The organism is Azospirillum endophyticum (assembly GCF_016595245.1).
GTDB classification, from domain to species: domain Bacteria; phylum Pseudomonadota; class Alphaproteobacteria; order Azospirillales; family Azospirillaceae; genus Azospirillum; species Azospirillum endophyticum.
The window spans coordinates 1-56374 of the sequence record NZ_JAENHM010000027.1 but is presented as its reverse complement, the minus strand read 5'-3'; the positions used below and the strand labels follow the sequence as shown (position 1 = coordinate 56374).

At 67.3% G+C, this 56374-nt stretch carries 50 protein-coding genes, 1 tRNA gene and 3 pseudogenes (1 of these 54 cut by a window edge); 14 read left to right on the top strand and 40 right to left on the bottom strand.

Annotated elements, in window-relative coordinates:
• Both JHL17_RS08790 and JHL17_RS08785 read right to left on the bottom strand, forming a co-directional pair.
• On the bottom strand, positions 1–281 hold the 5' portion of the coding sequence (locus tag JHL17_RS08790) for a carbohydrate ABC transporter permease (protein WP_109450734.1). It extends 610 nt beyond the left edge of the window; 281 of the gene's 891 nt are visible here — the first part of the coding sequence; it begins with the start codon at positions 279–281; its stop codon lies off the left edge, out of view.
• Complete coding sequence (locus JHL17_RS08785; protein ID WP_200192160.1) at positions 274–1233, bottom strand: carbohydrate ABC transporter permease; 960 nt, start codon at positions 1231–1233, stop codon at positions 274–276. Before JHL17_RS08785 ends, JHL17_RS08790 begins: the two co-directional genes overlap by 8 nt.
• Before the next feature lie 332 nt (positions 1234–1565).
• Here JHL17_RS08785 and JHL17_RS08780 point away from each other — a divergent pair, with 332 nt between their 5' ends.
• On the top strand, positions 1566–2582 hold the full coding sequence (locus JHL17_RS08780; RefSeq protein WP_200192158.1) for an oxidoreductase: 1017 nt from the start codon (positions 1566–1568) through the stop codon (positions 2580–2582).
• An 18-nt stretch (positions 2583–2600) separates the two neighbouring features.
• On the opposite strand, the gene JHL17_RS08775 is transcribed toward JHL17_RS08780, so the two are convergent.
• The 8 genes from JHL17_RS08775 to JHL17_RS08740 all read right to left on the bottom strand — a co-directional run bounded on the left by JHL17_RS08775 (position 2601) and on the right by JHL17_RS08740 (position 11404).
• Entirely contained in the window at positions 2601–4229 is a 1629-nt protein-coding gene (locus JHL17_RS08775; RefSeq protein ID WP_247893412.1) for an ABC transporter permease, read from the bottom strand.
• Between the two features lie 221 nt (positions 4230–4450).
• The gene (locus tag JHL17_RS08770) at positions 4451–5437 is read right to left on the bottom strand and encodes an ABC transporter substrate-binding protein (protein WP_200192156.1); all 987 of its coding nucleotides are present in this window, start codon (positions 5435–5437) and stop codon (positions 4451–4453) included.
• A 109-nt stretch (positions 5438–5546) separates the two neighbouring features.
• Positions 5547–6365, bottom strand: a complete 819-nt coding sequence (locus tag JHL17_RS08765) for a phosphodiesterase (RefSeq protein ID WP_200192154.1) — start codon at positions 6363–6365, stop codon at positions 5547–5549.
• Positions 6366–6535: 170 nt separating this feature from the next.
• Entirely contained in the window at positions 6536–7585 is a 1050-nt protein-coding gene (locus JHL17_RS08760; protein ID WP_200192174.1) for an ABC transporter ATP-binding protein, read from the bottom strand.
• 28 nt (positions 7586–7613) lie between these two features.
• Entirely contained in the window at positions 7614–8417 is an 804-nt protein-coding gene (locus tag JHL17_RS08755; RefSeq protein ID WP_200192152.1) for an ABC transporter permease, read from the bottom strand.
• A 5-nt stretch (positions 8418–8422) separates the two neighbouring features.
• Positions 8423–9310, bottom strand: coding sequence for an ABC transporter permease (locus tag JHL17_RS08750; protein WP_345773774.1), 888 nt, complete (start codon positions 9308–9310; stop codon positions 8423–8425).
• The gene (locus JHL17_RS08745) at positions 9307–10320 is read right to left on the bottom strand and encodes an ABC transporter substrate-binding protein (protein WP_200192150.1); all 1014 of its coding nucleotides are present in this window, start codon (positions 10318–10320) and stop codon (positions 9307–9309) included. The genes JHL17_RS08750 and JHL17_RS08745 overlap by 4 nt, the downstream gene beginning before the upstream one ends.
• Before the next feature lie 28 nt (positions 10321–10348).
• Positions 10349–11404, bottom strand: coding sequence for a LacI family DNA-binding transcriptional regulator (locus tag JHL17_RS08740; RefSeq protein ID WP_200192148.1), 1056 nt, complete (start codon positions 11402–11404; stop codon positions 10349–10351).
• A 278-nt stretch (positions 11405–11682) separates the two neighbouring features.
• Between JHL17_RS08740 and JHL17_RS08735 the strand changes: the two genes are divergently transcribed.
• Positions 11683–11759: transfer RNA gene (locus JHL17_RS08735), tRNA-Arg, on the top strand.
• 187 nt (positions 11760–11946) lie between these two features.
• Here JHL17_RS08735 and JHL17_RS08730 read toward each other — a convergent pair.
• From JHL17_RS08730 to JHL17_RS08690, 9 genes are all read right to left on the bottom strand, one after another.
• Entirely contained in the window at positions 11947–12144 is a 198-nt protein-coding gene (locus JHL17_RS08730; protein ID WP_200192146.1) for a hypothetical protein, read from the bottom strand.
• A 137-nt stretch (positions 12145–12281) separates the two neighbouring features.
• Entirely contained in the window at positions 12282–12881 is a 600-nt protein-coding gene (locus JHL17_RS08725; protein WP_200192144.1) for a Hint domain-containing protein, read from the bottom strand.
• A 251-nt stretch (positions 12882–13132) separates the two neighbouring features.
• Complete coding sequence (locus JHL17_RS08720; protein ID WP_200192142.1) at positions 13133–13951, bottom strand: formate/nitrite transporter family protein; 819 nt, start codon at positions 13949–13951, stop codon at positions 13133–13135.
• A gap of 28 nt (positions 13952–13979) precedes the next feature.
• Positions 13980–14339 (bottom strand): hypothetical protein, encoded by a 360-nt coding sequence (locus JHL17_RS08715; protein WP_200192140.1) that lies wholly within the window; start codon positions 14337–14339, stop codon positions 13980–13982.
• An 89-nt stretch (positions 14340–14428) separates the two neighbouring features.
• The gene (locus tag JHL17_RS08710) at positions 14429–17263 is read right to left on the bottom strand and encodes a sensor domain-containing protein (RefSeq protein WP_200192138.1); all 2835 of its coding nucleotides are present in this window, start codon (positions 17261–17263) and stop codon (positions 14429–14431) included.
• A 198-nt stretch (positions 17264–17461) separates the two neighbouring features.
• Positions 17462–18934, bottom strand: a complete 1473-nt coding sequence (locus JHL17_RS08705) for an MHYT domain-containing protein (protein ID WP_200192136.1) — start codon at positions 18932–18934, stop codon at positions 17462–17464.
• A gap of 463 nt (positions 18935–19397) precedes the next feature.
• Complete coding sequence (gene pyk / locus JHL17_RS08700) at positions 19398–20909, bottom strand: pyruvate kinase (protein ID WP_200192134.1); 1512 nt, start codon at positions 20907–20909, stop codon at positions 19398–19400.
• Positions 20910–20987: 78 nt separating this feature from the next.
• The gene (locus JHL17_RS08695; RefSeq protein WP_200192132.1) at positions 20988–22067 is read right to left on the bottom strand and encodes an aldose epimerase family protein; all 1080 of its coding nucleotides are present in this window, start codon (positions 22065–22067) and stop codon (positions 20988–20990) included.
• A 309-nt stretch (positions 22068–22376) separates the two neighbouring features.
• Complete coding sequence (locus JHL17_RS08690) at positions 22377–23306, bottom strand: DMT family transporter (protein ID WP_200192130.1); 930 nt, start codon at positions 23304–23306, stop codon at positions 22377–22379.
• A 119-nt stretch (positions 23307–23425) separates the two neighbouring features.
• Here JHL17_RS08690 and gcvA point away from each other — a divergent pair, with 119 nt between their 5' ends.
• From gcvA to JHL17_RS08675, 3 genes and pseudogenes are all read left to right on the top strand, one after another.
• Positions 23426–24364 (top strand): transcriptional regulator GcvA, encoded by a 939-nt coding sequence (gene gcvA / locus JHL17_RS08685; RefSeq protein ID WP_200192128.1) that lies wholly within the window; start codon positions 23426–23428, stop codon positions 24362–24364.
• A 387-nt stretch (positions 24365–24751) separates the two neighbouring features.
• Positions 24752–25096: pseudogene (locus tag JHL17_RS08680) on the top strand (transposase); the annotation flags it as partial.
• Between the two features lie 59 nt (positions 25097–25155).
• A pseudogene (locus JHL17_RS08675) lies at positions 25156–25470 on the top strand (hypothetical protein); the annotation flags it as partial.
• Positions 25471–25551: 81 nt separating this feature from the next.
• Here the strand turns inward: JHL17_RS08675 and JHL17_RS08670 are convergent.
• From JHL17_RS08670 to JHL17_RS08660, 3 genes are all read right to left on the bottom strand, one after another.
• Positions 25552–27051 carry a hypothetical protein gene (locus JHL17_RS08670; RefSeq protein ID WP_200192122.1) on the bottom strand — a complete coding sequence of 500 codons (1500 nt, stop codon included), beginning with the start codon at positions 27049–27051 and terminating at the stop codon, positions 25552–25554.
• Positions 27052–27201: 150 nt separating this feature from the next.
• Positions 27202–28302, bottom strand: coding sequence for a S1C family serine protease (locus JHL17_RS08665; protein ID WP_200192120.1), 1101 nt, complete (start codon positions 28300–28302; stop codon positions 27202–27204).
• Positions 28299–29222 (bottom strand): M12 family metallopeptidase, encoded by a 924-nt coding sequence (locus tag JHL17_RS08660; protein WP_200192118.1) that lies wholly within the window; start codon positions 29220–29222, stop codon positions 28299–28301. Before JHL17_RS08660 ends, JHL17_RS08665 begins: the two co-directional genes overlap by 4 nt.
• Before the next feature lie 740 nt (positions 29223–29962).
• Between JHL17_RS08660 and JHL17_RS08655 the strand changes: the two genes are divergently transcribed.
• Positions 29963–30922: a site-specific integrase gene (locus JHL17_RS08655; RefSeq protein WP_200192116.1), complete on the top strand. Its 960-nt coding sequence runs from the start codon at positions 29963–29965 to the stop codon at positions 30920–30922.
• Between the two features lie 152 nt (positions 30923–31074).
• Here JHL17_RS08655 and JHL17_RS08650 read toward each other — a convergent pair whose 3' ends face one another.
• From JHL17_RS08650 to JHL17_RS08620, 7 genes are all read right to left on the bottom strand, one after another.
• Complete coding sequence (locus JHL17_RS08650; RefSeq protein WP_200192114.1) at positions 31075–31818, bottom strand: hypothetical protein; 744 nt, start codon at positions 31816–31818, stop codon at positions 31075–31077.
• 147 nt (positions 31819–31965) lie between these two features.
• Positions 31966–32826, bottom strand: a complete 861-nt coding sequence (locus tag JHL17_RS08645) for a hypothetical protein (RefSeq protein ID WP_200192112.1) — start codon at positions 32824–32826, stop codon at positions 31966–31968.
• A 1306-nt stretch (positions 32827–34132) separates the two neighbouring features.
• Positions 34133–35794: a methyl-accepting chemotaxis protein gene (locus JHL17_RS08640; protein WP_200192110.1), complete on the bottom strand. Its 1662-nt coding sequence runs from the start codon at positions 35792–35794 to the stop codon at positions 34133–34135.
• Between the two features lie 128 nt (positions 35795–35922).
• Positions 35923–36111 (bottom strand): hypothetical protein, encoded by a 189-nt coding sequence (locus JHL17_RS08635; protein ID WP_200192108.1) that lies wholly within the window; start codon positions 36109–36111, stop codon positions 35923–35925.
• A gap of 46 nt (positions 36112–36157) precedes the next feature.
• On the bottom strand, positions 36158–37519 hold the full coding sequence (locus JHL17_RS08630) for a sensor histidine kinase (RefSeq protein ID WP_200192106.1): 1362 nt from the start codon (positions 37517–37519) through the stop codon (positions 36158–36160).
• Positions 37520–37528: 9 nt separating this feature from the next.
• Positions 37529–38188, bottom strand: a complete 660-nt coding sequence (locus JHL17_RS08625; protein WP_200192103.1) for a response regulator — start codon at positions 38186–38188, stop codon at positions 37529–37531.
• Between the two features lie 4 nt (positions 38189–38192).
• Positions 38193–38531 carry a PepSY domain-containing protein gene (locus tag JHL17_RS08620; protein WP_200192101.1) on the bottom strand — a complete coding sequence of 113 codons (339 nt, stop codon included), beginning with the start codon at positions 38529–38531 and terminating at the stop codon, positions 38193–38195.
• A gap of 214 nt (positions 38532–38745) precedes the next feature.
• On the opposite strand from JHL17_RS08620, the gene JHL17_RS08615 reads away from it, so the two are divergent.
• The 7 genes and pseudogenes from JHL17_RS08615 to map all read left to right on the top strand — a co-directional run bounded on the left by JHL17_RS08615 (position 38746) and on the right by map (position 42298).
• On the top strand, positions 38746–39168 hold the full coding sequence (locus JHL17_RS08615; RefSeq protein WP_200192099.1) for a cytochrome c maturation protein CcmE domain-containing protein: 423 nt from the start codon (positions 38746–38748) through the stop codon (positions 39166–39168).
• Positions 39169–39181: 13 nt separating this feature from the next.
• On the top strand, positions 39182–39322 hold the full coding sequence (locus JHL17_RS08610; protein WP_200192091.1) for a hypothetical protein: 141 nt from the start codon (positions 39182–39184) through the stop codon (positions 39320–39322).
• A gap of 25 nt (positions 39323–39347) precedes the next feature.
• Entirely contained in the window at positions 39348–39884 is a 537-nt protein-coding gene (locus tag JHL17_RS08605) for a hypothetical protein (protein WP_200192089.1), read from the top strand.
• On the top strand, positions 39881–40309 hold the full coding sequence (locus JHL17_RS08600) for a DUF1924 domain-containing protein (protein WP_200192087.1): 429 nt from the start codon (positions 39881–39883) through the stop codon (positions 40307–40309). Before JHL17_RS08605 ends, JHL17_RS08600 begins: the two co-directional genes overlap by 4 nt.
• A gap of 11 nt (positions 40310–40320) precedes the next feature.
• On the top strand, positions 40321–40800 hold the full coding sequence (locus JHL17_RS08595; protein ID WP_200192085.1) for a diheme cytochrome c: 480 nt from the start codon (positions 40321–40323) through the stop codon (positions 40798–40800).
• Between the two features lie 72 nt (positions 40801–40872).
• A complete protein-coding gene (locus tag JHL17_RS08590; RefSeq protein WP_200192083.1) occupies positions 40873–41496 on the top strand; it encodes a TetR/AcrR family transcriptional regulator in 624 nt (207 codons plus the stop codon).
• Positions 41493–42298 (top strand): annotated as a pseudogene (gene map / locus JHL17_RS08585) (type I methionyl aminopeptidase). The gene JHL17_RS08590 and the pseudogene map overlap by 4 nt, the downstream one beginning before the upstream one ends.
• A 6-nt stretch (positions 42299–42304) precedes the next feature.
• Here map and JHL17_RS08580 read toward each other — a convergent pair.
• Genes JHL17_RS08580 through fliF form a run of 10 tightly spaced genes read right to left on the bottom strand, consistent with a single transcriptional unit; the run spans position 42305 to position 54238 of the window.
• Positions 42305–42658: a hypothetical protein gene (locus tag JHL17_RS08580; protein ID WP_200192081.1), complete on the bottom strand. Its 354-nt coding sequence runs from the start codon at positions 42656–42658 to the stop codon at positions 42305–42307.
• Positions 42655–44541, bottom strand: a complete 1887-nt coding sequence (locus JHL17_RS08575) for a hypothetical protein (protein WP_200192079.1) — start codon at positions 44539–44541, stop codon at positions 42655–42657. The genes JHL17_RS08580 and JHL17_RS08575 overlap by 4 nt, the downstream gene beginning before the upstream one ends.
• A 19-nt stretch (positions 44542–44560) precedes the next feature.
• Positions 44561–45358: a MinD/ParA family protein gene (locus JHL17_RS08570; RefSeq protein ID WP_200192077.1), complete on the bottom strand. Its 798-nt coding sequence runs from the start codon at positions 45356–45358 to the stop codon at positions 44561–44563.
• Positions 45355–46656: a flagellar biosynthesis protein FlhF gene (locus JHL17_RS08565; protein ID WP_200192075.1), complete on the bottom strand. Its 1302-nt coding sequence runs from the start codon at positions 46654–46656 to the stop codon at positions 45355–45357. The genes JHL17_RS08570 and JHL17_RS08565 overlap by 4 nt, the downstream gene beginning before the upstream one ends.
• Before the next feature lie 46 nt (positions 46657–46702).
• The gene (gene flhA, locus JHL17_RS08560; protein WP_200192073.1) at positions 46703–48880 is read right to left on the bottom strand and encodes a flagellar biosynthesis protein FlhA; all 2178 of its coding nucleotides are present in this window, start codon (positions 48878–48880) and stop codon (positions 46703–46705) included.
• A 42-nt stretch (positions 48881–48922) separates the two neighbouring features.
• Positions 48923–50488 (bottom strand): sigma-54-dependent transcriptional regulator, encoded by a 1566-nt coding sequence (locus JHL17_RS08555; protein ID WP_200192071.1) that lies wholly within the window; start codon positions 50486–50488, stop codon positions 48923–48925.
• A 4-nt stretch (positions 50489–50492) separates the two neighbouring features.
• Positions 50493–51398, bottom strand: a complete 906-nt coding sequence (locus JHL17_RS08550; protein ID WP_200192069.1) for a motility protein A — start codon at positions 51396–51398, stop codon at positions 50493–50495.
• Positions 51398–51715 carry a flagellar motor switch protein FliN gene (fliN, locus tag JHL17_RS08545; protein WP_098737805.1) on the bottom strand — a complete coding sequence of 106 codons (318 nt, stop codon included), beginning with the start codon at positions 51713–51715 and terminating at the stop codon, positions 51398–51400. The genes JHL17_RS08550 and fliN overlap by 1 nt, the downstream gene beginning before the upstream one ends.
• 34 nt (positions 51716–51749) lie before the next feature.
• Positions 51750–52526, bottom strand: a complete 777-nt coding sequence (locus JHL17_RS08540; protein ID WP_200192047.1) for a FliH/SctL family protein — start codon at positions 52524–52526, stop codon at positions 51750–51752.
• A 50-nt stretch (positions 52527–52576) separates the two neighbouring features.
• On the bottom strand, positions 52577–54238 hold the full coding sequence (gene fliF / locus JHL17_RS08535; RefSeq protein WP_200192045.1) for a flagellar basal-body MS-ring/collar protein FliF: 1662 nt from the start codon (positions 54236–54238) through the stop codon (positions 52577–52579).
• A 598-nt stretch (positions 54239–54836) separates the two neighbouring features.
• Here fliF and JHL17_RS08530 point away from each other — a divergent pair.
• Complete coding sequence (locus JHL17_RS08530; protein WP_200192043.1) at positions 54837–55358, top strand: helix-turn-helix domain-containing protein; 522 nt, start codon at positions 54837–54839, stop codon at positions 55356–55358.
• 30 nt (positions 55359–55388) lie between these two features.
• Here the strand turns inward: JHL17_RS08530 and JHL17_RS08525 are convergent, their stop codons facing one another.
• Positions 55389–55997, bottom strand: a complete 609-nt coding sequence (locus JHL17_RS08525) for a transcriptional regulator (RefSeq protein ID WP_200192041.1) — start codon at positions 55995–55997, stop codon at positions 55389–55391.
• Between the last annotated feature and the right edge of the window lie 377 nt (positions 55998–56374).

Below are 56374 nucleotides of genomic sequence, written 5' to 3'. Positions count from 1 at the left end.
ACCAGGGAATTGAGGAAATAGGGCGCCATGCCGCGGCAATCGGCGCCGATGCAGGCGCGGTTCCAGGCATAGCTCCAGGCATCCAGGCTGAAATCGCGCGGCAGCGACAGCAGCGACCCGGTGCGGATTTCCTCCGGGCTCTTGAAGGAGGTGGCGATCATCAGCAGCAGCGGCAGCAGGTAATAGGCCGCGAACAGCAGGAGGATCAGGTACAGGCCCCAGCGGGCGATGCGGGCGCCGGTGCCCTGCGCCGGCGGCAGGGCGGAGGTCAGGCTAGACACGCTTGCCTCCCTTCAGTTCGGAATAGAGGTAGGGCACGATGATCGCCACCACCGTCGCCAGCATCATCAGCGCGCTGGCCGAGCCGATGGCGATCTGGTTGCGGCGGAAGGTCATCTCGTACATGAAGGTCGCCGGCAGGTCGGAGGCATAGCCGGGACCGCCGCCGGTCAGCGCCACCACGAGGTCGTAGCTCTTGACCGCGAGGTGGGCGAGGATGACGAAGGCGCTCATGAACACCGGCCGGACCGACGGCAGGACGATGCCCCAATAGATGCGCGGCAGGCTGGCGCCGTCGAGATAGGCCGCCTTGATGATCTCCTGATCGACGCCGCGCAGTGCCGCCAGGAACAGCGCCATGACGAAGCCGGAGCTTTGCCAGACCGCGGCGATCACCAGCGTGTAGACGGCGGTGTCCTGCTGGACGATCCAGTCGAAGGTGAAGCCGGGAAAGCCCAGGTCGCGGACGAACTGCTGGATGCCGATGCCGGGGTTGAGAATCCATTTCCAGGCGGTGCCGGTGACGATGAAGCTGAGCGCCATCGGGTAGAGATAGATGGTGCGCAGCACCCCTTCGCCGCGGATGCGCTGGTCGAGCAGCACGGCCAGCAGGATGCCGACGATCAGGCTGACGCCGATGAACAGACCGCCGAAGATCAGCAGGTTCTCGATGGCGACGTACCAGCGCTCGATCCGCCACAGCTTGGAGAAGGCGTCGGCGCCGACCAGATCATAGGACGGCAGCATCTTCGAGTTGGTGAAGCTGATGTAGACGGTCCAGACGATGAAGCCGTAGACGAACAGCAGGATCGCCGCGAAGGACGGGGCGACCACCAGCTTCGACAGGTGGCGTTGCGCCAGCGCGCGCAGCCCGCCCGCCTTGTGCGGGGTGGCGCTGCCGGGCGCGGCCTCGTCTCCGGCCGCCGGCCGGTAGGATGGGGTCTGCAGGGTCATGGTACGGTCCCCACCGGACATTGCAGCGGCGTCGGGGCCGGCTTCGCACACGGATGCAGGTCGCGCATGTCGGTTCCCTCCCGTGATGGGTTGCTGTTGGACCGCTGATACACGGTCGTTCGCTTGGCGGTCACTGTACGCTGCCGATGATGGGCGGGGCGGACAATTTGGTAACGCGGCGCTTTCCCGGCCGCCGCGTTGTTACGCAACCGTTACATACCGACCGGTCCGGCTGGCCGGGAAGATGCTATGCCGCAGCGGGCGCTGTTGCGCCGGAGCGGGGCGGACGGCATGGTCTGCCGGGCGACATTCCAGGAAGAGGAGCCGGGACGATGAGCAGCCTGTCGGTCGGACTGTTGGGTTTCGGCCTTGCCGGGTCGGTGTTCCACGCGCCGCTGATCCGCAGCGAACCGCGCCTGCGCCTGACGGCGGTCGCCAGTTCGCGTGTCGACGACATCCGCCGCAGCGCACCGGGGGCGGAGGCGACGACGGCCGCGGCGGTGATCGCCGATCCCGCCATCGACCTCGTGGTGATCGCCACCCCCAACACCAGCCACGCTCCCTTGGCCCGCGAGGCCCTGCTGGCCGGCAAGCATGTGGTGATCGACAAGCCGATGGCGACCACCGCGGCGGAGGCCGGCGAACTGATCGACCTCGCCAAGCGGCAGGGCCGGCTGCTGACCGTCTTCCACAACCGGCGCTGGGATAACGACTTCCTGACCCTGCGCGCTTGCCTGGAGGCAGGCGAGATCGGCCGGCCCTATCATTACGAGGCGCATTACGACCGCTTCCGCCCGCAGATCAAGCAGGGTTGGCGCGAACGGACGCTGGCCGGGTCCGGCGTGCTGTTCGACCTCGGCGCCCATCTGATCGATCAGGCGCTGACTCTGTTCGGCATGCCCGACCGCATCCTTGCTGACGTTGGCGCCCAGCGGCCGGACGCGCAGGTCGACGACTGGTTCCACATCGTGCTCGGCTATGGGCCGATGCGGGCGATCCTGCATTGCGGGACGGTGGTCTGCCGGCCGGGTCCGCGCTTCCAGCTGCATGGCGACGGCGGCAGCTTCCTCAAGCACGGAATCGACGGGCAGGAGGCGGCGCTCCGCGACGGCCGGATGCCCACCGAGGCGGATTGGGGCATCGACGATCTCGAGAACCACGCCCTGCTGGTCCAGGCCGACGGGACGGAGCGCCGGGTGGAGACGCTGCGCGGCGACTACCCTGCCTTCTACCGCGGGGTGGCGGCGGCCATCCTCGACGGCGCTCCGCCGCCGGTGACCGCCGAGCAGGCGCGCGACGTGCTGAGCGTGCTGGAGGCGGTGCGCAAGGCGGCGGGGCTGCCGGCCTGACCTCTCACCCCCGTCCCCTCAATTCCGCCAGGGCACGACGCCCGGCGGCAGGCGGCGGCCCAGCACCCCGGCGGCCAGCATCGCCGTCAGCACGACCAGGATGGCGATGACTCCCAATGCGGCGCCCAGTGTCGGGCTGCCGCCCTCCTCCAGCGCATAGACGACGACGCCCAGCGTCTCGTGCCCCTGCGACCACAGCAGGATGGAGACGGTCAGCTCGTTGAAGGCGGTCAGGAAGACCAGCAGCCCGCCGGCTGCAGCCGCCGGGGCGACCAGCGGTGCCACCACCGTCACCAGCCGGCGCAGTGGGCCGGCGCCCAGCGCGCGCGCCGCCTCTTCCACCGTCGGGTCGAGGGCGGCGCAGGCCGCCTGCACCGGCCGCAGGGCCAGCGGCAGGAAGCGGACCAGATAGGCCGCCAGGATGATCCACAGCGTGCCGTACAGGCTGACGCCCAGCCCCGGCAGCGGCTTCAGGAACAGCAGGATGCAGCCGATGCCCAGCACCACCCCCGGCACGGCATGCGGCAGTTCCACCAGCACGCCGACCGCCCGCGCGATCCGCCCGCCGCCGCCGGCCAGCGCCATCGCATGGGCCAGCGGCACCGCCAGCAGGGCCAGCAGTGCTGCCGCCGATCCCGACAGCAGCAGCGAGTTGGCGAAGGCCCGCCCGACCTGATCGAGCGCCAGCACCTCGCGGTAATGGGCCAGGGTCAGCGTACCGAAACCGATGGGCAGGCCATAGACGCTGACGAGGCTGGTCGCCAGCAGCGCCGTCAGCGGCGCGGCGACGAGCAGCGCCAGCACACCCCAGGCCAGCAGTTCCACCGGTGCGCGGGCCGTCCCGAGCGGCACCGGCGCCAGCGGCCGGGCGCCGCCGGGCAGGCGGCTGGCGATGCGTGCCTGCAGGATGGTCTGGAGGGCGATGCCCAGGCAGGCGACGAGGCCGATCAGCGCCGCCAGCACCGCCACCTCCGGCAGGGCCGACGGCCCGAAGCCGGCCAGCCGCCGGTAGATCAGCGTCGGCAGCATCGGGATCCCGGCCGGCACGCCGAGCAGCGCCGGCACGCCGAAATTCCCCAGCGCCGCGACGAAGGCCATGGCGAGCCCGGCGACCAGCCCCGGCAGGCAGAGCGGCAGCACCACGCCGCGCAGTGCGCGCCACGGTCCGGCCCCGGACGCCCGCGCCGCCTCCAGCATGTCGCCGGGGATGGCCCGGAGCGCCGTGCGCAGGGCGAGGAAGACCAGCGGCGCATGCTCGATCCCCATCACCAGCACCATGCCGGCCGCCGACTGCACCGGGTTCGCCGTTCCGACCGGAGGAGCGAGGCCCAGCGGCTTCAGGATCGGGCTGCCCGACCCGGCGAGATGGGTCCAGGCAATCGCCACGATCTGCGGCGGGATCATCAGCGGCAGGATCAGCGCGAAACTCATCGCCGTGCGGGCGCGCGGGTTCGTCAGCCCGATCAGCAGGGCGAACGGGCCGCCGATCAGCGCCGCCGCCAGCGTGGCGCCGGCAGCGATGGCGATGCTGTTGGTGGTGGCCCGCCACGTGGCGGGGGAATCCAGCACGCGGCCCAGCACCGTGGCGTCGCCGGCTTCCCACAGCAGGCGCAACACGGGCAGCAGCACGAGCAGCCCGACCAGCAAGGGCCAGCCGGGGAGGGTATGGAAAGCGCTTTTTCCCGCCCTCTGCCCCCCCGGGACTATCCCCCTCTCCCCCCCGGGGAGAGGGTCGGGGTGAGGGGGATGCACAGCATGGATTTTCACAGACGGATCGGGGTACGCGATTCTTGAAGATCCTCGCAACGCGTCCCCCTCACCCTAACCCTCTCCCCGGGGGGGAGAGGGGATGCTTACCGTACCTCACCTTACCCGCCGAACAGGTCGGCGAAGGCGCGCTTGTTGGCGTCGTCCTCGGCCAGCGCCTTGGCGGGATCGTAGGGCAGCAGGGTGATGCCGGCCGGGTCGGGGAAGCCCGGCGGCGGGTTCACCCCCGGCAGCGCCGGCAGGAAGCCCTGGGCCGAGGCCAGCTCCTGCCCCTCGCGGCTCAGCAGGAAGTCGATGAAGGCCTTTGCCGCCGCCGGGTTCTTCGCGGTGCTGAGGATCGCCACCGGCTCGCTGACCGCGCTGACGCCCTCCTTGGGGAAGACGAAGGCGACGGGCGCGCCCTTCAGATGCTCGCGGATCGGCAGGTAGTCGACGACCATGCCGTAGAGCTTCGCCCCGCCGGCCACGTCCTTCAGGATGCCGCCATTGCCCTTGGCCGCGGTGACGCCGTTGCGCTGCAACGCCTCATAGTACGCCATGCCGAGCGACGGCTCGGCCTTGATCGCCGCCATGTGGATGGCGGCGGCGCCGGAATAGAGCGGGCTCGGCATCACCGTGGTGCCCTTGGCCTCCGGCTTCAGCAGATCCTGCCAGGAGGCCGGCTTCATCGATGCTGCGGTGTTGTAGACGATGCCGGTGGTGATCAGCTTGGTGCCGAACCAGTAGCCCTGCGCATCATGCGTGCCGGGGCGGAAGCCGGCGACCGGAGCGCCCTGGTAGGGTTGCAGCCGCTTTTCCGCCTTCAGCGATTCCATCGTCACCGCGTCGGCGATCAGCAGCAGGTCGGGCTGCGGCGCCCCGGCGGTGAACTCGGCGCGCAGCTTGTTCATCAGCTCGGTGGTGCCGTTGCGGATCCACTCCACCTCGACGCCGGGATTCTTCGCCTTGAAGGCCTCCACCGTCTGGCGGGCGTCCGGCTCCAGCTGCGAGGTGTAGAGCACCAGCTTGCCGGTGGCACTTTCAGCTTGGGCGCCATGACCGAGCGCCAGCGTCAGGACCGTGGCGAAGGTGGCGAGAAACGCCTTCATCTCTGTCGTCTCCGTTGGATCGGGAGTCTTGTCTTACGCGATGCCGATGACAGGCGCGTGACAATGGACGGAAAGGCCCGGATCAATCAATAGGGGCTGGCAATAGGGGCTAGTCGATCAGCTTTCCGTCCTTGAAGAAGGGATAGGGGCCGTCATAGTCGCCGACCATTGCGGTGTGGCTGACCACCCCGGTGTCGGCGCGCCACATGTGGATCTGGTAGCCGGGCGGCTCCATCACGAAGGCCGACGGCGCGTCGTCGCGCAGGTCGAGCGCCACCTGATGCGCGGTGGACGGGGCGGTGGAGGCGATGGTGCCGGCCCAGCGCACCTGGATCGGCCGGTGCAGATGGCCGCACAGCACCCGCTCAACCTGCGGATGGCGGCGGACCACCGAGGCCATGTCCGCCGCCCCGCTCAGCCCCAGCCGGTCCATATGGCCGATGCCGGTGTCGAAGGGCGGGTGGTGCTGGAAGACGATGGTCGGCCGGTCCGGCTGTTCGGCCAGCCGGGCGTCGAGCCAGGAGAGCCGCTCCGCGCAGACCTTGCCGGCGCCGGAGCCGGGCAGCACGGTGTCCATGGCGATCAGCCGGACCGGCCAGTCCTCCACGGTGTAGTGGAAGAAGGGGCCGTCGCCCACCCGCGCCGCCAGATTGGGGAAGGCCTTGGCGAGACCGGCACGCTCGTCATGGTTGCCCGGCACCGCAAACAGCGGGATGTCGAGCGGCCGCAGCAGCTCGAGCAGCCGCTCATACTCCTCGGCATCGCCGGCATCGACGAGGTCGCCGGTGGCGAGGACGACGTCCGGACGGGGCGTCAGCGCCAGGACCGCGGCGACGGCGCGCTCCAGGAAGGGGGCGGTGTCGACGCGGCGGTAGGCGAGGCGGCCGTGGGGCTTGATGTGGGTGTCGGTGATCTGGACGATGATCATGGGGTGGCCTGGGTTAAAGTATTTGATTTTTCCAGGACGTTAGCCCCCCACCCCAACCCTCCCCCGCTGGGCGGGGGAGGGGGTAGGTGCTGATGCGGGAGAGGGGCGGCAGTCCCTCCCCCGCGCGGCGGGGGAGGTTAGGTGGGGGGCTAACGCCGCATTTATGGAACTCACGGAACCGCCAGCAGCCGTGCCGGATCGACCCGCAGCCACACCCGGTCTCCACGGCCCAGCTCGCTGCGCCCGGCGGCATCGACCGTCAGCGCCGGCCCGTCCGCCGGCTCCACCACCAGCCGGGTGCGGTCGCCGAGGAACACCGCGGCGGCGACGGTGCCGTCCAGATGCCCGTCGGCCTCGCCGGCCAGCGCCAGATCCTCCGGCCGGACCAGCAGCTCCACCCTGCCGTCCGGCCCGGTCCAGGGCAGCGTCGCCGATCCGATGGACAGCGTGCCGCCGCGCGACACACCGCCCAGCCGGTTCATCGTGCCGATGAAGTCGGCGACGAAGCCGTCGGCCGGCTGGTAATAGATCTCGCGCGGTGTTCCCACCTGCGCCACCCGGCCCTTGGCCATGACGACGATGCGGTCGCCCAGCGCCATCGCCTCGCCCTGGTCGTGGGTGACGTAGACGGCGGTGATGCCCAACCCGCGCAGCAGTCGGTCGATCTCCAGCCGCAAACTGTCGCGCAGCTTGGCGTCGAGCGCCGTCAGCGGCTCGTCGAGCAGCAGCACGCGTGGCCGCACCACCAGGGCGCGGGCCAGCGCCACCCGCTGGCGCTGGCCGCCGGAGAGCTGGTCGATCCGCCGTCCGGCGAACTCGCCGAGATGCATCAGGTCCAGCATCTCCTCGACCCGGCGGGCGCGGTCGGCGCGGGCAATTTTGCGCACCTTCAGGCCGTAGGCGACATTCTCCGTCACCGTCATGTTGGGGAACAGGGCATAGCTCTGGAACACCATGCCGACGTTGCGGCGCTCGATCGGCAGGGCGGTGACGTCCTCCTCGCCGAACAGCACGCGGCCGCCCGCGTCGGGGCTTTCCAGCCCGGCGATGATGCGCAGGGTGGTGGTCTTGCCGCAGCCGCTCGGACCCAGGAAGACGATGGTCTCACCGCCGCGGATGGTCAGGTCCAGCGGCTCCAGCGCGCGGGCGCCGCCGGCGAAGGTCTTGCCGCAGCGCTCCAGGCGGATCGGCACGGCGTCGAGATGGAAGCTGTTCTGCATCACGCTGTCGGGCATCTTGGAAAAGACCTCAAACGGACGGACGGCCGCGCTTCGCCAGACCCTGCATCAGGATCAGGCTGGGCACAATCATCAGGAAGAAGACGAGGGTGTAGGCGCTGCCGATCTCGATCCGCAGCGAGGCGTAGCTGTCGGCCAGCCCGACCGGCAGCGTCTTGGTCAGCGGGGTGTGCAGCAGCCAGGTCAGGTTGAACTCGCCGACCGACAGGGTCAGCACCATCAGCGACCCGGCCAGGATGCCGGAGCGGCAGTTGGGCAGCACCACGGTGAAGAAGCGGCGCGGGAAGCCGGCGCCCAGGCTGGCCGCCCCCTCCTCCAGCGTCGTCAGGTCGATGGAGCCCATCACCGCCAGCACGGCGCGGACCATGAAGGGCAGGGTGAACAGCACATGGCCGATCAGGATGAACAGCCAGCTGCTCCGCAGATCCCCGACGCCGCCATAGGTGACGATCAGCGCCAGCGCGGTGGCGAGGCCGGGGATGGCGACCGGCATCATCAGCATCTCCTCCACCAACCGGGCGAAGCGGCCGGGGCGCCGCGCCAGCGCATAGGCCGCCGGCACGCCCAGCAGCAGGGTGGAGGCGAGGCAGGCGAAGGCGATCTGCAGCGACAAGAGGATGGTGCCGGAATAGACCCGCAGCACCTCGTCGACCCAGCGCAGGGTCAGGCCGCTCTTCAGGCCGACGAAGTAGTTGGCCGTCAGTCCGGCCAGCATCGACATCACCATCGGCACGGTCAGCAGGGCGCAGACCAGCAGGGTGAAGCCCAGTTGCAGCCAGAACCCCCAGCCGCGGCGGTTCGACAAATTCTGCATCGCCATTACCCGGCCGCCGCGACGGAGGTGCCGGCGACGCTGCGCGCCACCGCCAGGGCGGCCCAGGTGATGAGGCCGAGCAGGACGCTGAGCGCCGCTGCGGCGGCGATGTTCGCCTGGAGCGTGAATTCGGTATAGATCGTCATCGGCAGCACGTTGATCCGGGTGGCGAGCGTGAAGGCGGTGCCGAAGGCGCCCATCGAGGTAGCGAAGCACAGGGCACCGGCGGAAATCAGCGCCGGCTTCAGCGCCGGCAGGATGACGTCGGCCACCACCCGCCAGGGAGCCGCCCCCAGCGACCGCGCCGCCTCCTCCAGCCGCGGGTCCAGCTTCTCCGCCGCCGCCATCACCGTCAGGATGACACGCGGGATCGAGAAATAGACATAGCCGAGGAACAGCCCGGCCATCGAATAGGCGAAGACCAGCTTCCCCCCGCCCAGCGCCTGGGTGATGCTGCCGATCAGCCCCTGCCGTCCGGCCAGCATGATGACCATGAAGCCGATGACCACGCCGGGAAAGGCCAGCGGAAAGGTCAGCAGCGCGACCAGCAGGGCATGGCCGGGAAAGCGGTTGCGCACCAGGAACAGGCCGGCGACGGTCGACACCGCCAGCGTCACCGCCGTCACCCCGGCCGACAGCGCCAGCGTGGAGGCCAGGCTGTCGAGATGGCCGGGATCGGCCAGCGTGGTGAGGTAGGCCGACCATCCCTCCGTCCCGCCGGCGCCGATCAGGATCAGCCGGACCAGCGGCAGCAGGAAGAAGGCGGCGAACACCGCCGCCGCCGGCGCCAGCAGGGCCGCCAGCCGCAGCGGTTCGCCCGTCCAGCCCGGCCCGGCCGGCGGACGCACCGCCGGCCGGTGTGGGAGGGGAGCGTCCTGCACGCAGGCGCTCACTTCACCTCCGCCTGATAGCGGTCCATGAAGCCCTTCTGCGCCTCGGCCATACGGACCATGTCCACCGGCTTGGCGCGGGCGTAGTCGGCGGCCGGCAGGAACTTGGCGGCGGTCTCCGGCGGCATGGCTTCCGCCCGGACCGGGCGCATGAAGGCGTTGGCCCACAGCGTCTGGCCCTTGTCCGACAGGACGTAGTCCAGGACCTTCTTCCCGTTCTCCGGGTTCGGGCCGTTCTTCACCAGCGCCATCACATAGGGGACCGACACCGTGCCTTCCGTCGGGATGACGAAGGCGACCGGCGCCTTGTCGGTGTATTTGGCGCGGTAGGCGTTGAAGTCGTAGTCGATCAGAATCGGAATCTCACCCGACAGCACGCGGGCGTAGGAGGTCTGCTTCGGCACGATGGGCTGGTTCTTCTGCAGGGCCTTGAACCAGTCGACCGCCTTGTCGAAGCTGCCGTAATCGCCGCCCAGCGCCAGGTTGACCGCCACCGCGCCGACATAGCCGACGGCAGCGCTGGTCGGGTCGAGATAGCCGACCATGCCCGAATAATCGGGCTTCAGCAGGTCGGCCCAGCTCTGCGGCACCGGCTTGCCGCCCAGCGCCTCGGTGTTGACGAAGAAGCCCAGCGTACCGCTGTGGATGGCGAACCAGTTGCCGTCGGCGTCCTTCATCCCGTCGGGAATCCCGGCCCAGCCCGCCGGCTTGTAGGGGGTGACGACGCCGGCCGCCTTGGCCTGGATGCCGACCGGCCCGCCGAGATAGACGACGTCGGCCACCGGCTTGTCCTTTTCCGTCAGCATGGCGGCCATCGCCTGGCCTGAATTCTTGTTGTCGAACGGCACGGCGATGCCGAGGTCGGCCTTGATCGCCTTCAGCTGAGACGCCCAGTCGGCCCATTCCGGCGGGCAGTTGTAGCAGATGGCGGTCGGCTCCGCCGCCGCGGGCGTCACCGCCGTGGTCAGGGCGATGGCCAGCGCGGCGGCGCCGAACAGGAACGGCTTGATCATGATTGGCGTGTCTCCGGTCGGGAAGCGCTTATGTCGATTTGGCAGGAGCCGGTCCAAGCGATTCGCCCGGACGCAGGGTGAAGGGCAGCATCACGGCGCGGCCCTGCAGCTCGCCGGTAAAGCCGGTGCGCAGGCATTCGAAGGCGGTGGCGCCCATGGCGCGGGCCGGCTGCACCAGGGTGGCGAGGCTGGGCGACATCAGCCGGCCGACCTCGATCCCGTCGAAGCCGCAGACGGAGACGTCGTCCGGCACCGACAGGCCGAGGTCGCGCAGGGCCCGGATGGTGGCGAGCGCCAGCATGTCGTTGGAGGCGAACAGCGCGGTCGGCCGTTCCGGCCCGTCCAGATGGGGAGCCAGCCGGTGGGCCAGCCGCAACTCGTTGAAATCGACCTCGACCACCGGTCCGGGCGGCAGGCCGGCGTCGGCCAGCGCCGCCAGCCAGCCGGCATGGCGTCGGCGCGAGCGGTCGGACTGGCGGAAGCGCCCGGCGACCATGCCGATGCGGCGGTGGCCGAGCGCCGCCATCCGCTCCACCACCGCGCGGGAGGCCGCGACGTTGTCGACCGAGACATGGGCGCGCCCCGCCCGGTCCGGCTGGTTGTAGGCCAGGACATAGGGCAGCCGCACCTCGTCCAGCGTGTCGAGCGACCCGCTGCGGTCGGCGTCGGCGACGGTCAGCACCAGCCCTTCCACCCGGTTGGACAGCAGCCCTTCGATGGCGCGCGATTCCCGGCCCGGATCATAGTCGGTGGAGGCGATCAGCACGCTGTAGCCGGCTTCCGCCGCCGCCTCCTGGATGCCGGCGACGCTTTCGGCGAAGACCGGGTTGGTCAGCGACGGCACCAGCACCCCGACGGTGCGGGTGCGCGCCGCCTTCAGGCTGCGGCCGATGGTGCTGGGGCGGAAGGACAGGTCGGAGGCGGCGGCGCGCACCTTCTCCGTCGTCTCCGGCGTGGCGTTGCCACTGCCGTTGAGGACCCGCGACACGGTGGCGATGGACACCCCGGCGCGCGCCGCCACGTCGCGGATCGTCGCCACGCGGTCCGCTGCCCGCCCGTCCTGCCGCATACCGTCCTGCACCATCCGTCCCCTGTCGTTCCAACGCCGGCCGATCCGGCGTGGGCGCAGAGTGGCGATCGCATGTTGCAATCGCATGACGCCGCGAAAACGGTTTCATGAAGAATGGAAACGTTTCCATCCACCCGGGTCGGCTGGAACGCGGCCTTGGGAGGGGTGAGGTCGTGGGGCCCTCATGGGCCGTCAGGGGGCCGGCGGGGATGTCGCCAAGCGGGCGAAAAATCAGTGATTTTAGTGTTTGCGTCCCCGCAGGGCTTGGGCTATGTTGCGCCTCCACCAGCGATGGACCCGTAGCTCAGCTGGATAGAGCGCTGCCCTCCGAAGGCAGAGGCCGATGGTTCGAATCCATTCGGGTCCGCCAAGTTTTCCAACGGCCTAGCTGCATCGTCAGTTGGGCCGTTGTTGTTTCGGGTACCCCGTGCAGTTCCCCATGGACGCCCGGACACGCCGCGGCGTCGCCGCCTTCGGACCATCGTCGAGGGAAGGCCGGGTCGCTCAGGCCCCCGAGGCCTAGGAAGCGCCGCAATCCGGTCCATGTGGGGGGCGACTTACGCTGTGCGCACATTGTGCGGCGCCGGCTCGATGACAAGCTCGACGCCCTCTATGCGAAGGAACGAGCCGGGTGCGATCCGCCCCGTTGCGATGTCCTCATTGATCATCACCTGGGCATCGGCAAGGGAAATCGGTCGACCGGAATAATAGACCGGCCCGTCGGCGTGCCGGATATGGTGGAAGAGGTTCTGCAAGGTTGGCCTCCAGGATTGTCATGACCTGACAACCGCGGGCCGCCCCACTCCATTCCGGTCGTTGTCAAATGAAAGGGCCGCCCGTCGGGGCAGCCCTTTCATTTTCAACCGTCCTGCCAATGCGACCGACCGAGGCTTCAGGCCACTTCGACCGCCGCCCGCTTGTTCACGTTCGCGCGGATCCGATCCAGTGCCGCCAGCGGAATGTCGATCTTCGCGCAGGGCTCCTGCAGGCGCGGATCGTCACCCGGATACAGTGCCTCATATTCGGCGGCATTGTCGTAGGCTTGGCGGTTGTCGGCCTCGAGATAGGTCTCGATCGGCAGGCCTTCGGCGAACATGCCGTCATGGCTATCGAGTTCGACGTGGAAGTATTCGATTTCCTCCATCGCCTCGACTTGGCGGATCGACGAGCCGTTGATCAGCAGGCGGGCCGAAACGCCGTACTCGCCGATCAGCAGGGCGTGGCCGGGGGAGATGTAGAGGTCGCGGGCGGGTAGGCCCTGGGCGATGGCGTCGCGGGCGATCCGCACCGGCAAATGGACCTTGCGCTGTTGCTCGGTGTCGAAGGAGGAACCGTCCAGCAGGCGCCGGCCGATCCAGCGGATGGCGCGGAACTCGCCGGTCAGCGACGACTGGATCATGTCGCCGATCTTCAGGCTCTCGACCGGCACATCGCCGGACGCGGAGCGGACATGGGTCCCGCGAAGGATGCAGGTCGGGGTCGGGAGGGTCATGGACTTACCACCTTATCGAGGTTCATGCGCGCACTCTGCCGGCCTGCTCTTCGGCGGTCGGGATGCGATCCGGATGGCGTCGCCGGGTTCCCATCATCCAGATGGTGGAGCATACTCCTTTAGGATGGTTATGGTGCCAAACGAATAGCGGCGAATTCCGATGAAATGCGGCGAATTGTAATGTCGGCTCTCAGCCCAAAGGCTCGGTTGCCGGCCCGCGACGGGCGGCTTCCGTTCGGCCCGGACCGTGCTCACTGATCCTGCCGGACCTGCGCGTGGTTGATCAGCGCCACCATGCCGACGCCGCCCAGCACGTTGCCGATCAGCGACGGCAGCAGGAAGCCGAAGGCGTAGCGGTCCCAGCCGATCTCCCCGGACATGGCGGCGAAGGACACCTCGACCGACCCGGCGACGACATGGGCGAATTTGCCGAGCGCGATCAGCCAGGTCAGGGCGACGATGACGAAGAAGCGCGCCTGTCCGACCGACGGCGTGATCCAGACCAGCAGCGCGATCAGCCAGCCGGCGAGCACCCCATGCAGCGTCGTCGTCAGGAAATCCGAGCGGACGGCGGTGGTTCCCAGCTCGACGAAGGCGGCGCGCAGCGGCGGGGAGAAGGCCTCCGTTCCGGCGGCGAAGGCGGAGAACAGCAGGGTGCCGACGATGTTGGCGGCGAAGACCAGTGCCCACAGCCGGGCCACCCGCAGCACCGTACCCGTCGACCAGCGCTGGAGCAGCGGCAGGATCACCGTCAGCGTGTTTTCGGTGAACAGCTGCTGGCGGCCGAGGATGACGATCAGGAAGCCGAAGCAATAGCCGAAGCTGGCGATCAGCGGCCGCCAGGGCTCGTCCGGCAGATGGGTCGTCAGCAAGGCCTCGCCCACCATCGAGAAGCCCATCGACAGCCCGGCCGCCAGACCCGACCACAGCAGGGACGAGGCCGGACGCTTGAGTTCCTCCTGTCCCTCCAGCCGGATGGCTTCGTGCAGGATCAGCGCCGGCGGGTTGGAGCGTTCCCTGACCTCGTCCCGCTCGTCCCGGTTCAGGGGGCTGTCGTCGGCTTCGGTCATCGGCGGGCGCGGTCTTGCGGCCGGCCGGTCAATGCCGTGCCGCCTTGTGGTCGCCATGTTCCCGTTTTTCGGCGGTGTCGCGGCCGATCAGCTTGTTGAAGTTGGACCCCTCCTCGTAGAGAAGCGCCAGCTTCGATTCCTCGAACTGCTGGAAGAACTCGGTCCAGTCGATTTCCTCGAGCTCGCCATGGTCGGACCGGCGGGCCTTGGGGAACATCAGGCGCAGCAGGCCGACGCCGGTCTTGCGGCTCCTGCCGCCGGCCCGTGCGTGTCCATCGCCCTCGTTATGATGGCCCTCGTCATGGGTGCTGCGGACGACGGCCGGCTTGCCGCCGTGGCTTTCGGCCCAGCGGCGGATCTCGTCGTGATCGGTGGTGGTCTTCGCCATGGGTGTCCTCCGGGGCGATGTCCTGGCAGGAAGCGCTCCCCCACCAGAACAGCCGTCGCCGGAAGGCGTTGCGCTTCGGGCGGTGGATCCTACCCGGCAGCCGGCTCCCGCAGCCGCGCGATCAGCGCCGGCACCTCCGCCGCCGGAACCGGCCGGGAGAACAGATAGCCCTGCGCCTCCTGGCAGCCCAGCTCGCGCACGGCCTCGAACTGGGCCTGCTCCTCCACCCCCTCGGCGGTGATGACGACGCCCAGGGTGCGGCCCATGCCGGCCACTGCCTGGACCACCGCGGTGGAGCCGTCGCAGCGGGGCAGGTTGGCGACGAAGCTGCGGTCGATCTTCACCTTGTCGAAGCGGAACCGGCAGAGATATCCCAGCGCCGAATAGCCGGTGCCGAAATCATCCATGACGATCCGGGTGCCGAGCGCCCGCAGCGCGCGCAGGGTGCCGAGATTGGTGTCGTCATCCTGCAGCAGGACGGATTCGGTGATTTCCAACTCCAGCCGCCCCGGCGCCAGACCGGTGTCGGCCAGGGCCTGGCGGACCGATTCCACCAAGCCCCTGCCGCGGAACTGGACGGAGGACACGTTGACGCTGACCGCGATGCCGTCCGGCCACCCCGTCGCCTCGCGGCAGGCTTCGCGCAGCGCCCAGTCGCCGATCGGGCCGATCAGGCCGGTCTCCTCCGCCACCGGGATGAAGTCGGCGGGCCCGACCAGGCCGCGGCCGGGACGGCGCCAGCGGATCAGTGCCTCGAATCCGCGGAGGTATCCATTGTCCGCACCGACCAGCGGCTGGTAATGCAGCTCGAACTCGCCCCGGCGCAGGGCCTCGTGCAGGCCGAGCTTGAGGTCGTGGAAGGCCTTCAGCCGCTCCGCCATCTCCGGGGCGAAGAAGCGGTGGGTGTTGCGGCCGTCGGCCTTGGCGCGATAGAGCGCGATGTCGGCGGCCTTCAGCAGGGCGTCGGCTTCGGCGCCGTCGCGCCCGGACAGGGCGATGCCGATGCTGGTGCCGGTCTGGATCTGAGCCCCGTCGACGTCGAACGGTTCGGCCATGGCCGAGATGATGCAGCGGGCGAGGTCCTCCGCCTCCGCCGGTCCCCACAGGCCGGTCTGCAGGATGGCGAACTCGTCGCCGCCGAAACGGGAAACGAGGTCGCCCGTGCCGGCGCAGCCGCGCAGCCGGTCCGCCACCTGGCGCAGCAGCGCGTCGCCCGCGGGATGCCCCAGCGTGTCGTTGACCGCCTTGAACTGGTCGAGGTCGATGTAATGGACCGCCATCGCCCCGCCGTCCGCCTCGCCGTCCGTCGCCGCGTCGCGCAGCGTCTGCTCCAGCCTTTCCTGGAAATACAGCCGGTTGGACAGGCCGGTCAGCGAATCCAGCCGGGCCAGACGGGCGATCCTCTCCTGGGCGGCGCGCCGCTCCTCCTCCACGCGCCGGCGTTCGGTGACGTTGCGGAAGAAGACGGACAATCCCTGTGCGGTGGGAAAGGCGTGGACCTCCGTCCATATCCCCAGCGCCGCCACATACTCCTCGAAGACGGCCGGCGTCTGGTCCGCCATCGCCTTGCGGAACAGGCCGCAGCTCTCCGTCTGCTGGGGAAAGGCGCCGAAGAAGTCGTCGCCCAGCCGGATGCCCCGGCCTTCAAGGACGGAGGCGGCGACCGGGTTGCGATAGGTGATGCGCCAATCCTGGTCGATGAACACCACGGCATCGGTGGTGCTTTCCAGCACGCCGGACAGCAGGGTGGTGGTCTCCTCCAGCGCCTGCCGGGCGTGCTGAATGTCGGTGACGTCGCGGGAGATGGCGAGCAGCCGCTGCGGGCGTCCATCGGGGCCGGGCAGGGGACAGATCAGGTTGTCCCACCATTTCGGCGTGCCCATGGCCGTCGGGCAGAAACCGAGGAAGCGGGCGGTGTCGCCCCGCCGCGCAGCGTCGATCGCGGCGCGCAGCTGCGGCCGCCGCTCCTCCGGCCAGATGTCCTCCCAGGGCCGGCCCATCAGGGTGTTGGGGCTGTCCAGCTCCATCAGCTGGACGCCGGGGACGTTCATGAAGGTCACCCGCCCCTCCATGTCCAGCACCTTCAGGCATTCCGGGCTGTTGTCGAGGATCTGGCGGGCGAAGGATTCGCTCTCGCGCAGGGCCGCCTCGGTCATCTTGCGGTCGTGGATGTCCTCGTCCGTGCCGTACCACTGGAGGATGCGGCCGTCCGCGTCCCGCCGGGCCGAGGCCCTGCGGCGGAACCAGCGGTGGCCGTCGCCAACCGGGTCGTCGTGTCTGGCGATGCGCAGGCGCAGATCGATTTCCAGCGCGCCGCCGGTCGCCAAGGCATGTGTCCAGGCGGCCCGAAAGGGGGGGCGGTCGTCGGGATGGAGGGCGGCGATCCAATCCTGCGCGGTCGCGATGTCGTCCGCCCCCAGGCCGATGCGCCCGCGCCAGCGCCGCGTGGTGTGCGGCGTGCCGTCCGGGGTGCTGCACCAGGGATAGAGGCCGCTCAGTTCAAGCGTGTGGCGGTGAAGCTCCTTGACCTGGCGGAGCTCGGCCTCGCCCCGTCTCGCCCCGGTCCGGTCCTCCACGATGCAGAGAAGGGCCGCGGCCTCCTCGTCGTCGTAGGGATGCAGGGTGGCGACCAGCAGGCGCTCGGACTCCGAGAGGATGATGTCCTCCACCACCGTACCGGCCAGGGCGAGCGGAGCGGCCGCCAGCAGCGCGTCCTCCGCGTCCGGCCAGACATCGGCGAAGGGCAGTCCTGCCGCGGCGGCGGGAAGCCCCGCCATCGCCGCCATCCGCCGGTTCAGCCGCAGGCAGCGGAGCCGGTGGTCGAGGATCGCGATCCCCACCGGGATCGCGTCCAGCAAGGCATTCCCCCGCATGGATTTGCGGGCCGGGAGCCGGTCGAACTCGGCGGTCAGGGGCTGGTGCATTGTCCCGGATCGATAAGGATGATGATGACCGGCGCCGAATTGCCGGATTCTATCCTTATCCCTGGATCGCCAAATAAAAAGTTAACGCCCTCTTGTGGAGTTCACCAATCGAACGGTGCGTCTTCGAAGAAAAATTGTAGATATCACGCCGTGAGATCAGAAATTCTGGAGGATTTCTATCCGGAACAACCCCGATATTCACTCGGCGGCGTCGGATCGTGCCAGCAGCGGCTGATCGAACGCGTCGTCGAGGAAGCGGTCGCGGATCGCCAACATGACGTCGAGCCTGTCGAGGAAGACCGTCACCAGATCCGGGTCGAAATGGCGGCCGGCCTGCTCCCGCATATGGGCGACGACCGTTTCCAGCGGCCAGGGCTCCTTGTAGGGGCGGGCGGACAGCAGGGCGTCGAACACGTCGGCGATGGCGACGATGCGGCCGGACAGCGGGATCGCGGTGCCGCGCAGGCCGGCGGGATAGCCGGTGCCGTCCCATTTCTCGTGGTGGGTGCCGGCGATCTCGGCGGCGAGGTCGAGCAGGGGCAGCCCGCTGCCGACCAGCAGCCGATGGCCGATGGTCGCGTGGTCGCGCATGGTGGCCCATTCCTGGGCGTCGAGCCGGCCGGGTTTCAGCAGCACATGGTCGGGGATGCCGATCTTGCCGATGTCGTGCAGGGGCGCCGCTTCCAGCAGCTTCGCGGCGAAATCCGGGGCGCAGCCGGCCGACAGGGCGAGCTGGTGGGAGATCTGGGCCATGCGCGCCACATGCTGGCCGGTCTCGTTGTCGCGGAATTCGCCGGCGCTGCACAGGCGGCGGATGATCTCGCGCTGGGTCGCCTCCAGCTGAACCCGGGTGGCCTGCAATTCCATGTTGGCGATGCGCAGGGCCGAGGCCTCGTGCGCGGCGGCGGCGGAAAGCCGGCGGTCGGCGGCGGCGGACACCAGCGCCAGCAGCACCAGGCCGAAGGTGCCGATCGCGACCGCCGCGGCCAGCGGTCCGCTCGACACGCCGTCGGCCAGCAGCCCGTCCGCCGGCATCAGCATGGGATCGACCTGGACCACCAGGGCGGCCATGCCGGTGTAGTGCATGCCGCAGACAGCGACCGCCATCACCAGGGCGGCCAGCATCCGCATCCGCAGGCGGTGGATGCGGGCGGACAGCCACAGCCCGGCCGTCGCCGCCGCGGCGGCGATGGCGACCGACAGGATCCACAGCGTCGGTTCGTAAGCGATGCGGGCCGGCAGGACCATCGCCGCCATGCCGAGATAATGCATCGCCGCCACTCCCGCCCCGACGATGCCGCCGGCCGCGGCGATCGCGCCCGGGGAGCGGCGGTTCTGGATGATGCGGAAGCCGGCGGCGACGAAGACGACCGAGGTCACCAGCGACAGCAGGGTCTTCACCGGATCATAGGCGATCGGCGTGTCGATGGTCAGGGCCAGCATGCCGATGAAATGCATCGCCCAGATGCCGCCGCCGAGCGCCACCGCGGCACAGCCCCGCCACATCATGCGGGCGACGCCGGCGGTCCGGTGCATCCGCTCCGCCATGTCGAGCGCCGCGTAGGAGGCGAAGGCGGCGACGGCATAGGACAGCGTCACCAGCCAGGGGTCGTGGGACAACGGCAGGCCGGATGCCGACGTGAAGCACAGCCCGGCCAGATCGATCGACATCCCGCAACTCTCCTGAAACACCCGGTCGACACAGGTTTTCCTGGCCGGCCTTCCTGATTGCCCGTTCCGCCGGTCGGGTTGCAAGACGGGGAAACCCCGACCGGGATGGTCGGACATAAACCGGCGCCCGGCGATCTCCGGCAGTTAGCTAAAAAGCCATCTTTATTTGACCGGTGTCAAGAGCGTAGAGGTCGGTAGAACAGGGGGCCGAACGGCTATGCAGTTGGTGTTCCGCCAAGCGTCCATTCGATCGAAACGGATGCTTGGCGATCGGCAGAAGGTGCGGTTCGAACCGGACGACGGATCGCCGGTAAAGCCTGACCGGTCCGGTGGGACGAGAGTCGGTCGGATGTTCACTGAAGCCTCTGACCGCCTCCAGGCTTTCGACTTTTCCCATGTGATCGGCACAAGCGCTTCCGCTTGAACCGATCACACTCCAGCCCGATGGGACTAGCCCTGGCGATCAGGCGTCGGCGAAGGCCATCGGCTGCCGGGACCGGGCGTCCTGCTCGCGCTCCGCATGGTTCTGCGAGCGGCTCGGCGGCTCGACCCAGGCGATGCGCAGGATGTTGGTCGATCCCGGCATGCCGAACGGCACGCCGGCGGTGATGACCAGACGCTGCCCCTCCTTGGCCAGCCCATGGACATAGGCCAGCCGGGCCGCCTTGTGCACCATGTCGGCGAAGCTCTGCACATCCTCGGTCGGGACGGCATGGACGCCATAGGCCAGCACCAGTCGGCGGGCGATGGCGGCGCTTTCGGTCAGGCAGAGGATCGGCACCTCCGGACGCTCGCGCGCCGCCCGCAGCGTGGTGGAGCCGCTGGTGGTGTAGGTGGCGATGGCCGCCGCCTTCACCGTATGGGCGACCTGGCGGGCGGCGGCGGTGATGGCGTCCGATTCCGTCTGTTCCGGGTCGGCATGCTGGGCGTCCATCATGGTGCGGTAGAGCGGGTCGCCTTCCACCCGCCGGGCGATGCGGTCCATGATCGACACCGCTTCCACCGGATACTCGCCCGATGCGGTCTCCGCCGACAGCATGACGGCGTCGGCGCCGTCGAACACCGCGGTGGCGACGTCGGACGCCTCGGCCCGCGTCGGGGCGGGGGCGGAGATCATCGATTCCAGCATCTGGGTGGCGACGATCACCGGCTTGCCGGCCAGCCGGGCGGCGCGGATGATGCGCTTCTGGATCGACGGCACGTCTTCCGGCGGCATCTCCACGCCCAGGTCGCCGCGCGCCACCATGACGCCGTCCGACATCTCGACGATGCGGTCCAAATGCTGGATCGCCTGCGGCTTCTCCAGCTTCGACAGCAGGGCGGCGCGGCCGGCGACCAGCTTGCGCGCCTCCGCCACGTCCTCCGGCCGCTGGACGAAGCTCAGCGCCACCCAGTCCACCCCCTGGTCGAGGGCGAAGTCCAGGTCGGTGCGGTCCTTGGCCGTCAGCGGCGACAGCGGCAGCACCACGCCGGGGACATTGACGCCCTTGCGGTCCGACAGTTTGGTGCCCGACACCACCACGGTCTCGGCAAAATCGGCACCGCAGGCGGTCACCCGCAGCCGGACCTTGCCGTCGTCGAGCAGCAGCTCGGCCTCCGGCACCAGGGCGGCGAAGATCTCCGGATGGGGCATGCCGACACGGCGGGCGTCGCCCGGCTCCGCCAGCAGGTCGAGGCAGAAGGACTGGCCGGGGGTCAGCGTCACCGGCCCGTCGGCGAAGCGGCCCAGCCGCAGCTTCGGCCCCTGCAGGTCGGCCATGATGGCGATGGGGCGGCCGGTCTCCGCCTCCAGCGCGCGGATGGCGCGGACGCGCTCGCCATGGTCCTGGTGGCTGCCGTGGCTGAAGTTCAGGCGGAAGACGTCGACGCCGGCTTCGAACAGGCGGCGGATCATCTCGGGCGAGGAGGAGGACGGACCCAGCGTGGCGACGACTTTCGTCTGCCGGTAACGGCGGATCGGCTTGGCAATGCTCATGGCGTAACGGACTCCGAGGGGGAGGAGGGGCGGCCGTGCGTGGTGCTCAGGGGGAGGGGCGGGCGGTGCCGTGCCGCCTCAGGCGACCCCGAACCGGTAGACGATGGACCCGGCGGTCCATTGGCCGGGACGCAGCACGGTCGACGGGAAGGAGGGGATGTTGACGGCGTTGGGGAACTTGGACGGCTCGGCGCAGAAGGCGCTGTGTTTGGTGTAGAGGATGCCGCCCTTGCCGACGTCCCGCGGGGTTTTGCCCTCCAGGAAATTGCCGGTGTAGAGCTGCAGGCCGGGTTCGGTCGACAGCACCTCCAGCGTCCGGCCGCTGGCCGGGTGGAGGAAGCGGGCGTGCAGGACGGGAACCGGGCCGGTCGCCGGCCTGTCGATCACGTAATGCAGGTCGTAGCCCTTGCCGAGCGCCAGCATGGGATCGTCGGCATCGATGCGGGCGCCCAGCGCCGCCGGGGTGCGGAAGTCGTGCGGCGTGCCGGCGACCTCCACCATCGCGCCGGTCGGCACCGCCGTCTCGCCGAGTTCCAGATAGCGGCCGGCCTGGACGGTGGCGACATGATCGAGGATCGACGAGCCGAGATCGCCCGACAGGTTGAAGAAGGTGTGGTCGGTGAAGTTGGCGATGGTGGTCTTGTCGGCCGCCACCGCGGTCCAGGCGATGGTCAGGGCATTGTCGTCGCCGACCGTATAGACCAGCCGCAGCGGCAGGGTGCCGGGAAAGCCTTCCTCGCCATCCTGGAAGACATGGGTCAGTTCCAGGCTGGCCTCGTCGAGCTGCCGGGCGTCGAAGACGCGGAAGCGCGAGCCGCGCTGGCCGCCATGCAGGGTGTTGGGCGGGCTGTTCACCGCGGCCTGATGGGGCACGCCGTCCAGCGTGAAGCGCCCATCGGGGATGCGCCCGCAATAGCGCCCGATGAAGGACCCCATCGACGCCTGCCCGCCCGTCACGCCCTCGATGCCGTCATAGCCCTGGACCACGTCGCCCAGCGCGCCGTCGCGGTCGGGAACCAGGACCTGCTCGATCTTGGCGCCGTAATTGGTGATGCGCACCACCATGCCGCGGCCGTTGCGCAGGGTGAACAGATCCACCGGCTTGCCGTCGATGGTGGCGGAGAAGGACTCGCGCCTGAGGTCGGTGTAGGTCGCCATGGTCCGGGCATCCCCGTGGAAAAGGTTGGAAGTGGAAGAGTTATAAGAAGCCGAGAAGCAGCAGCCCCAGCATCACCACCACGCGCAGGAGCAGCGCCGTCTCCAGAGGATCGGCGGTCATGATGGACCTCGCCGGATGGATCGTGGGATTATTATACTAATATATTAATCTGGAAGGCAAACCGCTTCGGCGCTGCGGAGGCGCGCCGGACAGTATGCCGCAGGAGCCGCCGAATCCGGGGCTTCGGACGGCGTGGAATGAAAGGACGCGCGGGTTCGCTTCGCGGACCCAAAGCCGGGGGGACCGCCCTACGCCGCGTTGCGCGCCCGCACCGCGATCGCAAGCCCGGCCAGGATGAGGGCGACCCCGGCCATGAACTGCACTCCGATCCTGTCGCCGAACAGGATCGCCGAGGCGGCGATGCCGAACACCGGCTGGAGATACTGCACGCTCGCCGCGACCGGGGCCGGCACGTCGCGCAGGATGCGCAGCCACAGGAAAAGGCCGGCGGCGGTCACGGCGAGGCCGAGATAGGCCGCGGCCCCCAAGGCCTGTCCGGTCAGCACGAAGGGCGTGTGGTACGCCTCCCACCCCGCCCAGGGCAGCAGCGCGGCGAAGCCGAAGATCGTGCTCCACGCCGCCACCACCACGGTGCCGTACCGGTTGGTGAGCTCGACGCTCCAGACATAGTAGAAGGCGACCGCCAGCGCCGAAATCAGCATCCAGATCGGCCCGAGGGCGGTCGTTCCGGCGGATCCGGCCTCGCCCGCATTCTCCAGCGCCACGATGACGATGCCCGCGAAGGCGGCCGCCACCCCCAGAAGCTGGAACGCCGAGACGGACTGCCGGAGCCGGACCGTCGCGAACAGCACGACGAAGAGCGGAATGGTGGCGGACAGGATGGTGCCGATCGAGGCGGATGTCCCGGCCACCCCGAATGTCTGCGTGACCTGCCCGACGCCGATGCCCAGCACGCCGAGGGCGGCGACGGCGGGAAGGGCCTTCCATGGCAGGGGCTTCTTCCCGGCGAGCAGCAGCAGCATGCACGGGATCGCCACGGCGAAGCGGATCGCCGTCAGGGTCAGGGGCGGCATGGTGATCAAGCCGAGCTTCGTCACCGGGATCGACAGGCCCCACATCAGCGCGAGCAGGAGCATCGCCGCGAAATTCCCCAGGCCGACGGGGCGCGGGACGGCGAGCGGGGAGGGGGAGGCGGGGGCGGTGGTGACTTGGCTCATGATGCGTCGCAGTCCGTCGGGATACCCGTGATCGGGGCACATCTAAGGTCCCGCCGCTCTTGCGGACAAACCATTTGTCGTCACAAGATGCGTGAGTATTCCGCACAGGTGAGCGCGCCATGACCGACCGGCTTCCGCCGCTGCAGACGCTGCGTGCCTTCGAGGCGACCGGGCGGCGGTCGAGCATGACGCTGGCGGCCGAGGAACTGCACGTCACGCATGGCGCGGTCAGCCGCCAGATCAAGGCGCTGGAGGATCATCTCGGCGTCCGGCTCTTCCGCCGGATGACCCGTAGGATCGAATTCACCGCCGAAGGCGCCGCGTTCTTCGCCGCCGTCACCCGTCTTCTGTCGGAACTCGCCCGCGAGGCGGAGAGCATCCGCCGCCGGAACGAGACCGCCCGCCTCGTCGTGAGTTCCGGCGTCTCGTTCGCCAGCAAGTGGCTGACCCCGCGCCTGCACCGGCTGATGGCCCGCTATCCCGACTACGACGTCCATCTCGAAGTGACCGACGTCGAGATCGATTTCGCGACGTCGCAGGCGGACGTCGCGATGCGCTATGGCGATGGACGGTATCCCCATGCCGAGTCGGAGCGGATCATGAACGAGACGGTCAGCCCCGTCTGTTCCCCGGACTATCGCGAGCGGATGGGCGGCCTTCGCACCGCTGGCGCAATCGCCTCGGCGCGGCTCATCCACGAGAACGGCATGAAGGCCGACTGGACCCGCTGGTTCGGGATGATGGGCATGCCGGCGCCCGCCGCGCGGGGACCGGGCTACAGCCATGGCAGCATGTCGATCGAGGCCGCGATCCGCGGGGAGGGGGTTGCGCTCGGGCGAAGCGTGCTCGTCGCCGAGGACATGGCCGCGGGGCGCCTCGTCGCGCTGTTCCCCGAGGCCCGGCTGGACGTGGAGTCCGGATACGACCTCGTCTACCCAATGGGGCATCGGGACCATCCGAAGGTCCGCGCCGTCAGAGACTGGATCGACGACGAGGTGCGGCAGTTCAAGGTGGTTGTGGAGGTTGGGGGTGTGATCGGCTCAAGTGGGATTATTTGAACCATGGCTGATCTGGAAAAGTAAACGGTAAGGGCCAGGATATGGGTCGTCTTCAATGATTTCGCACGCTGTTTAATCATTTTCCTAGCGTAATATTTGGGACATTTTCATAATTTCATAAAATATCTGTGATCGGTAACAAAAATTTAAAGCGAATAAATATGATATTGCAGGGAATTGCGATTCCTAGTTGTGTTGTCCCGAAATTTTTTCTGACAGATAGTGCGTATCTTTTTCACGGTCATTGGGGCGCATACACACGCAGGCGGCTCATTAAACAAAGTGGCGTATCACATATATCCTGCGACTCTATGTGCAAGTGCCTGTTTGGGAATTGTGGTTTGATTGCAGAATCGCCTGTTTTTGCACCTATAGGAGGTGTGAACGAAAGAACATCGCGAGCGGCAGAAGCAGTTTGAACGGCAGCGCTATTCGACGGACTTGAGCGACGCGGAATGGGCGACCATCCAGCCTCTGCTCCCTCCCGCGGCGCGACGCGGCCGGAAAATCACCGTGGACATGCGGGAGGTTCTGAACGCGTTGCGTTACCTTGCCCGCTCCGGCTGCGGGTGGCGTCTGCTGCCGATCCATTTCCCGCCTTGGCAGACGGTGTACTGGTGGTTTCGCAAGCTGTTGCGGCGCTTCCTGTTTCGGACGATCCACGACATCATGGTGATGCTTGACCGGGAGTTGCAGGGTCGCGAGGCCAGCCCGACGGCGGGCGTGCTGGACTGAACTGAACTGCGCTCCGCGTCGCGCTGTTGCAACAGCTTTAGGGGGAGCACCTTCTCAGCTTGACCATGCAGACTGACGTTGCGTCCTACGCCGCTGGTTGCCTGCTGTTCATTACGCCATCGCTCAACAGCGGGTGTGAGGCGACCGCCCAGCTTTATCTCTGTTACCTCTCTCCCCTTCCTCCTGGGCGATCCGCCAGCTTCCGCTCTCTTTCTCTCGAAGATTGTATCAGCATCTTATCGATCGTCGGCGACGGCGAATTCGGCGCATGGTTGTTCGAGCGGTATCTCGACTTTTCCCCCGTAACGGCGTTGGTGGAGGAGTGGCTCAACCAGCCGCCCGGCGCAGTTTCCCAAAAGCGGCGGATATGACGCAACGCTCACACGTGCCCATCGCCAGGGACGGCGGAGAGATGACACATCTACACCACCACGGCGGATTACTTGGCAGGCTCACTGATTCAATGCCGCCTGAGCCTTCACGAGGGCAACTTGCGCATTAATCTGCGCCGCTTGGGCATTGAGCAACGTAGTCTGGGCGGTTGCGCCGCTGAGTTGCTTTGCCACAGAGGCCGAGCCCTCGGCTACAAGGAGAGCGTTCTGAGCGTTGATGGTAGCCGTCTGGGCAGCGGCAATACCTATCGGTCCGGCAGCCGCCGCGTTGGCCTGAGCGGTGGCGAGTGCTGCCTGTGCATTGAGCAGAGCGGTCTCACTGCTCGCCGCCGCGGTGGAGGCGGCCGTGCGGGAACTGGCCCGGGCTGCGGCCAGCGCGTTTTCGGCGGTGATTTGCTGTGTCCTGGCTTGCGTGCGGGCGAGTTCCGCGGCCGCTACCTGGCCGGGAATGGCTGCGATCTGCGTTGCGGCACCCACAGCTGATCCAGTCGCTGCATCTGCAACGGCTGCCTTCTCGGAAACCTGAATCGAAGTCGGCAGCCCATTAGAATCCAGCGCGATGACTGCTCCCTCTGACTTGAACAGGCCACCGCGTACTCGAATGTTGTACATTGTGCCGAGTTGTAGAACCGGCTGGTCCGGAGCGAACGCCGGCCTTTGCGCCTCATTTGGTGGTGCGTTGACCGGGATTTCCTTAGGACATGCGTCGTCCCCGGTGCAAACCAAGAAGCGGCCCGTCCGCCCCAGCCGGACCGGGACTCCGACATCAGTGTCGCCCGATTTGCCAATGCCAGGGCTTACCCATCGGCCATCGGGTTGGTGCACATAGAGCGCAAGCGAAACGTCAAATTTCGACCGTTGCCGCTCAAATTGTTCCTCCGGTACCATAAGCAATTTGGCCAGTGAGTTCGGGTCGATGCGGAAGGCGTGATCTGCCCTGATCTCGTCCGAGTTCAGCGGCCACTGCCGCGTTTCTGAAACGGAAATGTCTTTCAGTAGCTTGCTCAAGCGGGCCTGATCCGCGGTGAGTGTCGCTTGAGCGTGGCCCTGGCGGCCGATCGCGTCTGCCAATCGGCGATTGTAGCTGCGGTCTTTAGAGGCTTGGGCCGCTAGAACGTTCAGTGTGGCGGTAGCCGCATTAAGAGCCGTCGTATCGTCCTCAACCAATTGCTTCAACGTCTTGCCAGACTTGGGTACTAGCTCAAGAATAGCGCTTCTGACCTTTTCAGAGCACGTGATTGGAGAAGGTGGCGACGTTGGCTCGCCCTCGGCTGGAGGTGCCGCCGCAGCTAGCGGGATGATCTGCGCGGCCAAGCTGATCAGGTTGCTGATCACTTGGCCGGCGGCGTTTTCAGAATGTGCGTTCAGGCTTGTGTTGGTGCCGTCTGCCGCCAAGTTGGAGGTGATGTCGCTGGTTGCCCATATGCCCGGGGAGTCGAGCACATAGCGCTGCCTCTCATCCAGCACTTTGGCGGCGGTCACGGTAACATCGACTGAGCTTTCCGGGTCCGGTTCGCACTTCGTGATCGCTCGGTTAATGACGAGCGTGTACTGGGTCATAGCCAGATTCCAGGGGACTCCCGTGGTAGATTGTTGGTCTGGTGCAAGATGGGTGACGCTGATCCCAGCGCAGGCCGCCAAGTTAAGCGCGCACGCAATGCCAGTTCCAATGCGAATGCCTTTGTTCACGTCTACCCTCCAATCAGTGGCCTACTCGATCATGAATAGAATCGAATCATCGACGCAAAGTCCGCCGATAAAGGCATTTTCGATTGGGACCGTCCAGGCCCGCTGTAGCCCTTGGATCGCTTCGCCGTTGACGTGCACGTCGAGTGCAGCGCCACAGCCACCGTATTGTCCGTTCTTAATAACTACCCGAATCTCATTTTCGCCTACCTTGAGAAGCGAGGTGAATTGAGAAAATTGCAATATTTGCCCGTACACAGCTTGATTTATTACGTGAGTCCCATTGACATAGACATCTGCGTAGTCATCAATGTTGCGCAATCTAAGTTCCGCACTGGTAATCTCCGATAAAGGCCAGGGCATCACTAGTCGGCCATCCGAAAGCGCGATCGGAGCCACGCCTTGCTGACCGCCTGTGGGAGGCAGGCATGGCACGTTGGCGGCGAGCAACAGCCCGCAGGCGAAGTTCAGCGGGATGATGAAATTTACCCCAGCGGCCCCGGCAACTCCGCCTTTAACCAAACCAACAACGCGGCCTTTGGAATCAAATACCGGGCTGCCGCTGTCTCCCCAAGTCACCGGGTTAGTGATGCGCCACAACCCGTCGGTATTGCCGCCCTGCGCACCTAAGATTCCCGCCGTCGCGGACAGGTCGGTGTCGAGTGCGAAACCCAGAGTGATCACAGGATCGCCCACTTTGAGAGAGTCAGGGTTTCCGAGCGTCACCGGCTTGAACGGACCGAGTCCGCTGGGCAGGGATAGCAGCGCGAGGTCGCAGCAACCAGGAATAGTCAATCGCTGCACCGGAATGGCCTGCGCAAACCGGCTTTTGATGTGGCCGACCAGCTTCGCTGACTGATTCGCCGACAGCAAGTGGTTGGCGGTCAGCACGTATCCCCTACGGGAAACAATGAAGCCGGTTCCCGTTTCAGTCACCGGGTTACCGTCGGGTCCCGGGGCAGTTGACTCGATAAACACCACCGAGTCTTGGTTAGCGGTGGTCACCTCCGCTGGCGTCGCTGCGCCGGCTTCGGGCGTGCACAAGCTAGTAGCCAGTATCATTATCAACCAACCGCGAAGCTGCGCATTCAAGGCGGCCAGGCTTGGCAAGACGCCGCCGCTCATTTGTAGAGCGCCGCGATCACAGCGGCGTCGCCCTTGCTGATGTGCGTTCGCTGTCCGAAATGTACGTTGGGAGGCATGGGTGCCAATGCCACGATCGTCGGCTTGCCGTTGCAGCTGAATGCATTAGGCTCATAATGCATGATTGAATCGAAGTCATAAGTATTCGCGTCCTTGAAAAAGCTCGGTCTCTGGGCGAAAGCATACGCGTAACCTTGAATGATATTCTGCTGATCGACTCGGACAAACTTGCCGCGGTCCTCCCTATTTTGCTCGTGATCAAGACCAAGCACGTGTCCAATTTCATGGACGATCTGTCCGAATTCGCATCCTTGTACTAATTCGACGGTCTGCCGCCCTCTCATCATGCCGATCCCGTAAGATAGACAGGCCATTGTATTCGACCCTTTTATGAAGGCGACGTAATTCGGGTACTGTGCACTATTCTGGGCCGTGCGCTGGACGAACCGAACCTGCGTAGCATTTGACCAAGCTTGCATGGCATTCCTGATCGTATCGGCGGACGGGACCTCCGACTCCATCTCAAACGGCACGATGCCTCCTGGCCATTTCTGAGCCCCCGACAGCACCGAGCGTGCGACGTAGCCGAATGGCGAGAGAGTCATGTTCTGCGCGTAAATGCTAACCGGACCTAGTTGCTCCGCGAAGGCAAGCTGGTCGGCATTGCCGATGATGATATCGCCCTCAAATACGGCGTGCCGCCCTACTTTGGCATAGGAAACGGAGCGGATCGTGCCTTGATCATTGACCTCAATGGTCCGAGGCTGACCGAGCGAGTATTCGGGATGAATCTCTGCTACGGCGGGAGTGGCATCGCCCTCGCCAGTGCACTTCACTTCAGCCGTTGCCGCCGTTGCGAGTGCCGGTAACACAGCGGCGAAATATAGGAAATAGCGTGTCATTCGTCACTCCATTGCCTGCCGACATCTTCGGGCCGGGAACACATGGCGCGGTCACTTAGCCATCTTACAGATTCACTCGGCCTCTTCACGCCAGCCCCCTGGAATATCCCAGAGCAAAAGCGATTGGGGAGGCGAGAGTCGTTAATTGCGATACGGCGACCATGTGGCGCCTCTCCTGGCCACAGAGTAATTCAACTTATACGTGCTTTAGTCTCTATAAAATATGACTTACATGCGCTGTTTAGAAATCAAACAATCTATGCGGATATGCTGAGGTTTAAAGTACCCTTGGTGTCGGTGTTTGGGAAGGAAAAATCTCACCTCAAGGTGGATATAACGATACACTTACGCGCTTATCCAGTCCAGAAGCTCTGCCTTTATCCTTTTTGGCGGGCCGGTCAACAACGAGGCATACGCATTACGAGCAGCGGGAGCCCTCAGCCCAGCCGCTTTCGCCACTGTTGCGCCATCGCTTTCAACCACTTGGCGCTGGTTCGCGTCATTAAGACCCGGCACAAATCTCGTAGCATCGCCACGTGGGCCTTCTGGAAGCGGTGTAGTGGACATTAGAGATGACTGACGATCGGTTTTCTTGCATAGCCGAACAATCGTGAAAAGGCCGATGTTCTCAGCAATAGCCCAGACACGTGAAAATTTTAAATGGATCCCACAATTCCAGGCGCCACTGAATTATGGTAAAAACTAACGATAATCTCCACTTATCGTTAGTAAAAATTGCCATGCTTCTGCCCGTTTGTTCGCCCTTCACGCCTCCCGACCCGACGGTCGACACGGAGCGCACACACGACTATGTCGCGATGGCACGCAGCCCCAACACGCTCCGTGCCTATGCTGCCGACCTGCGCGACTTCGAGCGTTACTGCCGGCGGCGGGGCGAAGCGGTCCTTCCCGCCACCAGCCAGACCGTCGCCGCCTATCTCGCCTTCCTCGCCGACCAGGGGCGACGAGTCGCGACCCTGAAGCGTCGGCTCGCCGCGATCAGCCAAGCCCACCAACTCGCCGGCTTTCCCTCGCTGACGGCAGACGCGCATGTCCGTTCCGTCTTCAAAGGCATCCGGCGCCACCATGGAAGCGCGCCGAGTCCCAAGGCACCGATCATGATTGAAGACCTGCGGGCGATGGTCGCGGCGCTGCCGGATCGCCCGCGCGGGACACGGAACCGCGCATTGCTCTTGCTCGGCTTCGCCGGCGGCTTCCGGCGCTCCGAGTTGAACGACCTCACACGCGCGGACGTTGAGTTCTGCCGTGATGGGCTGATCGTCACCTTGCGTCGGTCCAAGACCGACCAAGAGGGAGAAGGGCGCCGGGTTGCCATCCCATACGGCTCGCTGCCCCAGACCTGTCCGGTGCGGGCGCTTCGGGACTGGCTCTCGACTGCCGGCATTGCAGAAGGCGCAATCTTCCGGGCGGTCACCCGCCAAGGCTTTATCCGGCGGCCGATGACAACGCAGTCGGTTGCCCTCATCGTCAAGCAGGCGGCCAAGGGAGCGGGGCTCGATCCCAGACGCTTCGCTGGGCACAGCCTGCGTGCGGGACTCTGTACCTCCGCTGCGCGGGCTGGCGTCTCCGACCGGGCGATCATGAACCAGACCGGCCACCGCAGCGCCGCCACCCTACGCCGGTACATCCGGGACGGCAACCTGTTCACCGACAATGCTGCCGCCCGACTTGGTCTATGATTGATTCACAGTGCTTTCCGCTTTAGCTAATAGAGATGGAGCATGTAATCTCGAGTAATGAGCAGGGCAACGCGGAAAATAGATGCCTGAGAGATTATCCTCAGAGGTCATGCTATCTTTTGATCTCCATATTATCCCTCAGAATGGTAAAATCACGGCATCCACCACAGCTCCGAAGCGCTCTTAGCCATACGCAGACCAAGCAGTATGGAGATAATCATAGGGAGCAGAGATATAAGGTATCTTAGTGTCTTTGCGTTACTTTGGTCCTTCATTACCTCGATCTCCATTGCCCCAATCGTATGGTTGAGTGGAATGCAGATGGTGTCAAGCGGATGAGGGAGCTGGATAGGGCGCGGGCATATTCTCTCAATTAAATATTTAGGCGGGTTGGCATTTTCTCGCCTCATATATTCGTGAATTTGGGCGATATTATCGCATATTTCCTTAGAGTATTTTTGGTTAATTCTACATTTTACATAAAACTGATCCTCAAGCATTGCCATAATCTTAGCCTTTCCTGACTCCATTTGGCCATTTATGGTCGATCTAAGATCATCTGCCGGAAGTAAAAGCGCTTGTGCGAGCGCCACTATTACACCCAACGTGGTGCCCAACATCCAGAAAAAATCCAACCAATAGAGCGTTCTTTTTGTGAGGCTCTGATGTATAATTCCGCAGAAACCACACATCATGAGCACTGTAGAGGCAACTATTGAGAAAGAGCTTCTTAGGGCATCCGCGACCGTGTCAGTATGATCGGATGGTCCAAACAGGAATATAACAAAACCAAGAATTGTTATGAAGTAACCAGAAAACTTTTTCCTGTCTATATGTTGCGTTCGCATCCATGATAATATTTTCTGGAGGAGACGCGGGAGGAATTCACGGATCATACCTATTCCTATAAAGCGGAGATTGAGCACAAGTGGGTGAGGAATTTTGGATTTCTGATGTATATGTTTTAGATTTAGTTGGTAGCAGCCTCCGTCGGAGGCACGATGTCCAGTATTTCAGCCGAAATCATTGTGACAATGCTACTATTACGTCGCCGGCCACAGGTAGGATGGTGGACCCGGGACTCGTCCTGCATGGACCGCATCGCTGATCTCACGAAAGCGACGCACGATCACATCGTCGGTCTCCCACCGCAAATACTCAAGCAAGTCGATGAGGGCGCGCTCTTCCGTTATGTCAATGCGCTCAATATCCTCATGGTGCCAGAGTAGTTCAATCTCGTCCTCAATGCCGCGAACTGCCACTGACAGCGCCCTCGTCGTATAACCAAGCAACTCCCCCAGATTTCGGAGCGGCTTTTCAATGTCGTGATGCCGCTTCAAGCTGGGTAGCGACACTACTGCTGTGAGGGCGGGTCGTTCGTTCGGACGGACGTCTGGAGAACACCAAGCCCCAGTAAGAACCAAGTCGCCGTATGGCGTCGCAGTTGCAAAGCCGCTGAGCCTATCGATAATGGAACGGTGAAGTTCGAGAGTCCTTGCCAGATCTGCCTTGAACCGACGCGACTCGCGAAGCCCGCGCATAGCAATCGGCCGCTCTGCATCATGAATTGCTATCGCGGCCTTGTGCCTCCAAAGATCGGCATTCATTGCAGCCATAGCTGGCGGCTCCGGTAGAGCGGGCTCGACCTCAATCGCATCACTCGACAGCCTCCTTCGTGTCAACCGGCATTGAAATGCTATGCCTTCGCGGCTTTGTATCTGCTCTTTGATAACTTCAAAGTATCTCAGCAATTTCTTCCAGACCGTGGAGGGATGGATATCGTAGCGCCTTGCAATATCTATCATTGTCGCGCCAGATTCCCATTCCTCGGCCAAGCGGGCATTCCGATCTATCTTCTCGTTATAGACTGGACTCTTGCTTGTTTTGGATTCTGGGAATTTCATGGCCTATCCTATTTGGGATTAGCTGAGAGCGGCTTCCGCTGAGGCTCTTGAATCTATAGCAGGTAGTTCGGGGGAGCTTGATGTCAGACCTCGGATACGCCAGCACTCGTTGCCATGCGACGTACGGCACCGCTTACTGTGCTCACATCGGGTGCGAAGAGAAAGTCGAGTGCCTTCACGAGTGGTGGGCCGCCGATTACCCCAGCATCCTCCAATACAGCTTCAAGTTTCCGCACGATTTTATCACTTCGCCAGGGCGTCTCCGGTGGCGTCCACAGCCACTCCTCACGGCCCTCATGCTCGATCCACAGCCACGGCTCAACCGGTTCTGGCTCTTTCCCCGACCGCAACCTCCAGAGAGGTTTATAGTCCCGCGAGAACAGCACAATAGCTCCGTCCGTCTCCGTCCACCGTCCGTAGGGAAGGCGCAAACGTTTAGGCACGAAGGGCACGGCCTCTTCGTCGAGCCAGCACTCTTTACGAGCAACATGCGCGTGCCCAGCATCTGTAAAGAGAACAGACAGTTGCATCTCATATCGAAGCAGGTAGGCCGGGGAGCCTCTCGGAACTTTTAACTCATCAGTAGCGATCTGCACGAGTTGCCTGTGTGCGCTCATTTTCGTGTGCCCAGGCGCGGGCAACGATCTCCTCATGATCCGACTTCCCTCCTTCTGCAAGCCGACGTACAGCTATGGGCAGTCTCTGATCCTCGACATGCGCCAAGCAGCGCGCAAAAAGATTTCTATATACGAACCCTCGGTAGATAACCTTCTCGCTCTTTGCCGCCGCGTCAAGCCTCCCCTTGCTGGTCGCGCCGTCGTTCTCGACGTTCAGCCGCGATGGATAGCTGGAGAGGGACGCGCAGAGAATTGCCTCTGGGCTACCTGCAATGCCATGGAGACGTTCGCAGCGGCCTACCCGATAGCTATGAGCGACGAATGTCGTGGCCTGGGCAACGGCGTAGGGGGCTGCTATGGGGGCGACGGCGCCGAGTTATTGGAAGAATGTCGAGCGCGCCGCCTGCGTTCGCGCGCTACTAGCCGCCTCAAGGGTACACGGCTGTTCGCCTGTGTTTGTCCGTACCGATTCCGTACGGCGCGTTTGAGGGAGGTGGGCTGGGCGCTAAGCCATTGAAAACATTGGAGCGGGTGAAGGGAATCGAACCCTCGTCGTAAGCTTGGGAAACAACATTTATAGGATCTGCTCAAACCAAACTCTTCCTGCGCACCCTTTGCCGGAGAACCCCCCCGGTTCCGGAACCTCTCTGATTCCGGGACCCGCCGCCGATGCTCCCCGAAGGCTCCGCTCAAGCCACCCGTCGCGACCGGCCGCTCGCCGCCATGGCGGCAAGGACATCGCGCAGACCCTCCTGGCCGGGATCGAAGGCCAGATTGGCGCCGCCATCCTCGACGCTGAGCACCGTCGCCCGGACATGGACGCGGTGGCGCGGGATCGACACCGTCACCACGCTGCCGGCCGCCAACCCCGCCACGTCCCGGAGATAGGCGCCGCCGAGCGAAATATTGGCGATCCTCCCGTCACGGCGCCCCTGGGGGCTCTCGACCGTGCAGGGCTCGTCCGCATCGAAGCGTTCGGACTGGCGGCGGTCGGCATCGCTGGTCGAGGTGCGGACGACCCGCACCAGAATGCGCCGCAGCGCTTCCATGCTCTGCGCCAGTTCCCGGGCGTTCTTCTGCACCCCGGCCGCCTGCGATCCGGTCTGGACCGCCTCGCTCGATACCGAGCCGATGCGGTCCGACACCGCCCGTGCCGCGTCGGAGGTTTCCACGACGCTGCGGCTGATCTCCTGCGTCGCCTGCGCCTGCTGCTCCATCGCTTCGGCGATGTCGGCGGACACCTGGTTGATTTCCTCGATGGTGGCGCTGATCTCGGCGACGGCCGTCACCGCCTCGGCGGTGACGGACTGGATGTCGGCGATCTGCCGGTCGATCTCCTCGGTCGAGCGGGCGGTCTGGCTGGCCAGGCTCTTGACCTCGCTCGCGACCACGGCGAAGCCCTTGCCGGCCTCCCCGGCGCGCGCCGCTTCGATGGTGGCGTTCAGCGCCAGCAGGTTCGTCTGCCCGGCGATCGCGCCGATCAGCTTGGTCACCTCCTCGATCTTCCCGACGGTCTCGGACAGGGAGCGGATCGTCGCCTGGGTGCGGCTGCCGCACTCGACCGCCCGGCGCGTCACGGTGCCGGAATGCCCCACGCGCTGCAGGATGCCGTTGATCGAGGCCGCCAGCTCCTCCGTCGCCGCCGCCACCGTCTGGGCGGTGGCGAGCGTCTGGCCGGCGGCGGTGGCCACTTCGCGTGAGTTGTCGCCGACGCTCAGGGCCGAGTTCGCCATGCTCTGCGCGTTGCGGGCCATCTCGTCGGTGTGCTGCGACACGCTGTCCACGGCGTTCCGGGTTTCGCGCTCCACGGTGTCGGCCATGGCTTCCAGCGCTTCCCGGCGGCTTTCCTGTTCGGCCTGCGCATAGGTTTCCAGAAGCAGCTCCAGGTCCATCCAGGCCAGCTTGGCGATCGCCGCGCCCAGCGCCTCCGCTTTGCGTCCCTTGGGGCCGCGGAACAGGCGCTGCCAGGCCCCCTCCGTCTCGCCCTGGCCGAGAATCTCCAGAACGCCGGTCATGACGGTGTGATGGCAGACCGCCACGGCATAGCTCGGCACGCCGTTGGCGTAGAAGGCGGCGGCCAGCGTCCGGGCGGAGTCCAGGAAACCGTCGTCGAGCCGGCCGGCGGCGACCCGCACCCAATGCGCCACCCGCAAGCGGTGGACTTCGGGCTTCATCAGCAGGGAATGGATTTCCGGCCACTCCGCGAAGCGCGCATGCCAGGATTCCAGCAGCCGGGGCAGCTCGTGATCGGCAAACTGCGCATTGTCGCGCAGCAGGCGAAGGTCGGCATCGGTGATGCCGAAGGTCGTGAACCGTTTCCGCTGCTTCTCATCGAACGTGTTCGAAAGCATGACTTCTCCAGGCGCTGGAAAATATGGTTCAGGACCTCGTCGGCCATTCGAACCCGTGCTGAACCTTCACAGCAATAAGAAGGCCAGAGCCCGCGCTTCCGCGTCTATCGCGGTTGATGGTTAGGACACTAAATTTTTGTGACACTGAAGGGCGGTGCCGCATTTCGGGTCGCATTTTGCGAAAGCCGCTTGCAGAACGCCAAGCCGCATGGGGTCGGCTGCTGGTCCAGGAAGGCCGGCTCATCGCGATCGGTGACGGTCACCGGGCCATCTTCGGCTGCCTGGGCCAAGGACCACGCCAAGATGATGTACGGCATCCTTCGCTGCTCCGTGGAGCCGGCGGCCTGAAGCACGCCTCTCTCGTCACGGTCCCGCCGAAGGCAGCCGCAGCGTCGCGCGCAGCCCGCCCAGCGGCGATGCGTCCAGCCGGATATCGCCGCCATAGAGCCGTGCCACATCCCGCACCACCGCAAGGCCGAGTCCCGTCCCCGGCGTGCTTTCGTCCAGGCGAACCCCCGGCTCCAGCGCCGCCGCGCGGCATCCGTCGGGCAGGCCGGGGCCGTCGTCGTCCAGGGTGATGCTCAGCATTCCGCCGGCTTCGGCCCGGCAGGTCACGTCGACCCGGCCGCGCGCCCATTTGCAGGCGTTGTCCAGCAGGTTGCCCAGCATCTCGTCCAGATCCTCGCGCTCGCCGGCGAACAGCAGGTCGGCGGCGGCATCGACGCGGATCTCCGGCGCCGCCGGCGCGTGCAGCTTGCGCATCACCCGCGCCAGCACCGAAACGCAGTCCGCCACCGGCGTGCTGATGCCCGGCACGCTGCGGGCGGCGGCGGCTCTGGCGCGGGCCATGTGATGATCGACATGCCGCCGCATCAGCTCCACCTGCCGGACCATCGCCGCCCCCACCGCGCGCGCGTTGCGCTCGTCCAGCGCGCCGGCCTCGTTCGCCAGCACGGCGAGGTTGGTCTTCAGTGCATGGGCTAGATTGCCGGCCTGCAACCGCCCGCGGCCGACGACCTCCTCCGCATGGGCCAGCAGCGCGTTCAGATCGTCCACCAGCGGCCGGATCTCCGTCGGCATCGCCACGTCGAAGCGCTTCTTCCGCCCGGCCCGCACCTCCGTCAGTGCGCCGCGCAGGCGGGAGAGCGGCCTCAGCCCGATCTGAACCTGGATCAGCGCCGCGACGATCAGGGTCACGGCCAGAACGGCCAGCGACAGGGCCAGCGTGGCGTTGAAGGCGTGGGTGACTCCGGCGAGTTCCGCCCGGTCGGCAGCCACGGCGATGCGGATCGGCTCCGCATGGTCGGGGAGCAGGACGAAGCGCTCCAGTACGATCAGCGACTGGTTCGCCGGCCCGGCCGCCTCATGCCGGTGCAGTCCGCCATCCTCCACCCGGTCGTCGGGCAAATCCAGGGCGCCGTCCCACAGCGAGCGCGAGCGCAGCGGCGCGACCCCGCTCTCCCCCACCTGCCAGTACAGGCCCGACAGCGGCCGGCGGAAGCGCGGGTCGCTCAGGGGCTGGCGCAGCGCCGGCTTGCCGTCCGCATCGATCTCCAGCGCCGCGGCCAGCTGTTCCAGATGGTTGGCCAGTTCCGCTTCGAAGCGCTGGCGGACATGGGCCTGGAACAGGTCGGCGATGATCCATCCCGCCAGCATCAGCGCCAGCGTCACCCACACCGCGGCGCCGGCCAGCAGCCGGAAGCGAAGCGAGTCCGTCCAGGTCATCGCCGGCCCCTACGGCTCGTCCGCCCGATACCCCAGCCCGCGCACCGTCTTGATGACCTCGGTCCCCAGCTTGCGGCGCAGGCGGCCGACGAAGACTTCGATGGTGTTGGAATCGCGGTCGAAATCCTGGGCATAGACATGCTCGATCAGTTCGGTGCGCGACACCACCTGCCCCTTGCGGTGCATCAGGTAGGACAGCACCCGGTATTCGAAGGCGGTCAGCTCGACCGGCTCGCCATCCACCGTGACCCGCCCGCTGCGGGTGTCGAGAACGACCCCGCCGCAGGCGATCTCGGCGCTGGCATGGCCCTTGGCACGGCGGATCAGCGCACGCACGCGGGCCAGCAGCTCCTCCATGCTGAAGGGCTTCGCCAGGTAATCGTCGGCACCGGCGTCGATGCCCTGGACCTTCTCGTTCCAGGCGTCGCGCGCGGTCAGGATCAGCACCGGCACGGCGACACCCTTCCGCCGCCAGGACCGCAGAACCGTCAGCCCGTCGATCTTCGGCAGGCCCAGGTCCAGGATCACCGTGTCGTAGGGCTCGGTCTCGCCCAGGAAGCGTCCCTCCTCGCCGTCGGCGGCGGCATCGACCGCGTATCCTTCGCCTTCCAGCCGCTGCCGCAGTTGCCGGGCCAGCTCCGGCGTATCCTCGACGACCAGCACGCGCATGGCGTCACCTCCCTCCGTCGCGGGACCGGTGGCGGCCCTTGACCCGCAGCAGCTCGCCGCTGGCCGCGTCATAGTCCAGCTTCAGGATGCGACCATCGGGGGCGATCAGCTTCAGCTCGTAGCGGAAACCGTCCTCCTTCCCCCCGTCCTCACCCTCCAGGTCGACGTCGAGAACCTCGCCGCCGAATTGCCGCCGGGCGCTTTCGACGATCCGCTCCAACGGCAGGATTCGCCCCTCCCGCAGGGCGGTGCGGGCACGCTCATGGTCGTCGCCGGCGCGGGCGCCCGGTCCCGCTCCAAGCAGCAGGATGACGGGAAGGAGCAAGGCGGAAGCGGTCCTCATGGTCGACCTCGAAGCCTGGACAGCATCGCGCATCGGTGCCGCGCGATCGAACCAGCATATCGTCGCATCCCTGAACCGCGGCTGAACGCCGCTTCCCTGCCGTCTCCCGCCTGAACGGCGGATGAACGGCCCGTTCAGGCTCGGCTCAGGCGCGGCGGGTCACAGTCTGGTCCATCGGGCGCTTCGGCGCTCTCCCGGCACCACAGGTGAAGCCATGCTGAAATCCGTTACCCTCGCCGTTCTCCTCACCGCCGCCCTCGCGAGCTCCGGCACCGCCCGGGCCGACGACCGTCCCCGCACGCCGGCCTTCCAGCCGACCAGCCCGCAGCCGATCGCCGAGGTGGTGAAGGCCGGCGGCGGGACCGTGACCGGCACCGTCGAGACGGTCGCGGCGACCTGGTTCGTCATGACCGACGGCAGCGACCGCATCGACATCGCCAGCCGCGGCTTCCTTCCCGACGGCATCCGGTCCGGCGACCAGATCACCGTGGTCGGCGGCATCGATCAGGGCGCCTTGCAGGCCGACCGGATCATCCGCCAGGACGGCACCGCCTTCGGCCGCGACACCCTGCGGAACCATGAAGGGCGCCGCCACGGCCAGGCCCGGGGCCATGACGGCGACCGCGACGACGACTGACCGGAGCCCCGCCATGCTGAAGAGGATGATTCTCCACACCCTGCTGATGGCGGCACTCATCGGCATCCTTGCAATCGCCTACCAAGCCATGGCCGCCGGTGGCACCGCCGGCATCGCCGCCCCGTTCGCCGCCGGTCGCACCGACGACGACTGAACCGCCTTCGGAAAGGGAAACCGTCATGTCCGCCCGCAAGCCGACCGCCGCCGAGTGGACCGCCCTGCTGGCCTTCCACGCCACCGTCTCGGGAGCCTTCATCGTCGCCTATCTCACCGGCGACGAGGACACCTACGGCATGCATGTCTTTTCCGGCTATGCCGCCCTCGTCGCCATCCTGCTGCGTGTCGCCGCCGGCACGTTGGCCCCGGCGGGAAGTCCCCTGCGTCTCCCCCGGCCCTCTGGCCGGGCGGTTGTCGCATGGCTCCGGCGCGTGGTCTCCGGCGATGCGCAGGCCCGTGCCGGGCGCAGCCCGCTGATCGGTTGGATGACCGCCGCCCTGCTTCTCGGCGTCGGGGCGGCGGCGGTGACCGGCGCCGTCGCCGACGTCCTGGTCGGGGTCGAGCCTCTGCACGAGGATCTCGGCGAAGCCTCCCTCTTTCTCGTCCTCGGCCACATCGCCCTGGTCTTCGCGCTGCACGGCCTGAAGCGGCTTCCTCCCGGCATCGCCTCGCGCTGGACCGCGTGGCGGTCGACCCTCACCAACCGGGTGATCCCATGAAACCGATGATCGTCCTCGCCGCGGCGGCGGTGCTGGGCACCGGCGTCGCCCTGGCGGCCTCCGGCGACCCGGAGCGTGCCCGCATCCTCGACGGCTACGCCGCTCAGGCGAAGGCGCAACTCCCCGCCTTCGCCGGCTTCTCGGCGGAGCGTGGACAGGCGCTCTTTCTCGGGCCGCATGCCGGCGGCAAGCTGGCCGAAACCCCCGCCTGTGCCAGTTGCCACACCCGCGACCCGGCGGCAACCGGCCGCCATTACAAGACCGGCCGCGACATCCCGCCGATGGCGGTGTCCGCCAACCCCAAGCGCTTCACCGATCCCGCCGAGGTGGAGAAGCGCTTCGAGCGCGACTGCGTCAACGTTCTCGGCCGCGCCTGTACCGCGCGGGAGAAGGGCGACTTCATCACCTTCCTGTCGAACCGATAGCGAGCAGCCCGATGTGCCCCGACCCGACACCGTCCCCCGACCTGAAATTCCGCCTTCCGGGCCGCAAGCTCGCCGGCATCGCCGTATCCGCCCTTCTCGCCGTGGCCGCCGGCACCGCGTCGGCCGGCGAGTTCGAACGGGTGGGCCCGGTGACCCATGCCGCCACCTTGAAGGAATGCGGCGAGTGTCACATGGCCTTTCAACCCGGCCTGCTGCCGGCGCCGTCCTGGACCCGCATCATGGACGGTCTGCAGGACCATTTCGGCGAGACTGCCAGCTTGCCGGCCGATACCGCGGCGGCCATCCGCCAGTATCTGACGCAGGCCGCCGGAAGCGGCGACGGGCGCCTGATCCGCATCACCGAACAGCGCTGGTGGCTGCGCAAGCATGATTTCGAACCGTCGATCTGGACGCGCAAGGCGGTCGGCGCCAAGAGCAACTGCGAGGCCTGCCACCGGACGGCGGCGCAGGGCTCATACGAGGATGACTGACCGGCCGGCATCGTCCGCGGTTGCCGCAAAAACAAATAGACGGTACGTTCTAAAACATGCATTCTAATTGGCATGGTCAGAACCGCACTGTTTTCCGAAACCGACTTCATCGACGCCGCGATGGCCCTGGTCGCCGAGGGCGGCCCCAACGCCGCCACCATGCAGGCGATCGCCCGGCGGGTCGGGGCGCCGACCGGGTCGATCTATCATCGCTTCGACTCCCGTGCGGCCGTTCTCGGCATCGCCTGGAACACCGCCTATGCATCCTTCGTCGATGCCCTCGCTCCGCTGCTTCGCCGGGGGCGCCCGTGCGAGGCGGCGCTGGCGATCCTGCCCTGGTCGCGGGAGAACGGCCACCGCGCCCGCTTCCTGCTCCTCAATGAGCCGGTCGCCCTGTTCGAGGACAACCCGCCCCCGGAACCGCAGAGGGCGAGGCTGGAAGAGCTGGAGAGCGGATTCGACGAGGCCTTCCAGGCCTGCGTCGTCGCCTGCGGCGACGGGACGGCCGACGAGGAGCGGGTGGCGCGGGCCAAGTTCCTGATCTTCGACGCGCCGATCGCCATCCTCCGCCCCCACCTCTCCCGGGGCGCGCCGCCGCCACCCTATGTCGAGCGGATGATCACCGAGCTCCACGCCGGCATGCCGATCGCCGCCTCTCCCGCACATTCCTTTCCCATGAACCGGGCCGACCGATGAGCGATATCGCCGATCAGCGAAGCATCAAGCTGCACAGTCTGGAGGATTTCGCCGGGATGCGCGTCGCGGGGCGGCTGGCCGCGTCCACCCTGGACATGATCGCCGCCCATGTCGCGGCGGGCATCACCACGGCCGAGCTCGACCGCCTCTGCCACACGACCACATCCTCGACCACGGGGCGATCCCCGCCTCGCTGGGCTATCGCGGCTACGGCCATGCGACCTGCATCTCGGTCAACCATGTCGTCTGCCACGGCATACCCGGCGACCGCAGGCTGGCGGAGGGCGACATCCTCAACATCGATCTGGCGGTGATCGTCGACGGCTGGCACGGCGACAGCAGCCGAATGTACACCGTCGGCAAGCTCGGCCTGCGCGCCCGGCGCCTGATCGACGTGACCCACGAGGCGATGATGCGCGGCATCGCGGCGATCCGCCCCGGCGCGAAGGTCGGCGACATCGGCTTCGCCATGCAGCGCTTCGTGGAAGCCGAACGCTTCAGCGTCGTCCGCGACTTCTGCGGCCACGGCATCGGCCGCATCTACCACGATGCGCCGGACGTGCTGAATTACGGCCGGCCGGGCGAGGGGCAGGAATTGCTGCCGGGAATGTTCCTGACGGTCGAGCCGATGGTGAACGCCGGCCGGCCGGACGTGAAGATCCTCGGCGACGGCTGGACCGCCGTCAGCCGGGACCGCAGCCTGTCCGCCCAGTTCGAGCACAGCGTCGGCGTCACGGAAACCGGCTGCGAGATCTTTACCCTCTCGCCGGCGGGGTTCACCAAGCCGCCCTATACGGCCTGACGGGGGTCACGGCGGCGGCAGCCGCTCCATCAGCCGGGGATTGTCCCAGCTCGGCTGCCGGTCCTCGATCACCACGCGGTGGGGCAGCGGCGCGTCGCTCTCCACCGCCACTTCGACCCAGCGCGGGACCAGCTCGTTGTTGACGTCGTCCAGGACGGCGACGGCCAGCGCCTCCAGCCCCTCGCCGAAGCCGGCGAACTCCGCCAGATAGGCGAGGACCGACGCCGGATCGGGCACCAGCAGGTCCGGCACCAGCCGCAGGGTCAGCCGCACCCCCGGCAGCGGCTCGCCGCGCAGTTCCATCAGGAAATCGTGGCGGGCGTCGGGGGAGGGGCGGGTGGACAGGCGCTCGCGCCTCATGCCGACACCCCCAGCCCGGCCTGTCCGGCCCGGGTCAGCTTCACCCAGCTCCTCGCCCCCGACTGGAAGGACAGGCCGCCGGTATAGCCGACGGCGCGCACGCTGTCGGCGAAGACCTGGATCAGCTCCACCCGCAGCTCCGGCGGCAAAGCGGCGTGGCTGCGCAGGATCAGGTCGAAATGGTTGGGCCGGACCAGCCCGTCCAACTGCATCGGCCCGAAGCGGCTGAGGTCGAGGTCGATGACGAAGCGGCTGCCCGGCTTCGACCGCTCGCCACCGCCGCCCTCCTCGTCCTCCTGCAGCGGATGGACATGCAGCCGGATCGGCTTCGGCCCGTTGGCGTCCATCAGCGGGATGGTATAGCTGCGCCAGTCGCCCGGCAGCGGCTCCGCCGCCTCGCGGCGCAGCCCGTCGAAATCCTTCTCCAGCCGCTCCAGCAGGTCGCGGCGTCCCGCCTTGTCGAGGGCGGAGGCGGCCTCGTCGCCGAGCCAGCCCTGCGCATCGCCGCCGCGCATCGCCGCCAGGAAGAAGCCGAGCGCCGCGGTCAGCTTGCGGTTGGGCTGCGGCATCGTCGCCAGCATCGCTTTGGCCGCCGCCGGATCGGCCGCCGCCAGCGTCGCCATCAGCTGCCGCATCGCCGGCCAGTCGCGCCCGTCGAGCGGACCGGGCGGGCCGGGCAGGGTGGGCGCCGCCGCCTGGGTGGCACGGGCGAGGTCGGTCAGCGCCGCCGTCACCGTGGCTCCCTGCGGCAGGCTGGCCGGGACGTTCAGCGCCAGCATGCCTTGCTTGGTCGCCAGGATCGGCTGCCCCTGCGGCGTGCTGCCGGCCACCGTACCGCGCAGGATGGGGGTGTCGGGCGGCAGCGCCGCCTCGTCAGGTGCAGGGGCTGTCTGGGGGGCCGTCTGGGATGCCTGCTGCCCACCGGGTTGCTGGCCGGGCTGGCTTCCCGCCTGCCCGTTCCGCCCGCCTGCTTCCGGGTCGCCGGGGGGGCGGGGCTGCTGGGGCGGTGGGGTGACCGTCAGGATCTTCAGCGCGACCGTCGCGCCGCGCGGCAGGTCGGGCGGTTCGGCGGCACCGGTGCCCTCGTCGGGGGCAGGCGCCGTTGCCGGAGTGTCGGCACCGGGATGCGCCGCGTCGCCGCCCAGCTGGACCGGCGTGCCGAAGGTTGCGCTGCCGCCGCCCATGGCCGGGGCGGCAGGCATCGACCCGGCCGGCGGCGGTGCCGGCATTCCGGCAAGCGGAGCCTCCGGTTTCGCCGGCGCCGGTCCGGGCGGTGCCGCCGGTGCCGCCGGTGCCGCCGGCATCGTCTGGGACGGCGGGGCGGCGGGGGTCGGCAGCCTGGCGCCGGACCCGCCGGCCAGCACCAGCGCCGGCACGACGGTGCCCGGCAGCAGCGGCGGCAGGTTGGCCGGATTGCCGGGCGCGGTCGGGGTGGGCAGCAGGACGGCGGGCGCCGCGCCGCTTCCGGCCGCCGGGGGGGGCGTCGTCGTGCCGCCGGTGGGACCGGTGGCCGGGCTGCCCGGCGCCGGAGTGCCCAGCGATTGCAGCAGGATCAGCGCCGTCGGCTTGGCCGGCAGGGCGGCGGCGGGCGTTCCGGCCGGCGGCGCGGTGCCCGGCGTGATCTGGACGGTGACCGGCTTGTCCGGCGGCAGCTCCGCCGCGCTATCGAGCAGCAGCTCGCCCGCCGCGGTGCGCACGCGGGTCAGCCCCTCCGGCGTCTGGCCGGCGACGGTGCCGGTCAGCACCACCGGGCGGGTGACCTCCGGCAGCCGTTCGGGAAGCTGGACGACCGTGGCCTCGGCGGTAACGGGCGGGGGTGCGGCGGGGGCCGCCGCGGCGGTGGCGGCGGCCGGCGTGATCGACGGTGGGATGGCTCCGCCCATGCCCGCCCATCCGCGCCGGTTACTTGGCGCCGGCGAGCAGCCGCTGCACGATCGCCTCGACGTCGCGGGCCGCGTCGCTGGACGGCGAGCGGGTCAGCAGCGGCGTCTGGTTGCGGATGGCGTCGCGCACCTTCAGGTCGCGGCGGATGATGCCGGCCAGCGCCGGCTTGTATTTCAGGAAGTTCTGGCAGGCCTTCAGGATGGTGCCGTAGGTCCGCTCGCCGTCCTTCACGCTCTGCGCCATGTTGACCACGATCCGCAGGTCGGCCGACGGGTTGGTGGCGTGGGTCAGCTTGATGAAGGCATAGGCGTCGGTCAGCGAGGTCGGCTCGTCCGTCGTCACCACCAGCGTCGTCCCGGCCGGCCCGGACAGGGTGCGCACCGTGCGGTCGACGCCGGCCCCCATGTCCATCACCACCCGGTCATAGCTCCGCGCCAGCTCCAGCAGGTCGTTGCGCAAGGACGACAGCCGCTGGCTCGGCAACTGGGCCAGCGTGCCCGATCCCGAGCGGCCGGCGATGATGTCGAATCCGGTGTCGGCGAAGCGCTGTGCCGCCTTGGCCAGCGTCACCTCGCCGTTGATGACGGCGCCCAGGTCGTTCTTGGGCGAGAATCCAAGCTGGATGTCGACGTTGGCGAGGCCGAGGTCACCGTCGAACAGCAGGGTGTTCATGCCCGCCTTGGTCAGGGCATGGCTCAGCGTGATCGAGAACCACGTCTTGCCGACGCCGCCCTTCCCGCTGGCCACGGCGATGACGTTGGCGCCGCGCAGCGGGCGAACGTTCTTGAGGGCGGCCGGGAACACCGGATCGGTCATGGCAGGGTCCTCGACGAGGGGGAACTGGCGGCTTTGGCCTTGGTTGCGGATTTCGCGGCTGCAGGTTTGGACGGCTTGGCGGCGGCGGCCCTGCGTTGTGGCGGCGGGGACGGCGCCGGTTCCATCTCCGGTTCGTCCTCCTCCGGCCGATAGCCCCGTCCGAAGCTCGGCCCGCGGCCGGAGCCGCGACCCGATCCACGCTCCGGCTCATGGTCCGGCCCGTGGTCCGCCTCATGGTCCCGATGCCCGTCCTCGTCCTCGTCCCAGTCGGCGGTGCGGGCAGTGCGGCGCGGCGCCGATTCCTTGGCGGCGGGCGCCTTCTCCTCGGCCGGGATCATCATGCGGGCCAGCGCCAGCGGGTTCAGCGCCGTCAGCCCTTCCGCCACCTTGGACGAGACGCTGGCGTCGCAGAAGGACAGCCGGGCGCGGGCGGCGACCGCCAGGACGCTGCCCAGCCGGCGCGCCATGTCCAGACGGGTGACCAGCAGGCGGCGCACCCCCACCGCCTTGAAGGCCAGCGCCATGTCGGCGGCCTCCAGCGCGTCGAGCCCGGCCGGCAGGACCAGCACCGGCTCGACCTCCCCGGCGGACAGCATGGCGCGCAGATCCTGCATGTCCGCGGCGTCGTACGGATTGCGCCCGGCGGTGTCGACCAGCACGAGGTCGGTGCGGCGGTGGACCTCGAAGGCGCCGGCCAGCGCGTCCGGATCCTCCACCGTCGCCAGCTTCAGCTTCATCAGCCGGGTGAAGGCGGCGAGCTGGTCGACGCCGCCGGCCCGCACCGTGTCGGTGGTGATGACGCCGACCGAGCATTTCCTGAACACCGCCCGCGCCGCCAGCTTGGCCGCGACCAGAGTCTTGCCGGAGCCCGGCGGCCCGACCAGCGCCAGCGGCTTCACCGGCGCGCGGCCGTCGGGCAGCGGGTTGAAGGTGAAATAGGAATCGAGCGCCGAGCCCAGCGCCAGCCGCGGATCCTCGGTGTCCAGCCCCGACGCGGCGTCGATCAGCTGTTCGGCCAGCGTCGCCGGCACGCCGTGGCGCTGCAGGGCGTCGGCCACCACCTCGCCGACGTCGATCTCGGGCTCCACTGGCTTGGGCGGCGCCTTGGCCCGGCCGTTGCGCGACCCGCCGGCCGCCGGGGGGGGCGGCAGCGCATCCTCTTCCACCGCCGCCGTCACGCGCACGCCGCCGCCTTCCTCCTCGCGCGTTGCGACGATGATGGCGTCGTCGCCCAGCGACTGGCGCACCATCCGCATGGCGTCGGACATGGTCTTGGCGTGGAAGGACTTCAGCCGCATCGGCAGCGCCTTCCGTCAGGTAAGGGGAGGGGGAGGGCGCGCGCCATCAGATCTGCCCCAGCGTCTTGATGCGCGCCTTCGGGTGGATCTCGTTCTGCGACATGACCACGGTCGCCGGCCGGAACCGCTCGACGATGGAGCGGACGAAGGGCCGGATCAGCGGGCTGGTCAACAGAACGGGACTCTCGCCCATCATGGCATGTCGCTCGAAGGTTTGGCGGACGGAGGTGATGAACTGCTGCAGGCGGGACGGAGCCATCGTCAGCTGCCGGTCGTCGCCGTCGCCCACCAGCGATTCGGCGAACCCCTGCTCCCATTCGGGCGACAGGGTGACGAGCGGGATGAAGCCCATCTCGTTCGTGTTCGCGTCGCAGATCTGCCGGGCGAGGCGGGAGCGCACATGCTCGGTGATCTGGGTGATGCTGCGGGTCTGGCTGGTCGCTTCGGATACCCCTTCCAATATGGTGGGAAGATCCCGGATCGAAACCCGTTCGGCAAGGAGATTCTGCAACACCCGTTGCAAGCCGCCCACAGTGATCTGTCCGGGCACCACGTCGGCGATCAGCTTCTGGTGTTCCTTGTCGGTCTCGTCCAGCAGCTTCTGCGTCTCGGTGAAGGACAGCAGCTCCGGCATGTTGTCCTTGATCAGCTCGGTCAGGTGGGTGGTCACCACGGTCGACGGGTCGACCACGGTATAGCCCTTGAACAGCGCCTCCTCGCGGTATCCCGGCTCGATCCAGATGGCGGGCAGGCCGAAGGTCGGCTCGACCGTCTGTTCGCCGGGCAGGCTCATGGCATCGCCGCGCGGGTCCATCACCAGCAGCATGTTGGGCCGGATGTCGCCGCGCCCGGCCTCGATCTCCTTCACGCGGATGATGTAGGTGTTGGGCGGAAGCTGCAGGTTGTCCTGGATGCGCACCGCCGGCATGACGAAGCCGACCTCGCCGGCGATCTGCCGGCGCAGGCCCTTGATCTGGTCGGTCAGCCGGTGGCTTCCCGCCTGCGGCTGGTTGATCAGCGACAGCAGGCCGTAGCCCAGCTCCAGCCGGATCAGGTCGATGGACAGCGCGGTGGAGATCGGCTCGTCCGGCGCCGGCCCGCCGCCGGGCATGCCGCCCGGACCCGTGCCGGCTGCCGCCGCTTCCTCCGCCGCCGCGGCCTCTTCCGCCTCCTTCTTCGCGCGCAGGCGCGGCATGTACCAGGCGGCGAAGCCCACGGCGCCGATGACCGGGGCCAGCGTCAGGATCGGCATGCCCGGCAGCAGGGCCAGCACGCCGATGGCACCGGCCGACAGGGCCAGCGCCTGGCTGTGGCCGGTCAGCTGGCCGACCACCGCCTTGTCGGTCGAGCCGCCCATGCCGGCCTTCGACACCAGGAAGCCGGCGGAGATCGAGATGACCAGCGCCGGGATCTGGGAGACGAGGCCGTCGCCGATGGTCAGTTTGGTGAAGGTGTCCAGCGCCGTCATCACCGGCATGTCGTGGCGCAGCACCGCGATGGTGACGCCGCCGATGATGTTGATGAACATGATCATCAGGCCGGCGACCGCGTCGCCCTTGACGAACTTCGACGCACCGTCCATCGAGCCGAAGAAGGCGCTCTCGTCCTCCAGCTCCTTGCGCCGCGCCCGCGCCGTGCTCTCCTCGATCATGCCGGCCGACAGGTCGGCGTCGATCGCCATCTGCTTGCCGGGCATGGCGTCGAGGGTGAAGCGCGCCGCCACTTCGGCGATGCGGCCCGAACCGGCGGTGATGACCTTGAAGTTCACGATCGTCAGGATGGCGTAGATGATCACGCCGATGACGAAGTCGCCGCCCATCACCAGGCTGGCGAAGGCCTCGATCACATGGCCGGCGGCCGACGTGCCCTCATGCCCCTGGGTCAGGATCAGGCGCGTCGAGGCCATGTTCAGCGACAGGCGCAGCAGCGTGGTGATCAGCAGGATCGTCGGGTAGGACGACAGCTCCAGCGGCTTCTCGATGAACAGCACCACCATCAGGATCAGGATGGAGATGGTGATGTTCAGCCCCAGCATCATGTCGAGCATGACGCTGGGCAGCGGCATGATCAGCCCGACCACGACGATCAGGATGCCGATGGCCATCGCCACGTCGCCGCGCTTCAGCGACGCCTTGGTGACCGCCCACATCTCGCCGAAGGCGGCCATGTTGCCGGCACCGCCGGCCCTGCCGCCCCCGCCGCTATTCTGCTCCGTCAGCGCCATGGATGCTCCCGCCGCTCAAGGCTTAAGGACCGCGGGACGCCGTCAGGCCGTCGCCCGTTCGTCGTTGCCCGGGGTGGGCACGCTGCGGCCTTCGTCGCCATACTGCTTCAGCTTGTTGCGCAGCGTGCGGATCGAGATGCCCAGGATGTTGGCGGCATGGGTGCGGTTGCCCAGGCAGTGGGTCAGCGTCTCCAGGATCAGGTCGCGCTCGACGTCGGCCACGGTGCGGCCGATCAGCGCCGCCAGGCCGGCACCGGTCGCACCGGCATTGGCGGCGGCGGTCGCGGCGGCGGTAGCCGCGGCACTGCTGTTGGCCGCCATGCCGTAGGGGCCGGGCTTGCCGCCCTTGGGCGGGCCGTAGCCGGTCTGCCCATAGCCGTGCGGCCCTGTGCCCTGCGGCTGGCCCGGGGTGGCAGCCGCCGGCACCGTGCCGGCTGGACCGGCGAACGGGTTGGCGACCGGCGAGTCGCTGGGGATGGAAGCCTGGGCGCTGCCTTCCGGGGCCAGCAGCTTGCTGGTCAGCATGATCGCTTCCGGCCCGACCTCCTCGCCGCGCGACAGCAGGACGGCGCGGTGCATGGTGTTCTCCAGCTCGCGCACGTTGCCGCGCCAATGATGCGACTGGAGCATCAGCATCGCGTCGTCGGTCAGGCGCTTGTCGCCCAGCCCGTTGGCCTCCGCGTATTTCTTCAGGAAATGCTCGGCGATCATCGGGATGTCGGCCGGGCGCTCGCGCAAGCTGGGGATCGCCACGCTGAACACGTTCAGGCGGAAATACAGATCCTCGCGGAAATTGCCGGCGCTGACCTCCGCCTCCAGGTTGCGGTTGGAGGTGGCGATCAGGCGGACGTTGACCTTCACCGGCTGGCTGGAGCCGATGCGGTCGATCTCCTTCTCCTGGATGGCGCGCAGCAGCTTGGCCTGGAGCCGCGGGTGCATCTCCGACAGCTCGTCCAGCAGCAGGGTGCCGTTGTTGGCCTCCTCGAACTTGCCGAGCCGGCGGGCGACGGCGCCGGTGAAGGCGCCTTTCTCGTGGCCGAACAGCTCCGATTCCAGCAGGTTCTCCGGGATGGCGGCGCAGTTCACCGCGACGAAGGACTCGCCCGACCGCCGGCTCTTGCGGTGGATGAAGCGGGCCATCAGCTCCTTGCCGGTGCCGCTCTCGCCGGTGATCATCACCGACGCGTCGCTGGGCGCCACCTGCTCGGCCAGCCGCAGCGTCGCCAGCATCGCCGGGTCGCTGCAGACGATGGAGTGGCTCTCCTCGGCCACCGCCTCCAGCACCGCGGCGATCAGCTCGGCGTTGGGCGGCAGCGGCAGATATTCCTTGGCGCCGGCGCGGATGGCGCGCACGGCGGCCGCCGCATCGGTGCCGATGCCGCAGGCGACCACCGGGATGGTGATCCGCTCCGCCTTCAGGCTGTCGATGAAGGTGGCGATGTCCAGCTTGACGTCGATCATCACCAGATCGGCGCCGGCGGCGGCACGCAACGCGTTCAGCGCCCCTTCGATGCTGTCGGTGTGCGACACCTTGGCCCCCCGCTTCATGGCGATCTTGCCGGCGGCGGTGATGTAGCCTTCCAACGTTCCAACGATCAGCAGACGCATAGCCTTACGCTCCCACTCTCGGGGCTTCCCGGTCGAAATACTGGATCCGCTTTCCAGGCGGCAGGACGGCGTTCAGGAGCATCTCCAGACGCCGCGGATTTTCCTGGCGCGCGATGGACACGGCGCCGATGGTATAGAGGGTCTTGACCAGCGCGTCCTCCTCCGCCGCCCGCTCCACCTTGGCGGCGAGGGGCGACAGGACGACGTTGCCGAGCACGGCCCCGTAGAAGGTCGTCAGCAGCGCCAGCGCCATCGCCGGCCCGATGGCCGACGGGTCGCTCAGGCTGCCCAGCATCTGCACCAGCCCGACCAGCGTCCCGATCAGCCCCATGGCCGGCGCCACTTCCGACGCCCGGCGCAGCACCCCGGCGCTCTTGCCGTGGCCGCCGACCGTCGCCTCGACCTCGCCGGTCAGCATCCGCTCGATGGCGTCGGGCGGCAGGCCTTCGGTGATCAGGGTGACGCTGCGGTGGAGGAAGGGTTCGCCGCGCAGTTCCGGCAGGACGTTGCGCAGGGTTTCCGGCCCGGCCCGGCGGGCGGCCTCGGCCAGCAGGATGACCTGCCGCGCGACGCCCTTGGGGTCGAGCGTCTGGTGGACCAGCACCGCCGCCGCGTTCCTCCAGGCCACCGCCACGTCGCCCAGCGAGAAGGAGGCGGTGGTGACCGCCAGCGTCCCGCCCAGCACGATCAGCAGCGACGGCGGGTCGAGGAAGGCGCGGGCCGATCCGCCGGTGGTGATCGCGATCAGGATCACCCCGGCGGCGGCGGCCAGCCCGACCAGCGTCGCCACGTCCAGCCCGCCGCGCAGGCGCACGCTCCGCCCCGGCGCGGTCGCGCCGGTGGGAGCGGCGGCCGGCTGGGGCTGGGCCGCCTTGGCGCGGGACGCGGCGCTGTCGGACGGAACCGCCATCAGCCCCGGTCCGACTTGATGATTTCCGTCATGGTCACGCCCAGCCGGTCTTCCACCACCACCACCTCGCCGCGGGCGACCAGGCGGTTGTTGACGTAGATGTCGATGGCCTCGCCGACCTTGCGGTCCAGCTCGACCACGGCGCCGCGGCCCAGCTTCAGCAGCTGCGCCACCTGCATGGTCGACTTGCCCAGCACCGCGGAGATCTGGACGGGGATGTCGTACACCGCCTCCAGATCCTTGGTGATGCCGGGGCTGGCGTAGTCGTCGCCATCGCCGCCGTGCAGGTCGTTCAGCGAGAAATTGTCGCTCGGCATGTCGGTCTCGGACCTCCTTCATTCCGGACACCCCTCAGACGGGGGCCGGAGCCTCCAGCATATGCGCGGCACGGCGTTCGATCTCGGCCAGCAGCTGGGCGGTATCCCGCTCCATGCCGCCTTCGGCCCATTCAATGCGGCAGCCGCCGGGGGAGATCGACGGATCGCCGATCACCATCAGCTTGGCGCCGAAGCCGCGCGACCCGACCGTCTGGTCGAGATGGTCGCGCACCAGACCCATCGTGTCCTCCGCCACCCGGATGACCAGCCGCGGCTCGTCGATCAGGTCGGTCAGGCAGGTGCGGACCATCCCCTCCACCTCGGCCATGCCGCCGCGCCGCGCCCATTCCGGCATCAGCTTGCGGACGATGGCCAGCGCCAGATGGACCGGCTGTTCGCTGCGCGCGGCGTTGCCCGCCTCGCGCTCGGCCAGCAGCCGCTGCACCCCGTCGGCGATCTGGGACAGCGCGTCGGCGATGCGGTTGTTCACCGTCGCCTCGATCTCGGCCTTGCCGCGCTCGTATCCGGTGTTCTGGCCGGCGGCCATGCCGTCGGTGAAGCCCTTGCCGTAACCGGCGGCGGTGCCCTCCGACTTGCCGGCGGCCACGCCCTCCTCATAGCCCTGGGCGCGGGCGGCGGCCAGCTCCTCCTCGCCGAAGGTCGGGGCGGGCGGCAATTCCGGCACCGGCTCCGGTTCCGGCAGGGCCGACAGCTCGTCCTCCGGCAGCAGGTCGTCATCCTCCACATGGGTCATGCGGGGGACGGCGTCCACGTCGAAGGACTCGTCGAAGAGGAATTTGCGCACGCTCATCGCCGGTGCGCTCCCTTATTCGGGATGAAGATGGTGGAGGCCGGCATTGCTCAGCTCTCCTGGTACAGCCAGTTGCGCAGGATGGAGACCGCCTCTTCCGGGTGCTTGTCGACGATCTCGCCGACCTTGCGCAGGGAAGACGCGCGGACGCGGCCTTCCACCCGGTTGATGTCGATCATCTGCTCCAGCTCCTCGTCGGCCTGCGCCGCCTCCAGCGCCAGATCCTGGGCCAGCGCGCCGGTGGGGGCGGCCAGCGCCGCCGGCATGCCGGCCTGGTCGGTCAGCAGGCGGTCCATCTCGTCCTCCTCCTGCATCTCCGCCTTTTCGAAGGCGCGGGAGATCAGCGGGCGGATGACCAGCAGGATGATGAGGACGGCGACGATGCCCAGGACCACCATCTCCGCGATGCGGAACAGGTCGTCCTTGGTCATGCCCATGAACAGTTCTTCCGGCTTCTGGATGTCGTCGTCCGGCGACCAGAAGCGCATGTTGATCACCTCCAGCGAGTCGCCGCGCACGGCGTCCAGCCCGACGGCGGACCGCACCAGCGCCTTGATGCTCTCGACCTCCTGCTCGCTGCGCGGCTGGTAGGCCGGCGGCGCATCCTTTGACAGCTGATAGGTGCCGTCCACCAGCACGGCGACCGACAGGCGGCGGACTTGGCCGGCCTCGCGGACATGCGACTTGGTGGTCTTGGTGATCTCGTAGTTGATCGTCTCTTCGTTGCGGTTCGACTTGTTCGAGGACAGCGGGCTGGCGCTGCTGCTGGCCTGGGCCGTCGGCAGGTTCTGGTCCACCGTCACCGGGGCCAGCGGGTCGCGGTCGCTGCTCTCGTTCGATTCGGTCACCGTCTGGGTCGAGCGGACGACCTGGCTTTCCGGGTCGAAGATCTCCGACTGCGTGGTGATTCGGTCGAAGTCGAGGTCGGCCGACACCTCCGCCCGCACCTTGCCGTAGCCCAGCGTGCGGCCCAGCAGATCCTCGATGGTGCGGGCCAGCCGGCCCTCATAGGCCTGCTTCTTCTCCTCGGCGCTCGCCATCATCGCTTCGGCGGTGTCGCTGCCGGTGCCGCGGGCCAGCAGCTTGCCCTTGTCGTCGACGATGGAGATGCGGTTGGGATCCAGGTTGGGGACCGAGGCGGCGATCAGCTGCTGGATCGCCTGGATGTTCTCGCGACTCAGCTGGGTGCCGGGACGCAGCTTCAGGAAGACGCTGGCGGTCGCCGGGTTCTGCTGGCGGGCGAACAGCTCGCGCTTGGGCAGCACCAGATGGACGCGCGCCTGCTGGACGCCGTTCAGCGTTTGCACCGTGCGCGCCATCTCGCCTTCCAGCGCGCGCAGGTGGTTGATGTTCTGCATGAAGCTGGTGGCGCCGAAACCTTCGCCCTTGTCGAACAGCTCGTAGCCGACCGATCCGCCGGACGGCAGGCCCTGGGCCGCCATGCGCATGCGCATCGGCCCGACCTGGTCGGCCGGGACCATGATCTTGGTGCCGGTCTTGTCGACGGTGTAGGGAACCTTCGCCTCGTCCAGCTTCTTGGCGATCGCCGCCGCCTCGGTCTGCTGGAGTTCGGAGTAGAGCAGCTCCATCTCCGGCGTGGACAGCCGGGTGGTCAGGTAGACGAAGAATCCGATCAGCAGAAGCCCGACGCCGCCGATCGCCGCGAGGCGGGCGGGGCCGAGATTGCGCAAGGTCTGCAGCAGGTTGTTCACGCGCGGTCCCCGATCGGAAGTCTTCCCGGCATACTCTCGACATGGCTCCGTATCGCGTGTGCGAAACGGTTTCTGCAAGTTCCGCGCCGGGCATGGCTACGTTGGGGCATGCTGCGGCGTCTTGATGAAGAGAGGGTTAATCGGCGGCAGTTTTTGCCCAGCGCCCGGCAAAAACTGCCTAGTGCCCCGTAAATGTTGCAGCCCTGCGGCGGCGGCGCAACGGTTTCCCGCCACAACTTCCGGTCACACTGTCGCAGTCGCCGCCCTGCTTGAGCGGAACCGGTGCGATGCCGCGACTGTGGGTAGGATGGTACCGTTCTATGCGCGAAAAGAGTGCGGTCCTATGGCCGACCGGCCAAATCCCGCGAAAACTCCTCTGCCCAAAAGAGGTATCTGGTCCAGCCAAGGTTGACATCGGCAGGCCGCGGTCATAGCTGAGTTGCATTCCATGCCCGAAACCGGCCGATTCGTCACTCCCGGCGACGTTTCCCAAGCCTGGGCGCCATGGCCACGCATTGCGGAAGGCCAGGACCGGCGCCTTGGACGGCGGCTGGAAGTCGCGGCTGCCGGGACCATACAGGATCGAAGGGAAGCAACCATGAAACGGCGTGGCCGCGAAAAGAAGGAAGGCCTGAACGAGGTCGATGTGTTCGTCGGTCAGCGCCTGCGGGAACTGCGCATGCTCGCAGGCCTCAGCCAGAGCGACGTCGCCTCGGCCCTCGGGCTGACCTTCCAGCAATTGCAGAAATACGAGCGGGGCTTCAACCGCGTGTCTTCCAGCCGCCTGTTCAAGCTCGGCCAGTTCTTCCGCGTTCCCGTCTCCGTTTTCTTCGAAGGGTTGGAGAACCGGCAGCCGGCGGTGGAGGGCGGCGAGGTGCCGGCGGCTGGCGGCGGCGGCGAGGAGCAGGAGAACACGCTGCAGTCGCGCGAGGCGCTGATGCTGGCGCGCTATTTCCAGAGCATCCGCGATCCGCAGATCCGCGCCGCCATCCGCGAACTGGCGGAACGCTGCGCCGAACAGCAGGCCGACGGCACCGCGTCGACGAGTGGGGCATCCGGCGGGGCGCCGGCGCCCAAGCGCGGCCGTGGCCGCCGGGCGGAGCAGGGCGGCCACGCCTGACCGGCGTCGCGGCTTTCGGCATCGTTGTTTTCAGGCCGGCTTCAGCCGCCGGTAATGCTCCAGGAAATCGGCCAGCGCCTCTTCCGGGCCGAGCGGCACGATGGCGGCCTCGTCCGGGTCGGGCAGGTCGCGCCAGTTGACCCGGTGCGGCGCGCAGAGGTCGCGCAGCTCGGTCGCCAGCGCCCGCTGGTCGGCCAGCTTGACCGCCTTCGGCTCCGGATGGCGGAAGCCGAAGCGCTGGGCGAGCGCGCTCTTGATCGGCTCCACCGCCTGCCGGATGGCGTCGCGGCCGATCCGCACCTTCCAAGGCGTCGGCCAGTCGCCGGTGAAGGCCTCCTCGCTGTCGTGCATCAAGGCATCATAGGCATAGCCCTCCGGCGCCAGCCGGCTGGCCAGGACGCAGTGCTGGGCCACGCTGAAGAAGCGTTGCGTGTTGCCGACGAAGCGGCACTGGTAGGCGAGCGGGCGGGCGATGTCCTCGATGTCGAAGGGGCCGAAGTCCGGCTGCTCCAGATCGACCGTGCGGCCCGAATAGGTGATCATGACCGCCGTCGGCTCGGGCACGTCGAGCAGATCGAGCTGGTCGGGATGGGTGATGCGCGGCGACCCGCCGCGCTTCTTCGGCGCTGCTTTCTTCATGGCCCTTCAAGTCTCTGATAGCCCTCAAGTCTCTATCAGATCGGGCCCCCGCCGCTCAACCGCGCGTCCGGCAGAGTTCGTTCCTCGATCCCCGCCTTCGAGTTTGTGAAGACATAGGAGACTCGTTGAGAGAAGCCCCAAGTTCGAACCGCGCCGCGTCGGATTGCATCGCGCGCTTCCCTCGGCCGTCATTCCCGCGAAGGCCGGATCCATTCTTCACAGGCACTTATATTGGAAACCCTGGTTTCCCGCCTCCGCGCTAAAGAATTCACAGATTTCGCTTTTGTGACCAAGATGCAACTTTTGGCGGTAGAAAGCCCTTCTCCCCTTGCGGGGCGGGATGAGCAACTGTCTTGTTCATGGGTTGGCTGGAATGG

What these genes read in the sequence shown, in the direction of transcription:
- JHL17_RS08765 (WP_200192154.1), bottom strand. Translation starts at nt 6,365, where the DNA reads ATGATCATCGTCCAGATCACCGACACCCACATCAAGCCCCACGGCCGC.
- JHL17_RS08785 (WP_200192160.1), bottom strand. Translation starts at nt 1,233, where the DNA reads ATGACCCTGCAGACCCCATCCTACCGGCCGGCGGCCGGAGACGAGGCC.
- JHL17_RS08645 (WP_200192112.1), bottom strand. Translation starts at nt 32,826, where the DNA reads ATGAAATTCCCAGAATCCAAAACAAGCAAGAGTCCAGTCTATAACGAG.
- JHL17_RS08770 (WP_200192156.1), bottom strand. Translation starts at nt 5,437, where the DNA reads ATGAAGGCGTTTCTCGCCACCTTCGCCACGGTCCTGACGCTGGCGCTC.
- JHL17_RS08760 (WP_200192174.1), bottom strand. Translation starts at nt 7,585, where the DNA reads ATGCAGAACAGCTTCCATCTCGACGCCGTGCCGATCCGCCTGGAGCGC.
- JHL17_RS08600 (WP_200192087.1), top strand. Translation starts at nt 39,881, where the DNA reads ATGAAACCGATGATCGTCCTCGCCGCGGCGGCGGTGCTGGGCACCGGC.
- JHL17_RS08620 (WP_200192101.1), bottom strand. Translation starts at nt 38,531, where the DNA reads ATGAGGACCGCTTCCGCCTTGCTCCTTCCCGTCATCCTGCTGCTTGGA.
- JHL17_RS08745 (WP_200192150.1), bottom strand. Translation starts at nt 10,320, where the DNA reads ATGATCAAGCCGTTCCTGTTCGGCGCCGCCGCGCTGGCCATCGCCCTG.
- JHL17_RS08575 (WP_200192079.1), bottom strand. Translation starts at nt 44,541, where the DNA reads ATGGGCGGAGCCATCCCACCGTCGATCACGCCGGCCGCCGCCACCGCC.
- JHL17_RS08650 (WP_200192114.1), bottom strand. Translation starts at nt 31,818, where the DNA reads ATGATCCGTGAATTCCTCCCGCGTCTCCTCCAGAAAATATTATCATGG.
- JHL17_RS08580 (WP_200192081.1), bottom strand. Translation starts at nt 42,658, where the DNA reads ATGAGGCGCGAGCGCCTGTCCACCCGCCCCTCCCCCGACGCCCGCCAC.
- JHL17_RS08550 (WP_200192069.1), bottom strand. Translation starts at nt 51,398, where the DNA reads ATGGCGGTTCCGTCCGACAGCGCCGCGTCCCGCGCCAAGGCGGCCCAG.
- JHL17_RS08525 (WP_200192041.1), bottom strand. Translation starts at nt 55,997, where the DNA reads ATGAAGAAAGCAGCGCCGAAGAAGCGCGGCGGGTCGCCGCGCATCACC.
- JHL17_RS08555 (WP_200192071.1), bottom strand. Translation starts at nt 50,488, where the DNA reads ATGCGTCTGCTGATCGTTGGAACGTTGGAAGGCTACATCACCGCCGCC.
- JHL17_RS08640 (WP_200192110.1), bottom strand. Translation starts at nt 35,794, where the DNA reads ATGCTTTCGAACACGTTCGATGAGAAGCAGCGGAAACGGTTCACGACC.
- JHL17_RS08740 (WP_200192148.1), bottom strand. Translation starts at nt 11,404, where the DNA reads ATGGTGCAGGACGGTATGCGGCAGGACGGGCGGGCAGCGGACCGCGTG.
- JHL17_RS08605 (WP_200192089.1), top strand. Translation starts at nt 39,348, where the DNA reads ATGTCCGCCCGCAAGCCGACCGCCGCCGAGTGGACCGCCCTGCTGGCC.
- JHL17_RS08725 (WP_200192144.1), bottom strand. Translation starts at nt 12,881, where the DNA reads ATGACCCTCCCGACCCCGACCTGCATCCTTCGCGGGACCCATGTCCGC.
- JHL17_RS08710 (WP_200192138.1), bottom strand. Translation starts at nt 17,263, where the DNA reads ATGCACCAGCCCCTGACCGCCGAGTTCGACCGGCTCCCGGCCCGCAAA.
- JHL17_RS08615 (WP_200192099.1), top strand. Translation starts at nt 38,746, where the DNA reads ATGCTGAAATCCGTTACCCTCGCCGTTCTCCTCACCGCCGCCCTCGCG.
- JHL17_RS08590 (WP_200192083.1), top strand. Translation starts at nt 40,873, where the DNA reads ATGGTCAGAACCGCACTGTTTTCCGAAACCGACTTCATCGACGCCGCG.
- JHL17_RS08755 (WP_200192152.1), bottom strand. Translation starts at nt 8,417, where the DNA reads ATGCAGAATTTGTCGAACCGCCGCGGCTGGGGGTTCTGGCTGCAACTG.
- JHL17_RS08720 (WP_200192142.1), bottom strand. Translation starts at nt 13,951, where the DNA reads ATGACCGAAGCCGACGACAGCCCCCTGAACCGGGACGAGCGGGACGAG.
- JHL17_RS08670 (WP_200192122.1), bottom strand. Translation starts at nt 27,051, where the DNA reads ATGACCCAGTACACGCTCGTCATTAACCGAGCGATCACGAAGTGCGAA.
- JHL17_RS08780 (WP_200192158.1), top strand. Translation starts at nt 1,566, where the DNA reads ATGAGCAGCCTGTCGGTCGGACTGTTGGGTTTCGGCCTTGCCGGGTCG.
- JHL17_RS08570 (WP_200192077.1), bottom strand. Translation starts at nt 45,358, where the DNA reads ATGACCGATCCGGTGTTCCCGGCCGCCCTCAAGAACGTTCGCCCGCTG.
- JHL17_RS08625 (WP_200192103.1), bottom strand. Translation starts at nt 38,188, where the DNA reads ATGCGCGTGCTGGTCGTCGAGGATACGCCGGAGCTGGCCCGGCAACTG.
- JHL17_RS08565 (WP_200192075.1), bottom strand. Translation starts at nt 46,656, where the DNA reads ATGCGGCTGAAGTCCTTCCACGCCAAGACCATGTCCGACGCCATGCGG.
- JHL17_RS08530 (WP_200192043.1), top strand. Translation starts at nt 54,837, where the DNA reads ATGAAACGGCGTGGCCGCGAAAAGAAGGAAGGCCTGAACGAGGTCGAT.
- JHL17_RS08715 (WP_200192140.1), bottom strand. Translation starts at nt 14,339, where the DNA reads ATGGCGAAGACCACCACCGATCACGACGAGATCCGCCGCTGGGCCGAA.
- JHL17_RS08705 (WP_200192136.1), bottom strand. Translation starts at nt 18,934, where the DNA reads ATGTCGATCGATCTGGCCGGGCTGTGCTTCACGTCGGCATCCGGCCTG.
- flhA (WP_200192073.1), bottom strand. Translation starts at nt 48,880, where the DNA reads ATGGCGCTGACGGAGCAGAATAGCGGCGGGGGCGGCAGGGCCGGCGGT.
- JHL17_RS08690 (WP_200192130.1), bottom strand. Translation starts at nt 23,306, where the DNA reads ATGAGCCAAGTCACCACCGCCCCCGCCTCCCCCTCCCCGCTCGCCGTC.
- fliN (WP_098737805.1), bottom strand. Translation starts at nt 51,715, where the DNA reads ATGCCGAGCGACAATTTCTCGCTGAACGACCTGCACGGCGGCGATGGC.
- gcvA (WP_200192128.1), top strand. Translation starts at nt 23,426, where the DNA reads ATGACCGACCGGCTTCCGCCGCTGCAGACGCTGCGTGCCTTCGAGGCG.
- JHL17_RS08610 (WP_200192091.1), top strand. Translation starts at nt 39,182, where the DNA reads ATGCTGAAGAGGATGATTCTCCACACCCTGCTGATGGCGGCACTCATC.
- JHL17_RS08660 (WP_200192118.1), bottom strand. Translation starts at nt 29,222, where the DNA reads ATGACACGCTATTTCCTATATTTCGCCGCTGTGTTACCGGCACTCGCA.
- JHL17_RS08595 (WP_200192085.1), top strand. Translation starts at nt 40,321, where the DNA reads ATGTGCCCCGACCCGACACCGTCCCCCGACCTGAAATTCCGCCTTCCG.
- JHL17_RS08540 (WP_200192047.1), bottom strand. Translation starts at nt 52,526, where the DNA reads ATGAGCGTGCGCAAATTCCTCTTCGACGAGTCCTTCGACGTGGACGCC.
- JHL17_RS08695 (WP_200192132.1), bottom strand. Translation starts at nt 22,067, where the DNA reads ATGGCGACCTACACCGACCTCAGGCGCGAGTCCTTCTCCGCCACCATC.
- JHL17_RS08655 (WP_200192116.1), top strand. Translation starts at nt 29,963, where the DNA reads ATGCTTCTGCCCGTTTGTTCGCCCTTCACGCCTCCCGACCCGACGGTC.
- JHL17_RS08665 (WP_200192120.1), bottom strand. Translation starts at nt 28,302, where the DNA reads ATGAGCGGCGGCGTCTTGCCAAGCCTGGCCGCCTTGAATGCGCAGCTT.
- JHL17_RS08635 (WP_200192108.1), bottom strand. Translation starts at nt 36,111, where the DNA reads ATGCCGTACATCATCTTGGCGTGGTCCTTGGCCCAGGCAGCCGAAGAT.
- pyk (WP_200192134.1), bottom strand. Translation starts at nt 20,909, where the DNA reads ATGAGCATTGCCAAGCCGATCCGCCGTTACCGGCAGACGAAAGTCGTC.
- JHL17_RS08630 (WP_200192106.1), bottom strand. Translation starts at nt 37,519, where the DNA reads ATGACCTGGACGGACTCGCTTCGCTTCCGGCTGCTGGCCGGCGCCGCG.